This is a genomic window from Crossiella sp. NPDC003009, from assembly GCF_053591555.1.
Map to the genome: position 1 here is coordinate 1 of NZ_JBSFUA010000049.1, position 57,671 is coordinate 57,671.

Below are 57,671 nucleotides of genomic sequence, written 5' to 3' on the forward strand. Positions count from 1 at the left end.
CGCGAGCCCCGTCCCGCCCGCAGACCCAGCACCGCCCGCGAGCCCCGTCCCGCCCGCAGACCCAGCACCGCCCGCGAGCCCCGTCCCGCCCGCAGGTCCAGCACCGCCCGCGAGCCCCGTCCCGCCCGCAGGTCCAGCACCGCCCGCGAGCCCCGCACCATCCGCCAGCCCCGGACCGCCCGGCAGCCCAGCGTCGCCGGGCAGCTCCGCGCCGACTGCCCGGCGACGCCGCGACGCCCCAGTGCCCTCTTCCTGCCCCGGCGCCTCCTCGACGCCCATCAGACCGCCAGCCCAGTGCCCGCACCACCGAACTCAGCCGCCTCGAGCTCCGGCGGAGCCCCCGGCCCGTCCAGGCTCAGCCACTCCCGCCGCGGCCGCCCCGCCGCCCGGCGTCCGCCGACCTCCACCAGCAGCTCGCTCCTGGTCAGCTGCCCGTGCCCGTCCGCGAGTCCGTGCCAGCGAATGTCCACACAGGACAGTTGAAGATCCGCGCCGGGCCAGGCCCCGAAGGCCAGCAACACCGAACCGCGATGCCGGGCCCGGACTTCCAGCTTGCGCGCCTGCGCGGGCGCGAGCGAGTCCGGACCGGCCAGGACCACCAGGTCCAGCCCGTCCAGCAGTGCGGCGGTCACCGCCGCCGTCTCCCGGCGCGGCCGTGGTACCAGGGCCAGGCGTTGTACCGCCACCCCCGCTTCCGCGGCGGCGACGAGCCCCAGCCCAGGCAGCCCAACCACGGCAGCCCAGGAGCCGGCGGCGGTGGCCGTCGACAGCAGCCCCAGCAGGAGTGCTGTCGACCCGCGCACCGCTACGGTGCTGCCGCGGCGCAGGCCACCCCCTGGGAGAATGGCGGCCAGCTCCGCGCGCACCGGCAGCATCCGCCCCAAGGCGCGATCGCCGGTGGTCACGGCAACCCCATTTGCCGTGACCACCTCAGCGAGCGCTGCCAGCGAGGCAACTGCCACCTCAACACCGCCTTCCCACGTCCACGTGCACGCACCCATGTGCACGTCACAAGCCGTGGGGAGCCGGCAGATCGAGTTCCCCGGAACCCCGGCACCGGTTTCCTCGACTCAATCGAACAGGTGTTCGATCGATGGCTGTATTCAATCGACTCCGGGGGTCTGGGTCAAGTCGCGTCACCCGTTTTTTCGAACTGGCGTTCGAGGGCCACACTGTTGGGCGGATTGATGTTCGAACGTCACGTTCTGGGGGTTTGATGACCGCGGTAGCACCACCCGGCTGGGGGACGCCGAAGCGGAAGCGACACCCCAGCACCATGCCACTGGTGATCTTGCTCGTGGTGCTGGTGCTGGCCATCATCGGCGGCGGGATCTACGCCTTCACGCAGTACCAGTACGCGCACCGGGACTACGGCATGGCCCCGCGCAGCATCGCGCCGAACCCGTTGTGCGACAAGATCTCCGGCAAGACCAGGGAGCTCGTCCGCACCACCAACCCGGACCGGCTGGAACTGCGCAAGTACGATGACGGCAGCCAGATCGCCTGGTGCAACCTGCGGATGACCAAGGGCAAGGACGGCGAGGGCGAGCGCTTCCTGCAGGTCGAGCTGTTCGACGCGAGCGCGAGCACCAGCGACCGCAAGAGCGAGGACCTGCTGGAGCGGCTGGAGCTGGCCAAGCGGTACGGCGGCAACCACGACAGGCTGGCCGGCGTCGGCGAGGAGGCCTACCTCGCGGTGAAGATGCCCAGCGGCAGCGGCACCACCGTCGAGCTCCAGCTGTCCGCCCGCGGCCCCAACGGCTTCGTGAAGGTCACCTACGGCGGCTTCGACGTCGGCACCTTCAGCAAGCGGCAGCCGAACCTGGACGACCTGAAGGCCTCGGCGACCGCCGTCGCGCAGGACGCCCTGCGCTGACGGCGGTCGCCCAGGGTGGGTCAGGCGGATCTCGTTCGATGAGCGTCGGAGTCCAGGTTGTTCCTGGTGGTGCTGCCAGGGACGACCTGGGCCCGACGATCGCGGACGAGATCCGCCTGACCCACCCTCCCTCAGTGCGCGAAGTGCCTGGTGCCGGTCAGGTACAGGGTGACCCCGGCGGCCTCCGCGGCGGCGATGACCTCGGCGTCGCGGACCGAGCCGCCGGGCTGGACCACGGCCCGCACCCCGGCTTCCAGCAGCACTTCCAGGCCGTCCGGGAACGGGAAGAAGGCGTCCGAGGCGCCGACCGCGCCCTTGGCCCGCTCACCGGCGCGGGAGACCGCGAGCCTGGCCGCGTCCACCCGGTTGACCTGGCCCATGCCGCAGCCGACGGTGGCCCCGTCGGCGGCGAGCAGGATCGCGTTGGACTTCACCGCGCGGCAGGCCCGCCAGGCGAAGGCCAGGTCGGTCAGCGTGGCCGCGTCGGCGGCCTCGCCGCAGGCCAGCGTCCAGTTGGCCGGGTCGTCGCCCTCGGCGTCGATCGCGTCGGCCTGCTGCACCAGCAGCCCGCCGGAGACCGGCCGCAGCTCGGTGCCGCCACGCCGCGGCGGCTGCGCCACCAGGATGCGCACGTTCTTCTTGCGCGCCAGCACGTCCACCGCGCCGTCGGCGTAGGACGGGGCGATGATCACCTCGGTGAAGATCTCCGCGACCTGCTCGGCCAGCTCCACGGTGACCTCGCGGTTGACCGCGATCACCCCGCCGAAGGCGCTCACCGGGTCGCAGGCGTGCGCGCGCCGGTGCGCGTCCGCGATCGCGCCGGGGTCGCCATCGGGCAGCCCGGAGACCGCGATGCCGCACGGGTTGGCGTGCTTGATGATCGCCACGCAGGGCGCGTCGTGGTCGTGCGCGGCCCGCCAGGCGGCGTCGGAGTCGACGTAGTTGTTGTACGACATCTCCTTGCCGTGCAACTGCTCCGCGTTGGCCAGCCCGCCACCGGCGTGGCTGGCGGTGTACAGCGCGGCCTTCTGGTGCGGGTTCTCGCCGTAGCGCAGCACCGAGGCGCGCTGCCAGGTCGCGCCGACCCAGCCGGGGAAGCCGGAGCCCTCGTCGTCGGGGGCCAGCGTGCTGCCGATCCAGGAGGCCACCGCCACGTCGTAGCTCGCGGTGTGCCGATAGGCCTCGGCGGCCAGCCGCTGCCGCTGCGCCAGGGTGAAGCCGCCGGCCTGGACCTGCTCCAGCAGCCAGCCGTAGCGGCCGGGGTCGACCACGACGGCCACGTTGGCGTGGTTCTTCGCCGAGGCGCGCACCATGGCCGGGCCGCCGATGTCGATCTGCTCGACGCACTCCTCCGGTCCCGCGCCCGAGGCCACGGTGGCCTCGAACGGGTACAGGTTCACCACGAGCAGGTCGAACGGAGCCACGCCGAGCTGGCCCAGCTGCTCGACGTGCTCTGGCCGCCGCACATCGGCGAGCAGGCCCGCGTGCACCCTGGGGTGCAGGGTCTTGACCCGCCCGTCCAGGCACTCGGGGAAGCCGGTCAGCTCCTCCACCGGGGTCACCGGCACGCCGGCGTCGGCGATCCGGGCCGCGGTGGACCCGGTGGAGACGATCTCGATGCCCGCCGCGTGCAGGCCGGTGGCCAGCTCCAGCAGGCCGTCCTTGGCGGAGACGCTCACCAGTGCGCGGCGCACGGGGCGTCGTTCGTCCACCGGGGACTCTGTGGGTCGAACCGTCGCATCTGGCGCAGCGGTCACGGAATGCTCACCTCTCGTCCGGTCACGGTGCAGCCGTGTGCGGCCAGCCTGGCGACGGTGTCCACCAGCAGGTCGCGCTCCACCGTTTTGATCCGTTCATGCAGCTCGTCAACACCCTCGCCGGGCCGGACGTCCACCGCGCCCTGGGCCAGGATCGGGCCGGTGTCCACCCCGGCGTCCACCAGGTGCACGGTGCAGCCGGTGACCTTGACCCCGTAGGCGACGGCGTCGGCCACCGCGTGCGCACCGGGGAAGGCGGGCAGCAGCGCGGGGTGGGTGTTGACCACCCGGCCGCCGAAGCGGGCCAGGAAGTCGGGTCCCAGGATCTTCATGAACCCGGCCGAGACGACCAGGTCGGGCTGGCAGGCCTGGACGGCGTCCGCGAGCGCGGTGTCCCAGGCCGCCCGGTCGGCGTGCTCGCGCAACCGGACTGTGAAGGTCGGGATCCCGGCGCGCTCGGCGCGGGCCAGTCCCTCGATACCGCCCCGGTCCGCGCCGACCGCGACCACGGTGGCCGGGTAGTCCGGCGCGGCCGCGGCGTCCAGCAGCGCCTGCAGCAGGGTGCCGGAGCCGGAGACGAGGGCGACGATGCGGACCGGTGCGCTCCACCGCAGCCGCTGGGCTGTCGGGGCGAGGTCCGGTTCGATAGTGCTCAGCGTGGTCTCCTGCGGGCCGGATCCGGGGCTGCGACCAGCGTAGGCGTTGCCCCGTTCGGCCTCTTGGCCAGGTCCCGCGCTAGCGCTTCTCCGGGTCCTCCGGCGGTTCCCGGAGGGCCTCTTCCAGCTCCTCCTCGTCCACGAAGTCCTCTTCCGCCAAGGTTTCCCCAGGCGGGGCCTGCTCAGCCACCGCTTCCTCGGCCACGGGCTCGGCGGCCTCCTGGTCCTCCTCGGACTCCGCGGACTCCGCCGCGTCCTCCTCGGCCGCCTCGTCCTCGGCAACGGCTTCCTGGTCGCCCTCAGCGACCTCGTCCTCGCCCTCGGTGTCCTCGGCCTCGTCGGGGTCCGCGGGCTCGTCCTCGGGCTCAGGCCGCGGCCCGGCCAGCCAGGCCACCACCGCTGCGGGCCCGGCCACCCAGCAGAACAGCGCCACCGCGAGCATCCCGGCCTGCACCCGCAGGTTCACCGCGCCCAGCCGCCCGCCGGCCAGCGCCGCCGCCGCGAACGCGGCCGCCGCCACCACCGCGGCGGCCACCCCCACCACCAGCAACCGGTTCTGCGGCAGCGGATCCGCCTGCCGGCAGACCCAGCCCAGCAGCACCCCGGCGGCGATCGGCAGCAGCAGGCACAGCAGCCACCACCGGCTGCCGGACTCCGGCAGCGCGGCCAGCAGCGGGAACGGCGGTTCCTGGCCGCCGACCACGCGCAGCGGGCTCACCACCACCGCGCCGAGGCTGAACCCTGCACCGGCCACAAAGGACAGTGCGGCGACCATCGCGTTCGGCAGGTACAGCAGGCACAACAGCACCAGCCCCGACCCGTTGCCGAAGCCGGGAGCCAGCTCGGCGAAGGCCGCGCGCACCGAACCGAAGGACAGCGCCAGCGCCAGCGCCACGATGAGCGCGCCCATGGCGCACAAGCACATCAGCGCGATCCGGGCCGCGCGCAGTCCGGCGAAGACCCCTTCGCCGAAGCGCTGCCTGGCCAGCGTCACCAGCCCGCAGCGCCGGGCCACCCCCGCGGTCGCGGCCAGCGCGGCGATCAGCCCGCAGGCCACCGCGCCGGTGGCCGGGGCGGCGGCGAAGGGCGGGTCCACGAACGCGGCCAGCAGCCCGCCGACCACCACGTGCGCCACGCCCATCACGGCCACCACCCGCAGCGCGTCGGCCGGGCGGGTCAGCCGCAGCCTGCGGGCGAGCCCACCGGCGGCCCTGGCCGAGAGCAGCACCACCGCCACGGTAGGCAGCAGCGGCAGCACACCGAGGCTGGCGCCGCGCACCGTCAGCGGCACGTGGTGCGCGGCCAGCCACAGCGGCGCGGCGCCGGCGGAGACCGCCTCCAGCGACACCACCGCGCGCTCCGCGCCCGCCATCACCAGCGCGACCACCGCGGCCGAACCCAGGTAGCCCAGCGCGATCACGCCGAGTGCGACGGCCAGCGCGGCCCGCACCTGCTGGGCCGCGGTGGCGGGAGGCGCGGCAACGCCGGGTTCGGAGACGCTGCCGTGCGTGGTCGGACGGAGCACGGTCACCCGGTCACCATCGCACCCGGGCCACGGCGATCCGCCTAGGCACGCCGAGGTGTTCAGGGATCTGCACACCACCGGGGTGACCCCGCGTGAGCGGTGTCACCCCGGTCGTGGACTGTCCGGTGTGGACAGTTCAGCTGCTCAACTTTGTTGCGGGCCGCCAAATCCGCCGGGCGGGGTGCCCGGGTGCGGGAACTGCCTGGTCGCCTCGGGCTGGCCGAACCCACCACCACCGGCAGGCGGCGGCTGCTGCCCGAACTGCGGGGGCTGCTGCCCGAACTGGCCGGGCTGCTGACCGTACTGCTGCGGCTGCTGCTGGCCGTACTGCTGCTGCGGCATGCCACCGGAGGGCGGGTTCCAGCCACCGGGCCGGCCGGCCGGCTGGCCGCCGTAGGGGTTGGCCGGCGCCTTCGGCTTCAGCTCAAGCTTGATCATGCCGATCTCCTGCAGCAGCGCGGCGACGATCGCGCCGGTCTGCAGCACCGCGGCGATCAGCACCACCACGTACAACCCGGCCACGCTCACCGTGTTGGTGATGTTGACCAGCAGGTCCAGCAGGCCGACCACGGCCAGCATGGCCGCCACCCAGAGGAACTGCGGGGCCTTGGGCAGCTGGGTCATCCCGGTGAGCACGGCGGCGGCGATCATCAGCGCGATGCCGAAGGGCAGGCCGAGCCGGGAGACGTCGTCGGAGAAGGTGCAGAAGAAGATGACCAGGCCGAGCCCGGCCCCGACCAGGGCGAGGATCTGCCCCAGGTTCGGTCCGGCGGCAGCGGGTTGCCCGGTCTGCGGCTGGGGCTGCTGCGGCGGGGGAACGCCGAATGGCACGGACATGACCGGTTGTCCTCCTCGTTCGAGGTGACCGCGAGTGACGGCTCTGCGCCGGAAACGCTAGCCGATATCGATCGGGTGAGATGTCCCGGGGACCCCGGAACGACAACGGCCGGGCGCCCCCGTTGGGCACCCGGCCGTGTCTGTCCACAAAGGACTATTGGGCTCAGCCCAGGTTCTGCATGATCTCGCGCATCAGCGCGGCGGTCGCACTCGGGGTCTTGCCGACCTTGACGCCCGCGGCTTCCAGCGCTTCCTGCTTGGCCGCGGCGGTGCCGGAGGAGCCGGAGACGATGGCGCCCGCGTGGCCCATGGTCTTGCCCTCGGGGGCGGTGAAGCCCGCGACGTAGCCGACCACCGGCTTGGTGATGTGCTCGGCGATGTAGGCCGCCGCGCGCTCCTCGGCGTCGCCGCCGATCTCACCGATCATCACGATGGCCGCGGTCTCCGGGTCGTCCTGGAAGGCCTGCAGCGCGTCGATGTGCGTGGTGCCGATGATCGGGTCGCCACCGATGCCGACCGCGGTGGAGAAACCGAAGTCCCGCAGCTCGTACATCATCTGGTAGGTCAGGGTGCCGGACTTCGACACCAGACCGATCTTGCCAGGGCCGGAGATGTCGGCCGGGATGATGCCCGCGTTGGACTTGCCGGGGGAGATGACGCCGGGGCAGTTCGGCCCGATGATCCGGGTCTTGTTGCCGGTGGCGCAGGCGTGCGCCCAGAAGTAGGCGGTGTCGTGCACCGGGATGCCCTCGGTGATGACCACCGCGAGGCCGATGCCCGCGTCGATGGCCTCGACGACCGCGCCCTTGGCGAACTTCGGCGGCACGAAGACCACGGTGACGTCCGCGCCGGTCTCGGCCATGGCCTCACCGACGGAGTTGAACACCGGGAGCAGGGTGCCGTCGAAGTCGACGGTCTGGCCACCCTTGCCGGGGGTCACGCCGCCGACGATGGTGGTGCCCGACTTCAGCATCCGCTTGGTGTGCTTGGAGCCCTCGGCGCCGGTCATGCCCTGGACGATGACCTTGCTGTTCTCGGTCAGGAAGATAGCCATGGTCATGCCCCCGCAGCAGCGAGCTCGGCAGCCTTGTCGGCCGCGTTGTCCATCGTGTCCACCACGGTCACCAGCGGGTGGTTGGCCTCCGCCAGGATGCGGCGACCTTCTTCGACGTTGTTGCCGTCCAGACGGACGACCAGCGGCTTGGTGGCCTCGCCGCCGAGGATCTCCAGCGCCTTGACGATGCCGTTGGCGACCGCGTCGCAGGCGGTGATGCCGCCGAAGACGTTGACGAAGACCGACTTGACGTCGGTGTCGCCCAGGATGATCTCCAGGCCGTTGGCCATCACCTCGGCCGAGGCGCCGCCGCCGATGTCCAGGAAGTTGGCCGGCTTGACGTTGTTGTGCTTCTCGCCCGCGTAGGCCACCACGTCCAGCGTGGACATGACCAGCCCAGCGCCGTTGCCGATGATGCCGACCTGGCCGTCGAGCTTGACGTAGTTGAGGCCCTTCTCCTTGGCCTTGGCCTCCAGCTCGTTCTCCGCCTGCTTGTCCACCAGCTCGGCGTGCGCCGGGTGCCGGAAGTCGGCGTTCTCGTCGAGGGTGACCTTGCCGTCCAGGGCGATGATCTTGCCCTGCGGGTCGCGGACCAGCGGGTTGACCTCGACCAGGGTGGCGTCCTCGGAGACGAAGGTCTCCCAGAGCTGCACGATGACCGCGGAAACCTGGTCGGCCACCTCGGCCGGGAACTTGGCCGCGGCGACGATCTCGTCCGCCTTGGCCTTGTCCACGCCCTTGATCGGGTCGATCAGGATCTTCGCGAGGGCCTCGGGCTTGGTGACCGCGACCTCCTCGATGTCCATGCCGCCCTCGACCGAGGCCATCGCCAGGAAGGTCCGGTTCGCCCGGTCCAGCAGGAAGGAGAAGTAGTACTCCTCCGCGATGTCGGAGGCCGGGGTCACCAGGACGCGGTGCACGATGTGCCCCTTGATGTCCAGGCCGAGGATGGCTTCCGCCTTGGCCTTGGTGTCCTCGGGGGTCTCGGCGAGCTTGACGCCGCCAGCCTTGCCACGCCCGCCGGTCTTGACCTGGGCCTTGACCACAACGGTCGAGCCGAGGTCCGCCGCGATCGCGCTGGCTTCTTCAGGGGTGCTAGCCACGGCGCCGGGCAACACCGGCACTCCATGGGCGGCGAAGAGATCCTTCGCCTGGTATTCGTACAGGTCCACTAGAAGTCTCCTGCGACGCCGGTGTCGGACCTGGCAGACCCTATCGAGGTCACACCCCTTGACACGCACCACCACCCGGTGAAGTCCATCACCGTGAGCAACGGCACTACTGCGCAGGCACGTTTCCGCGGACCCAGTCCACGATTTCCTGGGTGGTCGCGCCGGGGGTGAAGACCTTCGCGACGCCGAGCTCGGTGAGCTTGGGCATGTCGTCGTCGGGGATGATCCCGCCGCCGAAGACCACCACGTCCTCGGCGCCCTTCTCCCTGAGCAGTTCGATCACCCTGGCGAACAGGGTCATGTGCGCGCCGGAGAGCACGGACAGGCCGACCACGTCGGCGTCCTCCTGGATGGCGGTCTGCACGACCTGCTCGGGAGTCTGGTGCAGGCCGGTGTAGATGACCTCCATACCGGCGTCCCGCAGAGCCCGCGCCACCACCTTGGCGCCCCGGTCGTGGCCGTCGAGACCGGGCTTGGCCACCACCACGCGAATCCGACCGCTCATGCGGGCACGCTACTCCGTGAAGCTCATCGCTGACGAGCGTCGCGACCACGCGACACCCGCTCCGGCGAGCAGCGCGGCCAGCGCCGCGAGCCCGAGGAAGAAGCCCAGACCGGCAGATCCGCCGCCGCGCACCGGCAGTTCCGCCACCCGCAGCGCGACCACCAGCGCGGCCCCGGCCAGCAGCGCACTCGCCCGCGCCGGCCGGGACCGGGGCGCCAGCAGCGCCGCGCCCACCACGGCGGCCAGGCTCAGCAGCAGGCCCCAGGTCTCGGTGCGGAAGTTCCCGAGCAGTCCGGCGGCCGGGAACTCCGGGTTGTCCACCACCGGCAGCAGGTAGGCGCCGAACCCCAGCGCGGCCCCGAGCAGCGCGGGCACCAGCACCACCCGGTCCGCGCTGATCTCGGACAGGTCGACGGTGTCCTCCCGCTCCTGGCCGCCCGCGATCACGCAGAGCAGCCCGGCGACCGAGGCGCAGACCAGCGCGATGACCACCAGGGCCGCGGCCAGCAACGCCGCCCGCAACCCGTTCACCTGGCTGAACGCGGTGTCCAGCACGTCAAGGCCGGTCGCCGGGACCAGCACCCAGGCCACCGCCAGCGCGGGGCGGGAGCTGGTCGCGGTGTCCTTGAACAGCGTCAGCAGACCGAGGCCGAGCAGGATGAACCCGGCGACCGCCAGCATCCGGGCCGAGCCCACCGACTGCACCTCGCCGGAGGCCAGCCGGGCGATCGGCAGCGCGCTGGCCACCACCGCGAGCACCCCGGCCACGGTGGCCAGCACCCCGGCCGCCAGCTGGAGCTTGCGGTGCCCCGGCAGCTCGCCGATCTCGAAGACCAGGTTCCGGCGCATCCCGGCCACCCAGGCGAAGATCCCCAGGACCACCAGCGCGAAGGCGGTCATCACCAGCCCCACCCATTGGAACGGGCCAAGGCCGAGGCCGGGCGTGGCCAGCGCGGAGACCGCGGGCACCAGTGCCACGCCGGCGGCGGCCGCGGCCAGGCCGATCAGCCCGCCCCTGGCCACCTCCGGATCGGCCGCGCCCGCGAAGTACGAACCCGCGAACAGCATCGAACCGGCCAGCAGCACGGTGCCCGCGACCACCAGGGCCGGGGACTCGGTGATCAGCCGGACGGGCAGGTACGGGTCGCTGGAGAGGAACGCGGGCACGAACAGCGGCACCGCGACCAGGCCGGTCACCCCCAGCACGCCGTACATCAGCCCCGGCCGGGCGCGGGCGGTGTCCCTGGCCTCGGTGCCCCACTCGCCACCGGCGAGCACCGCCGAGACGATCATGAGCACCCGGCTCAGCAGGAGCAGGTACAGGCCGCTGCCCGCGGAGAGGTGCACCAGCTGGGCAGGCACGAACAGGTCCGGCCGGGCCACGCTCAGCGGGTCCGCCAGCACCTGGAGGTCCACCAGCAGCAAACCGGGGGCGAGCATGCCCGCGGCGCGCAGGATCCCGGCCGCCCCACCCTGGTCACCGCGGCTGGCGAAGATCACCGCCAGCACCGGCGGCAGCGCGCTGACCAGCGCCAGCACCAGCCAGGACGGGTAGGCGGGTGGCATCTCGGGCGAAACCGACCCGATCAGCGGAGCGAGTGCGGCGAACGGGACCGCGAGCACGGCCAGACCGATCGCGGCGGGTAGCCGGGCGGGCGAGACGGGGGATCCGGACGTCACTGCGCAGATCGTAGGTGAGCCGGGTGGCGCAGGCGCGCCGAGTGATCTCCAGATATACCCCGTCGCCGCTGGTCCAAGCCCCGATAAAACGATTGCTATCGCAGGCGGCGAATATGGCCCAGATCACTTACCGTGAGTTGTATGGGCAAGGACGCCACTACCGGGTTACTGGGGCTCGCGGGAGAGCTGCTCCAGCAGGTCCGGCATGGCGTCGACGGCGTTCGGGACGCCTCCACCGAGACCCTGCGCTTCGCCCGCTCGCTGCTCACCCCCGGCGGGCTGCGCGGGGCGACCATGGAGACGGCCTGGCTGGCCGCGCACGCGGTGCTCTACCCGTGGGGCGCGCTGGCCGAGCAGCTGCGACCGGAGGGCCCCTACGGCAGCTACCGCACCGACGGGCTGCCGCCGATGCAGCGCGGCCTGGTCTGCTCAGACCTGGAGGCGGCGGGCACCCCGATCGTGCTGGTGCACGGGATCGGCGACAACCGGTCGATCTTCACCTTCCTGGCCGCCGCGCTGCGCAGGCGCGGGTTCGGCGTGGTGCACGCGGTGAACTACAGCGTGCTGACCGCGCTGACCGGCGACGTCCGGGCCGCCGCGGAGTACCTGGGCCGCTGCCTGGAGCGGATCCGCGAGCAGACCGGGGCGGAGTCGGTGCACGTGATCGGGCACTCCCTCGGCGGCGTGATCGCCCGCTACCACGTGCAGAAACAGGGCGGGGACGCGCACGTCCGCTCGCTGGTGACGCTGGGCTCGCCGCACGCGGGCACGATGACGGCCTACCTGCTGCCCACCCGGCTGGCCCGCCAGCTGCGGCCCGGCTCCAAGCTGCTCGGCGAGCTGGCCGAGCCCGCGCCGGGCTGCCGGACCCGGTTCCTGGCGGTGTGGAGCGAGCTGGACCAGATCATGATCCCGCAGCGCACGGCCTGCCTGGCGCACCCGGACCTGGACGCGCTGAACCACCGGGTGCGCGACGTCGGCCACCTCTCGCTGCCGGTGGACCCCACGATCGTGCACACCGTGCTCACACATCTCACCCGTTCGGATGGATTGAGCCAGCACCCAGGCGCGCGAGATAGTGATCTGGGTCACACGATTCCGGATACTGAGTGTCATCTCAGCAAGTCTCAGACTTGCCAGTAACCCCCGTTCAGCAGAATCTCAGCCCAGGGGTTTGCCCCTAGGGGCGCCGCGCCGTTACTGTCCCCGGGTCCGTTGTCACGGTCCGATCACAAGAGGACACGGAGCTGGTTACCCCAACCAACTCCACCGGGATCCCCCGCCCGGTCTCGTCCAATCGGACTCCCCGAGACGGAAGGGCAGGCATTGACTCAGCACCGCTCCCCCGGCGGCGGTCATCCCTCCCACGCTGTTGACGTGGTCGAACAGCAGAAGGGTGAAGCGCGTCCCCGCGGCGCGCACCGGCTTCCGCCGCCGCCCTCTGCCATGCGTGGCAGGGTTGTCGTAGCAGCAGTAGCGGCCGGCGCTTTTGTGGCCGCAGGTTCGTCCCTGGACACCGGCAGCGGCAACGCCGCCGCGTCCGACGAGGCCACCCCGCTGGCTTCCGGTGCGGACGCCAAGGCAAGCTTCACCGCCATCGGCGGCGACTCCCTTGAGGTCCTCCCGCTCTCGCGGACCACGGACTCCTCGCTCGAGTACCAGAAGCTGGCCAAGAGCGAGCGCATCAAGCAGGACCAGCAGGACCGCGCGGCCCGCGACGCCGAGGCCCGCAAGCCGATGTTCGTCTCGCCCGCGCAGGGCGTGTTCACCTCCGGCTTCGGTGGCCGTTGGGGCACCACGCACTACGGCATCGACATCGCCAACCGCCTGGGCACCCCGATCGTCTCCGTCGCTGATGGTGAGGTCATCGAGGCCGGTCCGGCAAGCGGTTTTGGCCTGTGGGTCCGCGTGCAGCACAAGGACGGCACCATCACCGTCTACGGCCACATGGACCGGATCACGGTCAAGCAGGGCCAGAAGGTCAAGGCGAACCAGCAGATCGCCACCATGGGCAACCGCGGCTTCAGCACCGGCGTGCACCTGCACTTCGAGGTGTGGAGCCCCAGCGGCAAGAAGATCAACCCGCTGCCCTGGCTCAACGAGCGCGGCGTCTTCGTGAAGTAGCCACGCCCCAGCGTTTACCGCCTCCGCCCGGATGCCGCACTTCCCTGCGGCACCCGGGCGGACGCGTGTCCCCACAGTTCCCCGCCGGTTGTCTCCCGTCGGACCCGAGCGGCCCCCGAAACACGCCACCCGGAGCCCTCAACCGCCGAAGCCCCGTTATCTGGTAACTACCCGTACCCCTCCCCGCCAAACCTGCCCGATCGGGTGTCGATGCTGATCTAACACCCACCCACCGACAAAACTTCCCGAGTTCTCGGCGGTTCGGGACTCAACTTTTTTTCAAGTCAAAACCGCAGGTCAACCCCCCTGACCGAAGTCAGCCAGGGGAACCGGTCACTGCCCAGAAGTGCAACGCCCGACCCCGTTAGCCCAAACGGGTCAGCGCGTACTGGCTGGTAGCGTGCGACCCGGTGCCAGGGGGACGGTCTGCACCGGCCTCCTCGGCATGTCTGCGTTTCCGACAGCGAGGGGAGGCGCTGTGGCTGGGATCAGCCTGACCGAAGAACAGATCCGCCAGACCGGCCAGGTCTTCGTCAACGAGGCCACCGTGATCGGCGACCAGGAACGCGCGGTGGCCGAGGGCACCGTGGACGCCACCGCGGCAGGCAGGACCTTCTTCGCCGACGCGGAGGCCTACACCACCGTGATCGACCGCCTGCGCGCCGCGGTCCGCGACTCGAAGATCCGCGCAGGACGCATCGGCGACACCCTGATCACGAACGCGGGCGACTACGCCAGCACAGAGGGCACCAACATCGGCCACCTGCGAGGCGCCCGATGAGCTTCACGCTCACCATCGCCAAGCTCACCGAAGCCTTCAGCCCGGTGATGGCCGGCTACGCGAAGAGCCTGGAGAAGGGCATCAACGCCGGCGAGGCCTACGACCGGTCCACCGCGCAGGACGCCCAGGCACTGGAACGTGGCCGTCAGGTCATCGCCAAGGCGCCGGGGGACATCGGCAAGTCCGACGAGCTGCTGGACGCGGCCCGCCCGGCGCTGGTCTTCTTCGACCGCTTCCTGCCGCTGTACAACAAGTGGAAGTACTCCTCGCTGAGTCTCCAGGAGGAGGTCTACGGGAAGTTCGACCGGTTCCGCGGCATCGACTTCGCCCGGTTCCGCGCGGACAGCGAGTCGCTGCGCTCGGTGCGCCAGGAACTGGGAGCGGCCGACGCGGTGATGCGCAAGGCCTACGACGGGCTGAGCGCGAACTGGCGCGGCAAGGCGGCGGACGCCGCCACTGAGCACATCGACAAGTACCTGACCGTCAACGACGAGGTGAACCGGCGCTTCACCACGGTCAGCGCGCACACGGACAACCTCACCAACGGCATGGTGCGGGACGTCCAGCGGTACGCCTCCGAGGTGATCGCGCTCTACTCCACCGACTGCGGCGGCTATACCCCGCACCAGGTGGACGAGATGATCAAGTTCGTGCGTGGCGAGACGGACATGCCGCTGGCCAACCTCTACAACAACCTCCTCTCCTGGACCGGTGACTCACCGGCGGATGTGGTCAAGGAGCTGCCGACTCCCGGCGCAGCGGCGGTCGCGGGCGCCATCAAGGTGCTGAACGCCATCCGCGAGAGCTTCAAGGAGCGGCTCAACGAGCGGTTCGCGGAGAACTTCGAGAAGAAGCTGAAGGTGTTCCAGGAAACCCTGTGCAAGGGGCGGGAGAACACCATCCGGGAGCTGTGGGACGGCTTCAAAGGCGCGACAGCCAAGTTCACCGACCACCCGTTCGAGAAGGTTCCGCCGCTGCCGCCAAGGGGGAAGTGAGATGGCACAGGACGAGCACCGCTTCGCCGAGGAGATCGACCGGATCCTGGCCACCACCCAGGAACGCGCCGACACCGCCCTCGCGGAGCTGCACCGCGCCGAGGCCGGGTTCCGGGAGGCGAACATGGCTGAGGACGCCCAGCTGGCGACCGAGGTCGACGACGCGCTCAGCGCCTGGCGAGACGCTGAGCCAGCCGAGCGGCCCGCGCCCGGTGGCGCCGCGGATCTCAAGCTCTACGACGACACCTGGGAGGAGCGGCCCACCCCGCCCCGGCAACCGGCCCGGAAGCCGCCTCAGCCTTCAGCGGACGAGGACGAGGACGAGGACTTCTCCGAACGGAAGTGGACTTCGTGAAGGGCGCCCGCCGATGACCTGGCAACCACCGATGCCACCCCAGCCCCCCGTGCCCCCTGGCTACCCGATGCCGCCGTTCCAGCCGCCGCGACGGCCGGCCGCGGTGGAGGCGGCGTTCGTGCTGCTGCTGATCCTGTCGATCTCCCTCATGGGCTTGTTGAAGGTGCGCATCGACGCCGTCAACGAAGCGAACCGGTCGCCGGGAGTCCCGCTGCGGCCCGAGATTGAGATCTTCTCGGTGCTGTTCCCCGTGGGGGTGCTGGCGCTGCTGGTGATGTGGGCGGTGAAGATCCGGCGTGGGTCAGGGGCGAGCGCGACCGGAATGAGCGTGCTGTTCGGCCTCGTGGCCGTGTCCTATGCGGGGGGGTTGTTCAGCGCTGCGACGCCGACCGCGCTGGTGAGCGGGCTGGTGCTGGTCGCGCTCAGTGGGGCCGTGATCGCGCTGCTCTGGGTGCCGTCCTCGCGGGCCTACTTCGAGGGCATGCGGCCGTTCCGGATGAAACGGCCGCCGCTGCCCCCACCGCCGCCGCCGGGGTGGGGGCCGCCGGCTGGTTAGAGCTTCACCATGGGGACGCCGCCGATGAGCATCAGGCGGACCTTGCCCGAGGTGCCGAAGTCGATGGTGGCGGTGGCCTGGGGGCCGGTGCCGTTGGTCTCGATCACGGTGCCCAGGCCGTACTTGTCGTGGCTGACGCGGTCGCCGACGTCCAGGGTCATGGACGGGGTGTTCTGCCAGCCCTTGTTGACCGGGTTGCGGCGGAACGGTGAGTTGATGACCTCGCTGCTGGCGGCGCGGTCGAAGCCGCGGCGGCCCCAGGTGGTGGCCGCGGCGGGGCCCGCTCGTTCCGGTTCCACGCGGCGCCAGTCGAGCAGGTTGGCCGGGATCTCGTCCAGGAAGCGGGAGGCGGGGTTCATCATCGGCTGGCCCCAGGCCGAGCGCATCAGGGCACGGGAGACGTAGAGGCGTTCCCTGGCCCTGGTGATGCCGACGTAGGCCAGGCGGCGCTCCTCGGCCAGCTCGGCCGGGTCGCCGAGGGCGCGCTGGTGCGGGAACATGCCGTCTTCCCAGCCGGTGCAGAAGACCACCGGGAACTCCAGGCCCTTGGCGGTGTGCAGGGTCATCAGGGTGACCACGCCGTCGCCCTCGTCCGGCAGCTGGTCGGAGTCGGCGACCAGGGAGACGCGCTCCAGGAAGGCCGCCAGGGAGTCCTGGGCGGGCAGGCCCTCGTCCTCCGGCAGGATGACCTCGCCGTCGGCGTCGTCTTCGGGCGTGGCGACCTGGAGCTGGACGAACTCGCGGGCCACCGTCACCAGCTCGGTGAGGTTGTCCAGGCGGGAGGCGTCCTGCGGGTCGTCGCTGGCCTCCAGCTCGCCGCGGTAGCCGGTCTTGTCCAGCAGGGTGTCCAGCACCTCGGCCACGTCCTGGCCGGCCTCGACCAGGCCGCGCAGCTCGGTGATCAGGTCGGTGAACCCGGCGATGGCGCGCTGGGACCTCGGGTTGAGCAGCGGGATCCGGTCCGCGGCCGCATCGCGCAGCGCGGCGGCGAAGGAGATCCGCTTGCGTTCGGCGTGCGCGGCGAGCACGGCCTCGGCCCGGTCGCCGATGCCACGCTTGGGCACGTTGAGGATGCGGCGCAGGCTGACCGTGTCCTCCGGGTTGTCCAGCACCCGCAGGTAGGCCAGCGCGTCCCTGACCTCGCGCCGCTCGTAGAACCGGACGCCGCCGACCACCCGGTAGGGCAGACCGAGCCGGATGAAGACCTCTTCGAACACGCGGCTGGAGTTGTTGGTGCGGTAGAAGACCGCGATGTCGCCGTTGACCGCCTCGGCCGAGTCGACCAGCCGGTCGATCTCGTTGGCCACGAACGCGGCCTCGTCGTGCTCGTTGTCGGCGACGTAGCCGACGATCTGCTCACCGTCGCCGGAGTCGGTCCACAGCCGCTTGTCCCGGCGGCCCTGGTTGCGCGAGATGACCGCGTTGGCCGCGGACAGGATGGTCTGGGTGGAGCGGTAGTTCTGCTCCAGCAGGATGGTGCGCGCCTGCGGGTAGTCCCGCTCGAACTCCTCGATGTTGCGGATAGTCGCGCCGCGGAAGGCGTAGATGGACTGGTCCGCATCGCCGACCACGCACAGCTCGCCCGGCGGGATGCCGCCCTCTCCGGTGCCGACCAGCTCCCTGACCAGCACGTACTGCGCGTGGTTGGTGTCCTGGTACTCATCGACCAGCACGTGCCGGAACCGCCGCCGGTAGTACTCGGCGATGGCCGGGAAGTTCTGCAGCAGCTCGACCGTGCGCATGATCAGGTCGTCGAAGTCCAGCGCGTTGGCCTGGTTCAGCCGCCGCTGGTACTCGCCGTAGACCTCGGCGACCCGGCGCTCCAGGTCGTTGGCCGCGCGCTCGGCGCCGTCCTCCGGGGTGAGCAGCTCGTTCTTCAGGTTGGAGATGTGGATCGCCAGGGTGCGCGCCGGGTAGCGCTTGGGGTCCAGGTCGAGGTCCCGCGCCACCAGCGTGATCAGCCTGCGCGAGTCGTCGCTGTCGTAGATGGAGAAGTTCGAGCTCAGCCCGGCCGACTTCGCCTCGCGGCGCATCACCCGCACGCACATGGAGTGGAAGGTGGACACCCACATCGCCCGCGCGCGCGGACCGACCAGCGCGCTGACCCGCTCCTTCATCTCCGCGGCTGCCTTGTTGGTGAAGGTGATCGCCATGATCTCGCCGGGGTGCACCCCGCGCGCGGCCAGCAGGTAGGCGATCCGGCTGGTCAACACCTTCGTCTTGCCCGAACCGGCGCCGGCCACCACCAGCAGCGGCGACCCGCTGTGCTCGACGGCCTCGCGCTGTCGCGGGTTGAGCCCGTGCAGCAACTCGGCGGGCGCGGCGGGGGCCGGGCGGCGCGGGGCGGGGGTCTCATGAAGTTCGAACAAGGCGTCCATCGGGAGACCACGGTACTCGGCGGCCCCGACATCCCCTGGTTCGCGTTCAGGGACGGGCCAGGGGCGTTCCCCGATTCTTCGCACCCGGTTCAGCGACAACATCGCTACTAGTCCAGTCGACCTAGTAAGAGGGATGTCATGAACCTGATGCCGGACCTCGCGGGGCTTGGACCGGTCACGATTCTGCTGATCATCACCGCGCTGTGCGTGGTGGAGGCGACGCTGCTGGTGGGCTCGCTGGTGCCCGGCGAACTGGTGGTCATCGCGGGTGCGGTGGCGCTGGGGCCGGAGTACTTCCCGCTGGTGGCCATCGCCGCGGGCCTCGGCTCACTGATCGGCCAGACCGGCGGCTACCTGCTGGGTCGCGGCACCGGCGGCAAGATCCGGTACAGCTGGGCAGGCCGCAAGCTGGGCGAGCACCGCTGGGCGCGGACCGAGGCGCTGGTGCGGTCAGCCGGTCCGAGCATGATGGTCGCGGTCCGGTTCGTCGCGGTCGGGCACACCCTGGCGCCGATTCTGGCCGGGGCGATGAAGGTGCCGCCGCGCCGGTTCTTCTTCCTCGGCGCGGTCAGCTCGATCGGCTGGTCCAGCGTGTGGGCGCTGCTCGGGCTGTTCGCCAGCAGCCTCGGCCAGGCCATGGACAGCCAACTGATGGCCCTGGCGCTGGGCGTCGCCGGCATGGTGGTGGCCGGGATCCTGCTCACCAGGGCCGCCAACCGGGCGCTGCCGGTGGAAGTCAGTGGTCGTAGCTAGTCACCAGCACGTTGACCACGTTGTTGGCGTGGTTCTGCTCGGAGCGGCGCCAGCCGTCCACGGTGACCGGGATGAAGGTGTGCGAGGTGGTGCCGTCGGGCACGCCGCTCACCGTGATCGGCGGCAGGCTCCCGCCGTGCGGGATGTTCTGCTGGCTCATGCAGAAGAACTCCCAGGCCTCCGGCTCGGTGCAGGTCCACCCCTCGCCACTGGCCCGCAGCTTCAGGCCCTTGATCTTGGGCGCGTGCACCGCGCCCGCGGACCCGGCCACCGTGCCCGGATTGCGCACGGTCAGCTCGAAGGTGAAGGTCTCGTGGTTGTAGGCGAGCAGCTCGGTCTTGCTGCTGGTCACCGCGATGTCGTAGTCCAGGGCAGGAGCCGCGCCGGCGATCGGCGCGGCCGCGGCGAGCACCGCCAGTCCGGTGGCGGTCAGGGCGAGCTTGCGCATGGAGGTTCCTCTCAACGAGCGGGACACGACTCGACGGCAGGGCGCAAGCGTGCCAGAATCGATCTGTGGCTCACCGCGCGTTTTACTTTTTCTACGGGTACCGGACTCCGGCACCCGTGGTCAGCTGACGCCAGCCGAACCACGACCGATGCCCCGGAGTCCTTGGACCCGGGGCTTTGTGCTGCGGGGACCGGGATAGCCGGGTCAGTCCACCCGAGCAGATGAGGATCGCCATGAACGCCGCGCTCGACAGCGACGCACAGTCCACCAGCACCGAGACCGACATCAGCTCCCTGCGCGAGGAGATCGACCACCTCGACTCGGAGATCCTCCGGTTGATACAGCGCCGCACCGAGGTCTCCCAGACCATCGGCGCCGCGCGGATGGCCGCGGGCGGTCCGAAGATCGTCTACAGCCGGGAGATGGCGGTGCTGGCGCGCTTCCGCGAGCTCGGCCCCGAGGGCAAGGAGCTGGCCATGATCCTGCTCCGCCTGGGCCGCGGCCGGTTGGGTCGGTGACATTGGCGCGCTCCGCGCGCGGGATTTTTCGCTCTTGAGCCGCCTCGTCGTGCACCCGCCGCACGCGAAGCAAGCTTCGGATGCGTCGGGCACACGACAAGGCGACGCGAAAAATCAACCCCACCGCTGGTCAAGAGCCCGCCGTGTCGCTGGCGCGCCACGCCTCTTTCGCAACAAGTGGGCGGGGGCCAGCAGGTGTGCACTACAGGTCCCAATGCCCGCGCAGCGCCGACCGCACCAGGTCCAGATCCGCCGTGGTGCGGTCGGGGTTTCGCGCCGAGTCGTCCGGCAGGTAGGCCAGTGGGTCGGCCAGCAGCTCCTCGGTGTGGCCGAGCAGGCCCTCGATGAGGGCGTGCAGGCAGAGGGCTGAGTAACCGCGCAGGTAGCCGCCCTCCTGGGTGAGCACCGGGCCGTGGCCGGTCAGCTCCTCGGCCAGCGCCGCTACCCGGCCACCGATCCACCGGTAGCCGGCCGCGGTGAGGTTGTGCCGTCCGTTCGGGTCGAAGGTGGAGCCGTCGAAGCCGGAGGCGCCCAGCAGCAGCTGCGGGCGGAACTGGCGGAGCACGGGTTCGGCGATCTCGGTGAAGGCGCGGCGGTAGGCCTCGTCGCCCGCGCCGAGGGAGAGCTCGATGTTGACGTTGTGGCCGGTGCCGGTCTCGTCGGGAGCGCCGGTCTGCGGGTGGGCCTTGCCCCAGCGGCCGTGCCGCATGTGCACCGAGATGGTGAGCACCCTGGGATCGTCGTAGAAGGCTTCCTGGGTGCCGTTGCCGTGGTGGACGTCCCAGTCCAGGATCGCCACCCGCTCGACGCCCGCGCGCAGGGCGTGTGCGGCGGCCACGGCCACGTTGTTCACCAGGCAGTAGCCGTCGGCCTGGGCGGGCTGGGCGTGGTGACCGGGTGGGCGGACGAGCGCGTAGGCGGTGTTCGACTGTCCGGACAGGACAGCCGCGGTGGCCTCGACGGCGGTGCCCGCGGCGGCGCGGACGGCGTCCCAGGAACCGGGGCCGACGACCGTGTTCTCCTCGATCGCGACCAGTTCGCCGGTGGTGCAGGCGGCCTGGAGCTCAGCGAGGTAGGCGGGGGTGTGCACCGTGGTCAGCTCGGCGGGGCTGGCGTGTCTGCCCTGGTGCCAGCGCAGAGAGTCCTTGATCGGGCCGTGCTGGAGGGCGTGCCGGAAGGTGCGCAGGCGGGCCGCGTTCTCCGGGTGGGGTTCGGGCTCGTCCAGCCAGTCCCAGCGGCCGGGCAGCTCCCACAGGCCGGTGCCGGTGTCGTGCGCCAGGCAGTCGGGGTGCCAGTAGACGTCGATCACCGGGGCAGCATCTCAGGGATGTCACCGATGCCGCCGCCGTAATACCGGCGCACACTGGGTTTATGCATCTCATCGCTGTTCTTGTCGGGCTGGTCGCCCTGCTCGCCTCGGTAGCCAACGGCGGTTATCTGGCCATGCTCAAGTCCGCGGCCGCCAAGCGGGCTGGCGGCGAACCGGTCGTGCACTACGTGCAGGAGCGGATGCCCAAGGTGGGCGTCACCGTCGTGCTGGCCGTGCTGGCGCTGCTGATGACCATGGGCGGGTTCATCTTCGACGTGCTGGCCGTCGTGGTGGCCGCCGGCGCTGGGCTGACCGCGGCCAAGGAGCTGCGGGCCACTCACGAGCGGTATGGCAAGGCCAGCTGATCTTGATACCGGGCGGGTGGAGTACACCCGTCCGGGTATCACTCCGGGTAGTTAGAGGGACCCGGAGCGCAACCACATCCTGGGCCACCTACCCTGGGTGAGATGGCTCACGAACCCGGCAACGACGACAGCGGGATCAGCCGCGTGCTGGTCGTCGCTGCTCACCCGGACGACGTCGACTTCGGCGCCGCCGGAACGGTGGCCGCCTGGACCAAGGCGGGCATCGAGGTCGCCTACTGTCTGTGCACCTCGGGTGAGGCCACCGGCGACCTGGACACCCCCCGCGCGGAGATCGCCGAACTGCGCGAGCAGGAACAGCGCGCGGCCGCGGAGATCGTCGGCGTGACCACCCTGTACTTCCTGCGCCACCCCGACGGACGCCTGGTGCCCGGACTCGCGCTGCGCCGCGACATCACCAGGATCATCCGCACCTTCCGGCCGGACCGGGTGCTGACCTGGTCGCCGGAGATCAACTGGGACCACATCGTCACCTCGCACCCCGACCACCGCGCCGCCGGCGAGGCCGCGCTGGCCGCGGTCTACCCGGACGCGCGCAACCCGCACGCCTACCCCGAGCTGTTCACCCAGGAGGGGCTGGCGCCCTGGACGGTGCGCGAGCTGTGGCTGGCCGACGGCCCGCGCGAGCGACGGCGACAGGCCGTCGACATCACCGACCTGATGCCGATCAAGCTGGCCGCGCTGCGCGCGCACCAGTCACAGACCGGAGGAATGGCGGGGCTCGACGAGCAGCTCCGCGGCGAGTTCGCCGCCCAGGCGAAGCACGCCGGCCTGCCCGAGGGCAGGCTCGCCGAGACGTTCCAGGTGGTCAACACGGCATAGGCGGGAAACCGCCCTGCTGGGGCGAAAGAGGTCAGCGAGATGAACAGCGGACAGGGGCCCGCCGAGCGGTACCGGCCACGCCACGGCCGGCACCGCCCGGAAGCCAACGCGCTGTCCTGGACGCCGGAGGTGTCGCGGCCGGAGCCGCCGCCACTGGCGGACCCGGTGGCCGACACCGCGCCGCCCGGTCTGCGCAAGTTCGACCTCGGCATGGTCCCGGCCTCGGTCACCCCGCCGCGCACCTGGAAGCGGGCGGCCTGGTTCGCCGGGCTGTCCTCGGCCACCGTGCTGCTCGTCCTGGTCGCCGCGGCGGCCGCGCTGGTCAGCCCGGACGGCGAGGACCACCTGGAGTCGCTGCCCGGCTACCCCAGTGACATGGTGCTGCCGGAGGGCACCAAGTCCGCCTCGGTGAAGCCCAGCCCCAGCCCCAGCGGCGGCGGCCGCAGCAGCAGCGCGGGCCGCACGCCCACCGCGGGGCCGAAGACCTCGCGCACCACCGGCACGCCGTCCGGCCCGTCCCGGCTCACCGGCGGCGGCAGCGGTGCGACCAGACCGGCCAGCAGCACCTCGCTGCCGCCGGTGACCACGGTGACCAACGACCGGGCGGTGCCGCTGGTGCCGGCGGACAAGCTGGCCGGGCAGACCATGGCCTTCTTCGCCGCGCTGCCGGAGGAGCCGCAGCGGGCCTTCGAGGCGCTCACCGGGCCCGCGATCAAGGACAGCGGGTTCCCCGCGTTCCAGCAGCGCTTCGACAACCTGCAGCGGGTCGAGGTGAAGACCATCCAGGTCGATCCGGGCCGGGGCGTGACCACCTCGGTGGTCGAGGTGCAGGCCAAGGACGGGTCGCTGAGCACCCAGCAGCGGGAGCTCGTCTTCACCGTTTCCGAGGTGCCGCTGGTCAACGGCGAGCGGCTGGTGTCCACCGCCGAACGGTGAGGTCCGAGCCCCGCCGGACCGAATCCGAAGGGTGACCGTTCATCCGTTCGACTGGCTTTTTCCGACCGTTTATCGACTCGAACGGGTGAACTGTGGCCAGTCGCTGGCACCTGCTGCCGATGTGACGGTACGAGTCCTGACGACCACAGAACGTACGGAGGCCACCACCGTGGAGCGTTCGACGACTGGTCGTCGGCACCACCGTGCCGGATCAGTCACCGTGGCGGACCTGATCAGGCAGCAGCCCTGCCCGGTACGGATCCCGCCGCGCGAAGTAGTCGAGACCGAGGAGTTCGTCGACGAGCTGCTCGGCGAGGAGACGACCGTGACGGTCGCCCCGCCGCAGCCGCTGGAGCGCACCAGGCGCTCGACCCGGCTGATCGGGATGCTGATCGGCGCGGTCGTGCTGACCGGCGCGGTCACCGCGGCCTCGGCGATCACCTCGAACATCTGGACCACGCCGCAGGCCGAGCGGGCCCCGGTGCAGCGCGCCACCGAGCTCACCGGCGCGATGGTGCTGCGGCCCGACCTGCTCACCGCCGAGCTGGTCAGCCCGCGCACCTCCCAGCAGGGCCAGGCCGCCTCGGCCAGCCCGGTGCCGCCCGCGGCCCGGCCAAACCCGCCGGTCAGCGAGCAGGCACAGCCTCTGGCCGTGCGGCCGGGCAAGCCGGTGGTGACCACCCCGCCGGGCGCCCAGCGCACCGCGACCACCCAGCCGCCCGCGCAGGGCCTGAACACCCCGGTCGGCGTGGTCCGCGAGTTCTACCAGCGGCTCGGCCAGAAGCAGCCGGAGACCGCGGCCGGACTGCTCACCCCGAACCTGCTCGGCGACCTGGCCGCCTTCATCCGGTCCTGGAGCGAGCTGCGCCAGCTGGACCTCAAGGAGGTCGAGGTCCGGCCGGACGGCTCGGTGCTCGCGGTGGTCCGGCTGCAGCAGGCCGACGGCAGCTGGCTGACCGTCGAGCAACTGCTCCGGCTGGCCAGCTCGGTGCCCATGCGGATCACCGGGGCGGAGCTGCTTTCAGCCCATCGCGGCTAGGCCATTAGGCCGAAGATTGCCCACAAGTTCACCCGAATTGGTGGCACACAACACCTAAAGTCCGGTATCTCAACCCCGTTGAGAAGCTCCCCCGGCCGGAAGGTGATCGCGGTGCGCAAGGGCAGTTCACGGGATGCGGAATCCCAGATCCTGGTGACCGACCTGCTGCGCAGGGAGGGCCAGACGCCCACGGCGGAGCGTCGCCCGAAGACCGCGCTGCGGGTGCTGGGCGCGGCCGCCGGCGTGGCGGTGCTGTGCGGCACCGTCGGCCTGGGCATCGCCTACATGAACACCGAGGACGGCCCCCGGACGCCGGTCGCGGCGCAGCAGAACCTCTCCGGCATCGTCGGCGGCAAGGCGCTGTCGCCGAACGCGATCAACGCGCAGACCGGTCAGCAGACCGGCGCCGAGCAGCCCGCCGGCGGCGACCAGCCCGGCGGCCAGGGCAGCAACGGGGCCCAGGGCGGCACTGGCGGCCAGGCCGGCAACGGCGGCCAGGGCTCGCAGGGCGGTGGCCAGGGCGGCGGCAACGGTGGCGGCCAGGGCGGCAACGGGAACACCGGCAACGGCGGCGTCGGCAGCGACCAGCCGGGCACCGGCGGTGGCGGCGGCGCCGACCCGCAGCCGACCGGCGGCCAGACCAGCCAGCCCGGCATCCCGGCCAGCAGCGCGGGCAAGCCCACCTCCAGCGCGCCCAAGCCCACCTCGGCCGCACCGACCACCAGCAAGAGGGGCGGCCTGCTCGACCCGATCCTGGACCCGATCCTCGGCCTGCTGAGCAAGGCGCCCGACCAGCCGGAGCAGGCCTACGCGATGCTCGCGCCGGAGATGCGCACCGGCGGTGTCGAGGAGTTCAAGGCGGACTGGGCCGGGGTCGAGTCGGCCACCGTCACCGAGTCCCGCGCGGACGGTGTGGACGCCGCCGTGGTGACCGTGGACTACCGCTGGAAGGACGGCCGCACCCTGCGGGTCGAGCAGCGGATGACCGTGGACAAGGTCCAGCGGAAAATCACCAACGCCAAGGTTCTGTCCAGCAAAGGCCGCTGACCAGCGCTGATGGCATCACCTCGGTAAGCGGGCGCACCCCAGTTGACCAGCCGCAAGTCAACCCATCCGGGTGATACCCCTAACCTAGGAGGCGTGACCGACACCGGGACCCGGGCTACGGAGGAGCGTTGAGCGACGAAGGCCGCCTGGTCTCCGGGCGCTACCGACTCACCAGGCGGATCGGCGCCGGTGCGATGGGCGTGGTCTGGCAGGCCAAGGACGAACGTCTCCAGCGGGTCGTGGCGGTCAAGCAGCTGCTGCTCCAGCCCAACCTGGAGCACTCCGAGGCCGAGGAGGCCAAGCAGCGGGCGATGCGCGAGGGCCGGATCGCGGCCCGGTTGCAGCACCCCAACGCGATCGGCGTGTTCGATGTGGCCGAGGACGACGGCGCGCCCTGGCTGGTGATGGAGTACCTGGCCTCGCGCAGCCTGGCCGCCGTGGTCAGCGACGAGGGCCCGCTGCCGCCGCGCGAGGTGGCCAGGATCGGCGCGCAGGTCGCGCTGGCCCTCGGCGCCGCGCACCAGGCCGGGATCGTGCACCGGGACGTCAAGCCGGGCAACATCCTGATCGCCGACGACGGCACGGTGAAGATCACCGACTTCGGTATCTCCCGGGCGAAGGGCGACGTCACGGTCACCCGCACCGGGATGCTCGCCGGCACCCCCGCCTACCTGGCGCCGGAGGTGGCCAAGGGCTACGAGCCGGGCGCGCCCTCGGACGTGTTCTCCCTCGGCTCCACGCTGTACGCGGTGGTGGAGGGCGAGCCGCCGTTCGGGCTCAACGAGAACACCCTCGCGCTGCTGCACGCGGTGGCCGCGGGCGTGGTCCGCCCGCCGCAGATGGCCGGTCCGCTCACCCCGGTGCTGATGCACCTGCTCCGGCCGCAGCCGAACGACCGCCCCACGATGACGCAGGCGAGCGAAGCCCTCTCCGCGGTGGCCGCGGGGCGGCAGAGCGCGCTCAGCACGCCTCCTGGCGGCTGGGCCACCGTGGTCACGCCAACCACCCAGCTGCCCAACGGGCCGTCCGCGCCGACCCAGTCGATGCCGCCCGCGCTCCAGTCGCCCCGGCTGCACCAGGGCTCCGGCCCGCACCACCAGCCGAAGCAGCCGATGACCAGGCTGGACGCCCGCCCGCTCTCCGACGCGCCGATGACCAGGGTGGGCCCGCCGACCCCGCCGCCGCGCCCGCACCCGGCCACCGGCACCGGCGGTCGGCCGATGGCCGCGCCGAAGACCGCGCCCCCGCCGCCGGAACGCTCCAAGCGCACCACGATCCTGCTGGCCGCCGCGGCCGTGGTGGTCGCGGCGCTGATCGGCGTGCTGATCGCGGACTGGGTCTCCAGCAACACCTCGGGCAACGCCAACCCGAACACCGGGGTGCCCCAGCCGGCGCCGACCACCGCCTCCAGTGCGAAGAAGCCGCCGCCGACGAAGAAGACCACCACCGAGCCGACCTCCAGCAGCAGCACCACCAGCACCAGCCCGACCACCACCTCGGCCACGCCGACGCTGACGCCTGAGGACATGGTCCAGGAGGCCAAGCGCTACTACGCGCTGCTGCCGGACCAGCCCGAACAGGCCTACCAGCGGCTGGGCCAGGCGATGCAGCAGAAGACGCCGTTCGCCTCCTACAAGAAGTTCTGGGAGGGCTTCAAGGACGTGGAGGTCGGCGAGGTCGCCGCGCAGGGCAAGGACAAGGTGCGGATCAAGCTGACCTACGTCAAGAAGAAGGAGGGTGAGGAGGACCAGTCCGAGGTCCGGCTGCTCACCCTCTCCCCCAACCCCGACACCGGCACGCCGCAGATCAGCGGGGACGCCAGGGTCGGCGGCGCGAACTAGCTCGCCACCGCCGCGGCCGACTGGAGCGCGGTGAGCAGGGCGCGCAGCACCGGCCGGTCCGCGTCGGCCTCGCGCACCGCGGCGAAGATCCGCCGCACCGGCTCGGGGTTGCGCACCTTGCGCACCACCACGCCGGGGTGCACCGCGCCGAGGCCCAGCTTGGGCACCAGGGTCAGGCCGAGACCAGCCGCGGCGAAGCCCTGGGCGGTGGGGAAGTCGTCGGACTCGACCACGAAGCAGGGGCTGAACCCGGCGCTGGCGCAGGCCTCCAGCACCGCCTTCCGGCAGGGTCCGCTGGTGGTCATGCTGTCCACCAGGGGCTCGCCGCCCAGGTCGGCGAGGTCGATGACCCGTTTCGCGGTGAGCCGGTGGCCCTTGGGCAGCACCAGCCGGTAGGGGTCGTCGAACAGGTGGGTGAGCCGGATGTCCGGCAGCGGCGGCTCGTCGTCGAAGACCACCACCACGGCCAGGTCGGCGCGGCCGGTGAGCACCTCCTCCAGCGGGCTCTCCGGGTCCTTGAGGGTCAGGTCCAGCCGGACCGTGGGGTGCGCGCGGCGGAAGGTGGCCACCGCAGGCGGCACCAGCGCGGCGCCGGCGGTGGCGAAGAAGCTGACGCCGAGGCGGCCGGTGCGACCCTCGCGCAGGTCGGCCAGCGAGCGCTCGGCCTCGGCCAGCTGGGCGGTGATCACCCCGGCGTGCTCGGCGAGCAACCTGCCCGCCTCGGTCGGGCGCACACCGCGGCCGGACTTCTCCAGCAGCGGCAGCCCGGCCTCGCGTTCCAGCGCGGTGATCTGCTGGCTGATCGCCGAGGGCGTGTAGCCCAGGTTGGTGGCCGCGGCGGTGACCGAGCCACTGGTCACCACGGCCCGGAGGACACGCATGCGGCGCACGTCGAGCATGCCGCTGACTGTACAGATTCGCTAAAGAGTCGTGTAGAAGTATTCACTTGTGCTGACAGGTTGCGGAGCGCACCGTTGTTGACGTGACATCTAAGGGCAATCTGGTGCGGTTGGGCCTGCTGGCCCTGTTCTGGGGCTCCAGCTTCCTCTGGATCAAGTTCGCGCTGACCGGGTTCTCCCCGGTGCAGATCGTGCTGGTCCGGGTGGCGCTGGGGGCGCTGGTGCTGCTCGCGGTGGTGCGGGTGCAGCGGCTGCGACTGCCGAGCGGCCGCCGCCTGTGGGGCCACCTGACCGTGGCCGCCTTCTTCAGCAACGTGCTGCCGTTCACCCTGTTCGGCATTGGCGAGCTGACCGTGGACTCGGGCATGGCGGGCGTGCTCAACGCCACCGTGCCGCTGTGGACCCTGCTGCTCGGCCTGGTGGTCGGGCAGGAGCGGAAACTGGGCATGGTGCGCGCGGTCGGGCTGACCCTCGGCTTCGCCGGCACGCTGGTGATCTTCGCGCCGTGGCAGGGCGCGGCCTCGGAGCTGGGCGGGGCGCTGGCGATCACCGGCGCGGCGGTCAGCTACGGCGTCGGCGCGCTGTACATGAGCCGGTTCCTGGCCGGCGCCGGGCTCGCGCCGGTGGTGGTCTCGGCCGGGCAGATGCTCGCCGCGACCGGCCTGATCACGCTGGCGGTGCCCTTCGCCGGGCTGCAGCCGGTGCACCTGACGCTGACCTCGGTGGCCTCGGTGGTCGTGCTCGGCATCTTCGGCACCGGGATCGCGTTCATCTTCTTCTACCGGCTCATCGCGGACGAGGGCGCGACCAGCGCCACCACGGTGACCTACCTGATGCCGCTGGTGTCGGTGCTGCTCGGCGCGCTCGTGCTGAACGAGGAGATCGGCGTGCGGGTGGTGCTCGGCATGGTCATCGTGCTGGCCGGGGTCGTGCTGACCCGGCACCAGCCCAAGACGGCCGCCGCCGCACCGGAACCACTGCCGGTGCGCGCGGCGGCCTCCGCCGGCGAATGAGAGTGGTCCGGCTCGGCCCTTCACCAGGTCTCGGCCGCACCACGACGCGACCGATACCAGGCAAAGGGCCGAGCCGGACCACTCTTAGACCAGCCTGCGGTCGGAAGCCCAGCGGGACAGCTCGTAGCGGTTGGACAGCTGGGTCTTCCGCAGCACGCTGGAGACGTGCGTCTCGACGGTCTTGATCGAGATGAACAGCTCGGAGGCGATCTCCTTGTAGGCGTAGCCGCGGGCCAGCAGGCGCAGCACGTCCCGCTCGCGCGGGGTGAGCAGGTCCAGCTCGGGGTCGCGGATCGGGGCCGCGCCCGGCCGGTCGGCGAAGGCGTCCAGCACGAAGCCGGCCAGCCGCGGCGAGAACACCGCGTCGCCCTCGCGGACCCGGCAGACCGCGTCCACCAGCTCGTGGCCGGAGATGGTCTTGGTGACGTAGCCTCGCGCGCCGTTGCGGATCACCGCGATGACGTCCTCGGCCGCGTCGGAGACGCTCAGCGCCAGGAACACCACGTCCGGGAAGGCCTTGCGGGCGCGGCGCAGCACCTCGTTGCCGCCGCCGTCGGGCATGTGCACGTCCAGCAGCACCACGTCCGGGCGGAAGTGCCCGATGCCGGCCACCGCCTCGCCGACCGAGCCTGCCTCACCGACCACCTCGACCTCGGCGTGCGCCTCCAGCTCGGCGCGCACCCCGGCGCGGAAGAGCGCGTGGTCGTCGACCAGGAAGACCCTGACCGGGCCGCGTGGCTCCGCGGGTGTCTCGGCGTTCTCGACCTCTTCGCTCACGTCCGTGCCTCCTTGCTCGCCCTGGGCATCTCGAGCTGGATCTCGGTGCCCTCGCCAGGCGCGGTGCGCACCCGCACCTTGCCCCCATTGCGCTCCATCCTGCCGTGGATCGAGTCGGCGAGCCCGTGCCGGTCCGCTGGAACCTGTTCCGGGTCGAATCCGGCGCCCCGGTCCCGCACGAAGACGTAGACCACCTCGGGCTCGACCTCGGCGTACACGCTGACCTCGCCGACCCCGGCGTGCTTGGCCGCGTTGACCGCGGCCTCGCGGGCGGCCTGCACCAGCGCGGCCATCCGGTCGTCCAGCGGGCAGTCCCCGACCACGACCTGCTGCACCCGGATGGCGAAGGTGTCCTCCACCTGCCCGCAGGCGATGCCCACCGCGTCGGCCAGGCTCTCCCCGGACACGCCGTGCGCGGGCTCCTCGGCCTCCGCGGCGGCCGCGCCGCGGCCGTAGCCGGCCGGGCCGTACAACCAGCTGCGCAGCTGGCGTTCCTGGCCGCGGGCCAGGCGGCTGACCTCGCGCGGGTTGTCCGCCTGCTTGAGGATCAGGGCCAGGGTCTGTAGAACCGAGTCGTGCAGGTGCGCGGCGATCTCGGCCCGCTCCTCGGTGCGGATGCGCGCGCGGCGCTCCTCGTTGAGGTCGCGGACCAGGCGCAGCCACCAGGGCACGGTGAGCACGCCGACGCCGAGCAGGGTGACCACCACGGCCATCACGGCCAGCTGGGCCTGGTTCAGATCCACGCTGCTGACCAGGTAGAACACCACGCCCGCGGTGGCCACCAGGATGCCGGCGACCACCCGGAGCATGGCCATCCGGCCGCCGCGGCCGAGCATCCCGGACTTGGCCGAGTCCCGCCAGCGGCGGCGCTGCGCCTCGTCGGCCTCCCGCCAGACCAGGGCCGCGCCGGCCAGCGCCACGCCCAGTGGGCCGACCACCCAGCCGCTGATCGCGCCGCTCCACATGCTCAGCGCGAGCGCCATGGCCACGCCGATGGCGAGCACGCCGATGGCCTGCTGCCGCTGCACCGGGCTCTCGGCCTGCGGTTCGGCCCCGGTGCGCTGCGGCACCAGCAGCCAGAGCAGGCCGTAGGCGAGCACTCCGGCGCCGGCGAAGGCGACCAGCACGGTGAAGGCGACCCGCACCCACAGCACGTTCACCTTGAGGTGCTCGGCCAGTCCGCCGGCCACCCCGGCCAGGATGCGGCCGCTGCGGCGGCGGTACATGCGCAGGGGGAGCGCCACGGTGGCCGACTCGCCCACGGTCGCGGGGGGCTGGCCGATGCCGCCGCGCTCGGTGCTGCCGGTCGTGGCCTGGGAGTTCACCATGGCATGGTCACATGTGGATGTGCGGGCCCGCATCGGGGCGCAACCCGGAGACCCCGCCTCGGGGTGGGGTCGGGGGGCTTCCCTGATGTGGGCGGGTGCGGGCGTGGCCCAAGCTGGTCACCGTGAGCGGGACGGACGGAAACATGCGCGTCGAGGAGACGCTGCGCGACCTGTGGTCGTCGCGGCCACGGCGGCCCAGGGAAGATCGCAAGATCGCCGGGGTGGCCGCCGCGATCGGCAACCGCTATGCGATCGATCCGGTCGTGATCCGGGTCGCGCTCGTGGTGACGGCGGTCTACGGCGGCATCGGAATGATCATCTATCTGCTGGGCTGGCTGATCCTGCCCGGCCCTGACGACCGGGTGTCGCCGCTGGAGGCGTTGCTCGGCAGGGGCCACAGCGCCACACCCAAGCCGCTGACCCTGTTGCTGATCTTCGGGATGCTGCCCGCCTTCGGCTGGGCGGCCACCACGTTCATCGGCGGCATCTTCGCCATGGTGCTGATCGTGGCGCTGGCGTTCTTCCTGCACCGCAGCCGGGGCAACAGCCCGGTCGCGCCGCCCTCCTTCCCGATGCCGGAGACCACCATGACGCCCGGTACCCCGGTGACCCCGGTGCCGCCGGACCAGCCGACGATGGACCTGCGGACCCCGCAGCCTCCCCCGGCCCCCGAGCAGCACACGGCCAACCTGGGCATCCGCCCTGAGCAGGTGACCAGCCAGGTCGAGCCGCCTGCCGCGACCGGCACCACCCAGGTCCTCGGCGCTGAGGCCCCCGAGCCCAGCACCGAGACCACCGAGACCACCAGCGCGCACGCGGCGGAGGCCCCGGCGCCGCCGGTGGCCCCGGTGTCCCAGCCGCTGCCCACGCCGAGCTTCCCGCCGGTGACCTACCCCGCGACCGGCACCCCGCCGCAGTGGGACCCGCTGGGCGCCGCGCCCTTCGCCTGGGACCTGCCGGAACCGCGCCGCACCGCCGAGGTGGAGGCCGAGCCGGAGCCCAAGCGCAAGACCAGGGTCACCGGGGTGACGCTGGCGCTGGCCTTCATCGTGGGCAGCGTGACCGGCATCCTGGCCGGGCTGGTGCCCTGGTTCACCGCCCCGCACGTGCTGGGCATGGTGGTCGCGGTGCTGGCCATCGGCACCCTGGTCGGGGCCTTCCGCGGCGGCGGCAGGCTGCTGGTGGTGCTGGGCTTCCCGGTGGCGATCGTGGCGATCGGGCTGACCGCCTCGCAGTACTGGACGCACACCTTCGGCAACCAGCACCACCGGATCACCTCGGTGGCGAACCTGGAGCCGACCTACCGGGTCGGCGCCGGGTCGATCGAGCTGGACCTGACCCAACTGGACCTGACCAAGCCGGACCCGGTCAAGCCGGACCGCTCGGCAGGCACCAGCGTCGTGATCGGCACCGGGACGATCGGGGTGCTGGTGTCCAAGGACGTGGACGTCGACCTGTACTGCCGCGCGGCGGTGGGCACCGTGCAGTGCCTGGACAACCACCGCAACGGTGGCGGCGAGGTCAAGTTGGACGACAACGGGGCGGACGGTCCCGGTGGCGGCAAGTTGCGCCTGCGCGTGGAAGTGCAGGGGCCGGGAGCTGTGGAGGTGCACCGTGTCGGCTGAGCAGCAGACCGAGCGCAAGCCGAAGGCAAGCCTGTTCATGGTGTTGTTCGGGGTGTGCGGACTGGGCGTGGCCGCCTTCGCGCTCACCGACGGGGTCATCTGGCAGGTGGTGGACGTGCGCTGGGCGATCGCGGCGATCGCCCTGTTCATCGGCCTGGTCCTGCTCGGCAACTCCCTGCGCCCGCGCCGGTAGGTGACCGGCCGGAAATGAAATCGATACTGAATTCACGTTTGCCGCGTTTGCGTCGCCCAGGTGGTTTCTCGACACCGGGGCGGCGCATTCGGCTTTTGTGATCCTTATCTGTATTAATAGCGGGGTGAAGACGCCGCCAGCCCTCGCGCACGGACTCGGCCGCCCGACCCTGGAGGACGTGGCCGCGGTGGCGGGCGTGTCCCGCGCGACCGTGTCCCGGGTGATCAACGACTCGCCCAGGGTCAGCCCGGAGGCGCGCGAGGCCGTGCACAACGCGGTCCGCCAGCTGGGCTACGTGCCGAACAAGGCGGCCAGGACGCTGGTCACCCGGCGCACCGAGGCGATCGCGCTGGTGCTCTCCGAGGCGGAGAACAAGGTCTTCGACGACCCGCACTTCTCCACCGTGGTCCGCACCGCGACCGAGGAACTGTCCACAATGGACACCCAGATGGTGCTGATGCTGACCCAGGACGAGACCACGCACGCCAGAGTGCTGCGCTTCCTGGGCGCCGGGCACGTGGACGGCGCGCTGCTGCTGGCCCCGCACAAGCGGGACCCGCTGCCGGAGGCGGTGGCCGGCCTGCCCATCCCGGTGGTCTTCGGCGGCAAGCTGTGGATGCCGGAGGACGGCCTGCACCTGGTGGACAACGACAACGTGGGCGGCGCGCGGATGGCCACCGAGCACCTGCTCGGCCTCGGCCGCCGCACGGTGGCCACCATCACCGGTCCCTCGGATGAGAAGGCCGCGCTGGACCGGCTGACCGGCTGGCAGCAGGCGATGGGCGTGAGCCAGGAGCGGGCCGACCGGCTGACCGCCTGCGGCGAGTTCACCCGTCAGGGCGGCGAGCAGGCCATGCGGGACCTGCTGGCACGGCTGCCGGAGCTGGACGCGGTGTTCGCGGCGAACGACCTGATGGCCGACGGCGCGCTGCGGGTGCTGCGCGCGGCCGGCAAGCGGGTGCCGGAGGACATCGCGGTGATCGGCTTCGACGACCAGCCCGCGGTGGCCCCGCTGTCCGATCCGCCGCTGACCACCATCCGGCAGCACCCGGCCGAGCAGATGCGCCGGATGGTGCGGACGCTGCTCCGGCTGGTCGCGGGCGAGGAGGTCACGCCCGGCCGGGAGGTCCTCCCGACCGAGCTGATCCGCCGCGCCTCGGCCTAGGCCTGGCTCACTCCCACTCGATGGTGCCCGGGGGCTTGCTGGTCACGTCCAGGACGACCCGGTTGACGTCGTTGACCTCGTTGGTGATCCGGGTGGAGATGCGCTCCAGCACGTCGTAGGGCAGCCGGGTCCAGTCCGCGGTCATCGCGTCCTCGCTGGAGACCGGGCGCAGCACCACCGGGTGGCCGTAGGTGCGGCCGTCGCCCTGCACGCCCACCGAGCGGACGTCGGCCAGCAGCACCACCGGGCACTGCCAGATGGTGCGGTCCAGGCCGGCCGCGGTCAGCTCCTCGCGGGCGATGGCGTCGGCCGAGCGCAGGATGGCCAGGCGGTCCGCGGTGACCTCGCCGATGATCCGGATGCCCAGGCCGGGGCCGGGGAAGGGCTGGCGGTGCACGATGGTCTCCGGCAGGCCCAGTTCCAGGCCGACCCGGCGGACCTCGTCCTTGAACAGCGCGCGCAGCGGCTCGACCAGCGTGAACTGCAGGTCCTCCGGCAGGCCGCCGACGTTGTGGTGGCTCTTGATGTTGGCCGCGCCGGTGCCGCCGCCGGACTCCACCACGTCCGGGTAGAGGGTGCCCTGGACCAGGAAGTCGTAGTGCTCGCCCTGCGCGCCCGCCTCGGCCTGCAGGTCACTGGCGGCCTGCTCGAAGACCCGGATGAACTCGCGGCCGATGATCTTGCGCTTCTCCTCCGGGTCGGTGACCCCGGCCAGCGCGGTGAGGAACCGCTCCTGGGCGTCCACGGTGACCAGGCGGACGCCGGTGGCGGCCACGTAGTCCCGCTCGACCTGGGCCCGCTCGCCCGCGCGCAGCAAGCCGTGGTCGACGAACACGCAGGTCAGCCGGTCGCCAATGGCCCGGTGCACCAGGGCCGCGGCCACCGCGGAGTCCACCCCGCCGGAGAGGCCGCAGATGGCCTTGCCCTCGCCAACCTGGGCGCGGATCAGCTCGACCTGCTCGTCCACGATGGACGAGGTCGTCCACTGTGGACGAACACCGGCGATCTCGTGCAGGAAGCGGCGCAGCACCTCCTGGCCGTGCGGGGAGTGCAGCACCTCCGGGTGGTACTGCACGCCCGCGAAACGCCGCTCGACGCTCTCGAACGCGGCCACCGGGGCGCCGGAGCTGGTGGCGGTGACGGTGAAGCCCTCGGGGGCCTTGGTCACGCAGTCGCCGTGGCTCATCCACACCGGGTGGTGGCCGGGCAGGGCCTCGTGCAGCACCCCGCCGTTCTCGGCGATGGCCAGCTCGGTGCGGCCGTACTCCCTGGTGCCGGTGTGCTCGGTGGCCCCGCCCAGCGCGACCGCCATGGCCTGGAAGCCGTAGCAGATGCCGAACACCGGGACGCCTGCCTCGAACAGCTTCGGGTCGACCTGCGGCGCGCCGTCCTCGTACACGCTGGACGGTCCGCCGGAGAGCACGATCGCGGCCGGGTCCCGCTTGAGCAGCTCCTCGACCGGTTCGGTGGAGGGCACGACCTCGGAGTACACCTGGGTCTCGCGGACGCGGCGGGCGATCAGCTGGGCGTACTGGGCGCCGAAGTCGACGACGAGCACGGGGCGGTCGGTGTTACTGGCCACCGTGGCGAACCTCCAGGTCAGGACCGGGAACGAGAACCCGATTCTCCCAGCCGCGCGGCCACGGGAACGCCCGGGGGTGGCCAGGGACCCGGTGCGACGCCGGGATCACCCTGTGCTGATGCCGGGGTCAGGCTTACGGTGATTGCCATGACCGACCTGGAGCCCCCGAAGCCCCGACCGTCCTTCATCGCCGGATCGCCCGAGCCGGGTGTCAGCGAGCTGGTCGTGCGCCACCCCTTCGACGGCAGCGAGGTCGCCACCGTCGGTGTGCCAGGACCGGAGCAGGTCGAGCGCGCCGTGGCCGCGGCCGCCGCGGTGTTCACCGAGTTCCGCTCCTCCCCCGCGCACCTGCGGGCCAATGCGCTGGCGCACGTGTCAAAGCGGCTGGCCGAGCGGACCGAGGAGATCGCCGAGATCATCACCGCCGAGAACGGCAAGCCGCTGAAGTGGGCCGTCGGCGAGGTGGGCCGCGCGGTGCACACCTTCCGGCTGGCCGCGGAGGAGGCGCGCCGGTTCACCGGCGAGCTGACCAGGCTGGACACCGACCCCTCGGCCGAGGGCAGGGTGGCGCTGATCAAGCGCGTCCCGCGCGGCCCGGTGCTGGGCATCTCGCCGTTCAACTTTCCGCTGAACCTGGTGGCGCACAAGGTGGCCCCGGCGCTGGCGGTGGGCGCGCCGATCATCATCAAGCCCGCGCCGCGCACCCCGCTGACCGCGCTGATCCTGGGCGAGATCCTGGCCGAGACCGACCTGCCCAAGGGCGCGTTCTCGGTGCTGCCGGTGGGCAACGAGGAGACCGCGGCGCTGGTGCGGGACGAGCGGCTGCCGGTGGTCAGCTTCACCGGGTCGGGGCCGGTGGGCTTCTCGATCATGGACTCGGCGCCGCGCAAGCACGTGGTGCTGGAGCTGGGCGGCAACGCGGCCGCGGTGGTCTGCGGCGACTGGAGCTCGGACGCCGACCTGGACTTCGCGGCCAAGCGGATCGCGCTGTTCAGCAACTACCAGGCCGGGCAGTCCTGCATCGCGGTGCAGCGGGTGCTGGTGGACCGCGCGGTGTACGAGGACTTCCTGCCCAGGCTGGTCAGCGCGGTGGGCGCGCTGCGCACCGGCAGCCCGCACGACCCGGAGGTGGAGGTCGGCCCGCTGGTCGACGAGGCCGCGGCCAAGCGGGTGGAGCAGTGGATCTCCGAGGCGACCGAGGCCGGGGCGAAGGTGCTGGCCGGGGGCACCAGGGAGGGCTCCACGGTGGCGCCGACCGTGCTCACCGAGGTGCCCAAGGACGCCAAGGTGTGGTGCGAGGAGGTCTTCGGGCCGGTGCTCGCGGTGGCCGCGGTGGACGGCGTGGACGAGGCCTTCGCCGAGGTCAACGACTCCGCCTTCGGCTTGCAGGCCGGGGTGTTCACCCACGACATCCAGACCGCGTTCCGGGCCGGCACCGAGCTGGAGGTGGGCGGCGTGATCATCGGCGATGTGCCGTCCTACCGCGCGGACCAGCTGCCCTACGGCGGGGTCAAGGGCTCTGGGGTCGGGCGCGAGGGCGTGCGCACCACGATGAACGACTTCACCGAGGAGCGGGTGGTGGTGCTGACCGGCGTCAGCTGGTGAGCCCCTGGGCGAAGCGGAACACCCCGTCCGGGTCGTAGCGGCTGGCGACCGCGCGCAGCCGGTCCAGGTTCGGGCCGTAGTAGGCCCGCGCCCAGTCCTTCTGCGCGGCGTCCAGGTAGTTCACGTAGCTGCCCTTGCCGACCAGGCCGGTCAGCGCGTCCTGCACCTCGGTGACCGCGGCGAGCTGCCTGGCGTGCTCGGCCCGTTCGGCCGGGGCGTAGATCTGCACGCTGGCCAGTGCCTTGCGGTGCGGGAAGGCGGTGTCGGCCACGCCGATCTCGCCGACCGCGCCGCCGAGGCCGTCGAAGAGCAGGTCCATCTTGCGGCCCTGGACCTGGCTAACCACCCGGTCCAGGCCGGTGATCTTGTGCTCCATGATCCGGGAGGCGGCGGCGAAGCCCTCGCGCTTGCCGCCGCCGTTGCCGGCGAAGTGCCGCATCGCGTCCAGGTAGCCCTTGGGCTGCGCCATGCGCTGGGTCGGCCGCGCGTTCGCGGCGCTGACCAGCTGGTCCAGCAGCGGGTTCAACCCGCCCGCGCCGCCGACGTAGCACCCGGCGACCATGGCGGCCGGTGGCGTGCCGCCGAGCAGGTGGCAGATCGACCACAGCTCCGGCGGGGCCGAGCCGATCCAGTCCTGCCACGCGCCGAGCACCGAGGCCGCGGAGCCGGCCGGGAAGCGCAGGGAGAACACGGTCAGGCCCGGCGCGGGCACGGTGCCGAACTCGAACTGGGTGACCAGCGCGAAGTTGCCGCCGCCCCCGCCGCGCAGGGCCCAGAACAGCTCCTGCTCGGAGTCGGCCGAGGCGGTGCGCAGCGAGCCGTCGGCCAGCACCACCTGGGCGGCCCGCAGGTGGTCGCAGGTGAGGCCGAACTTGCGGGTCAGCACGCCGATCCCGCCGCCGAGGGTGAGTCCGGCGATGCCGACCGAGGGACAGGACCCGGCGGGCAGCGCGCGCCCGGCGCGGGCCAGTCCGGCGTAGACGTCGGCGAGCTTGGCGCCCGCGCCGATCACCGCGGTGCCGTCGGGCTGCACCCGCACGGCGCGCATCGGGGACACGTCGACCACCAGGCCGCCCGCCGGGGCGCTGAAGCCCGCGTAGCCGTGCCCGCCGCTGCGCGCGGCCACCGCGATCTTGGACCTGCGCGCCACCTCAAGGCATTCCTGCACCTGCTCCGGGATCTCGCAGCGGGCCAGCGCGGCCGGTGGCGGCAGCTGGAGCGCGGAGTTGAACGGGGACCAGGCGGCGGTGAAGTCCTTGTCCGGCGGCAGCAGCACCGGGACCTTGGTGCGCAGCGCGGCCCAGTCCGGCGGCGGGGGCGGGCCCGAGGTGCCCGGCGGGGTGGTGGTGGCGCTGGTGGTGCCGCTGGGCGGGGCTTCCGCACCGCCGCCGCACGCGCCGGTGGCCAGTGCCGCGGCGCCGGCCCCGGCCAGCCGCAGGAATCCTCGTCGATCCATCGGTCACCTCCTGTGCCCGTACAGGAGACGCCTTATCGCCTGCGTCCGTTGGCTGTAACGCCGGTCACCACCCGGTCGCGCGACGCAGCGCGCTGACCAGTCCCGCGCCCAGGTCCCCGGCGCGCAGCACCGCGGCCAGGTGGCCGTCCGGGCGGACCAGCGCGGCCGAGCCGGGCGGCATCCGTAGCGCCTCGGCCAGCGCGCCGCCGTCGGCGGCCTCCTCCAGCGGCTGCACGTGCACCGGCGGGCCCTTCGGCAGACGTGGCCGGGAGGCCACGGTGAGCAGGTGGAACTCCGGGCCGAAGTGCGGGCGCAGCCTGCCGTGCCCGGCCAGCGACGTGTCCGGGCACAGCACGCCGGGCAGCGGCGGCCTTGGCACGCCAGGGTCGCGTGGGAAGGCGGCGATCTCGGTGGGCTGGGCGGGCGTGGTCAGCGGGGAGTCCAGGTAGTAGAACGGCTCGGCCAGCTTGCCGGAGTCGATCTTGGCGCGGGCGGCCGGCTCGCGCACGCTGCGCTCCAGCACGTCCCGGCGGTAGGCCTGCTCGGCTCCGGTGCGCGGCACCAGGAAGCGCATGGTCTCGCCGGTGACGCGCAGGTTCTCCCTGGCCGCGGCCCGGCGTTCGGCGTCGTAGGAGTGCAGCAGCAGCGGGCCGCCCCAGCCCGCCCGGTCGAAGGCGATCTTCCAGGCCGCGTTCTCCGCGTCCGCGATACCGGAGTTGAGGCCGCGCGCGCCGAACGGGCTCATCACGTGCGCGGCGTCCCCGGCCAGCAGCACCCGGCCGATCCGCATCGCGGGCACGCAGCGCTGGTGGAAGCGGTAGACCGAGGCCCACTCCAGCTCGTAGTCGGCCTCGCCGACCACCGAGCGGACCAGGGTGTCCAGGCCGCCGTTGCTCCTGGCCTCGGTCAGGTCGAAGTCGTCCGGCACCTGCCAGTCGATCCGCCAGCGGCCCTGCGGCTGCGGATGCACCAGCACCTGGCGGCCGGGGTTGGCGGGTGGGTCGAAGTAGAAGCGGCGCTCGGCGGCGTGGCCCAGCGGGGCGCGGATGTCCGCGATGAGGAACTTGTCCCGGAAGCTGTAGCCCTGGAACGGCAGGTCCAGCAGCTGGCGGACCAGCGAGCGCGGGCCGTCGGCGGCCAGGCAATGGCTGCCCCGGAAGGTCCGCTCGCCGTCGGGGGTGCTCACCACCACCTCGACGCCCTCGCGGTCCTGGCTCAGCCCGACCACCTTGTGGCCCAGGTGCACGGTGACCAGCGGCTCGGCCGCGACCCGCTCGTCCAGCAGCCGTTCCAGGTCGGTCTGCGGCAGGTTCACGAACGGCGGGAAGCCCTGCCGGTGCGGCAGCCGGACGGTGAGCACCTCGTGCTCGCGGTAGTAGGTGCGCCCGGTGTGCCAGGTGACCCCGGCCGCGGCCACCCGCTCGCCGAGGCCGACCCGCTCCAGGATGTCCAGCACGTCGCCCTGCACGCAGATGGACCGGCTGCCGATGGTGGCCCGTTCCGCCGCCGCCTCCAGCACCACGCTGGGCACCCCGGCCCTGGCCAGCAGCAGCGCGCCCATCAGTCCGACCGGGCCGCCGCCGACCACGAGCACACACTCCGCACTCATGCCCGCTCCCCAACGTCCTCTATCGGCTGATCCATCCCCACACTGTGCCAGCGGTCACACTCGCGGGGAACATTCCGTGATGGATCAGCTACCTGCCGTACCCCATCGGCCGAGATCGTCACCATTCCGCCCACTGAGCGTGATCTCAGTGGGCGGCCGGGGGTCAGCTCACGATGGGCAGGCGGAGTGCGCCGGGAGCGGCGGCGGGCACGGCGGGGCTGACCGGGAGGACGGGGTTGAGGCGCTGGTACGGGGCGCCTTGGGCGGGCCGGGGGTCGGCCTCGCCCTTGTTGGGCCACAGCGAGAGGGCGCGCTCGGCCTGGGCGGTGATGGTCAGCGAGGGGTTCACGCCCAGGTTCGCCGAGATGGCCGAGCCGTCCACGATGGACAACCCGGGGTAGCCGTGCACCCGGTGGTAGGGGTCGATCACGCCGTGCTCGGCGTCCAGGCCGATCGGGCAGCCGCCGAGGAAGTGCGCGGTCATCGGGATGTTGAACATCTCGCTGATCGCGCCGCCGGGGATGCCGTCGATCTTGTCAGCGGCCAGTTCGGCGGCCTTGACCCCGGCCGGGATGGAGTTCGGGTTGGGCGCGCCGTGACCCTGCTTGGAGCTGAGCTTGCGGCGGCCCAGCCAGCCGCGCTTGGTGAAGGTGGTGATCGAGTTGTCCAGGCTCTGCATCACCAGCAGGATCACCGTGCGCTCGCTCCACCTGCGCACCGAGAGGTTCCGCAGGGTGAGCAGCGGGTGCCGCAGCATGGTGGCCACCGCGGGCGCCTGGAGCAGGCCCATCGCGTTGCTGCCCTTGCCGTAGCGGACCGGCTCGATGTGGGTGTCCTCGTCGGGGTGGAACGAGGAGGTGATGGCCACGCCCTTGGTGAAGTCCCGGTCCGGGTCCACCTTGGTGGCCTTCGCGCCCAGGATGGCCTCGGAGTTGGTGCGGGTGAGCTGGCCCAGCCTCGGTGAGAGCGCGGGCAGCGAACCGTTGTCCCGCAGCTTGTGCAGCAGGTTCTGGGTGCCCCAGGTGCCCGCCGCGAGCACCACCTGGCCCGCGGTGAAGGTGCGGCGACCCTTGCGCAGCCAGGAGCCGGTGCGCTCGGTGGCCACCGCCCAGCCGCCGTCGCCACGCCTGCGCAGGCCGGTGACCGTGGTCAGCGGGAAGACCTCCGCGCCCTTGCGCTCCGCCAGGTAGAGGTAGTTCTTCATCAGCGTGTTCTTCGCGCCGACCCGGCAGCCGGTCATGCAGGAGCCGCACTCGGTGCAGCCGGTGCGCTCCGGCCCGGCGCCGCCGAAGTAGGGGTCCGCGGCGCGCTGGCCCGGCTGGTCGAAGAACACGCCGACCGGGGTGGTGTGGAAGGTCCCGGCCACGCCCATGTCCTCGGCCACGTCCTTGATCACCTCGTCCGAGGGCGTGGTGCTCGGGTTGGGCACCACACCGAGCATCCGGGTGGCCTGCTCGTAGTAGGGCGCGAGCTCGGCCTCCCAGTCGGTGATGTGCGCCCACTGCTGGTCCCGGTAGAACGGCTTGAGCGGCCGGTACAGCGTGTTGGCGTAGTTCAGCGACCCGCCGCCGACCCCCGCACCCGCCAGGATCAGCACGTTGCGCAGCAGGTGGATCCGCTGCACGCCGAAGCAGCCGAACTTCGGCGCCCAGAGGAACCGGCGCAGGTCCCAGGAGGTCTTGGCGAACTCCTCGTCGGCGAAGCGGCGCCCGGCCTCCAGCACCGCCACCCGGTAGCCCTTCTCCACCAGCCGCAGCGCGGCCACGCTGCCACCGAAGCCGGAACCGATCACCAGGACGTCGTAGTCGTTGTTACTGGCGAGTTGGGTCATGTACCCAAAGTAGAGAGCACCCGTCCTCGCCGCTAGAGGGTGTTACCGCCAGTAACGATAAAGTCCGGGAAGTCCAGCACGAGCCGCCCGATCCTGGCCTCCAGGGGCACCCGGTCGGCGTGCACCAGGCGGTAGCCCACCGGTGTCGGCGTGCCCCCGACCGGGATGGTCTCCTCGGCCGCGCCGGGATCGGCCTGGTGGCGCTCGTGCTCCTCCAGGACCAGCCGGTAGTCGCGGGTGATCGAGACCTCCACCGGGGGCAGCCCGCCGGTCCAGGCGAACCCGGCCCCGTCGGCCACGCAGGTCAGCTCGCCGGTGGCCACCTGGCGCCAGTCGAACTCCTCCTCGGTGCTCCGCTTGACCTGCACGCTCACCCGGACCCGGCGGCTGGCCGCCGCGGCGGCGAGCCCGGTGCCCGCCTTGGCCCCGAGCGCGTCCGCGGTGGCCGCGCCGCGCAGGGTCAGCCGGATACCGTCGGCCGTCTCCTCGGCCAGCAGGGTGCGGGAGGGGATGAGCTGGGTGAACTCGGCGAGCACGATCGAGGACAGCTCGAGCCCGGTCACCGAGTGCGGCTGGTAGCGGGCCAGAGCCAGGCGCAGCAGCGGGAAGTAGGCGGTGGGCACGCCGGGGTCCAGGTCCACGTCGGCGAACCACAGGCCCTTGTCCGGGTCGAACTCCGGCTGCACCGCGACCACGTCCACTGTGGCCGGTCCGCCGGCCAGGGTCTCGGCCATGGCCAGCCCGGTGGCGGTGGCGGCCGGGTTGGTGATCCGGTCCGCGGCCAGCGGCGGCAGCTGGGTGCGCTCCGCCCACACCGGGTCCACGCCCCAGTCGCTGCGCAGGTTCGGCGGCAGCTGCCGTTGCGGGTCGAGCACCACGGCGAGCAGCTCGTCATCGCCGGAGGAGAACCAGGGGCGTTCCAGGTAGATCCGCACCCCGGCACAGCGCCGGATGCTGGTGCGGCGGCGGTTCTCCTCGTCGCTGACCGTCTCCCAGCGGAAGGCAGGCACCAGGTAGGCCGGTCGCGGCGGCAGCGGCCTGCGGCTGCTCGGCACCGGCCACGGCTTGCCGTCCGGCGCCTCGCACACCGGGCCAACGCTGGTGATCCGGTCCAGGTCGGCGGTGATGGACGGGTGGAAGTACTCGCGGAAGCGGGTGGTGCCGACCGGGACGTAGCCGACGTTGCGGTGCCGGGTGTCGCCGAACTCGTGCTTGAGCTTGCCCGCGCCGAAGGCCAGGTTGTCCTCGATCTCGCGCAGCTCCAGCCCGCCCAGCCGGGTGCGCGCGCTGACCCGCCGGGGCGCGTCCTCGGCCGGGTCGTCCAGCCACTCCTGCCAGGTCGCGTCCACGTCCACCCGGCCGGTGCTGGGCGCGTCGGCGACGAGCACGCCGTGCACCTCGGTGAAGGTGGACCCGGCCGCGCGCGGGAAGGACAGGTCGTGCAGCACCGGGCGGGCGATCGGCCGTTCCACCGCGTGCACCAGGGTCAGGTCGACCCACGGGGTGAGCATCCAGTTCTCCCCGTTGACGGTGGCCCTGGTGAGCAGCTCCCGCTCGGCTGGGGTGAACCGCTGCCACTCCTCGGACTCGGTGAGCAGCCGCCAGCCGTGCAGCAGCTCCAGATCGGCTGGGCCCAGCGCGCAGCTGAGGCGGATGGTGCGCACCTCACCCTTGAGCAGCTGCACGGTCAGGGTCCGGCCGGCCGCGCTGAACCTCGGCTCGCCGTCACCCTCCTCCAGCACCAGCCGGATCGGCCCGGCGTCCGGCCATTCGCGGTGCAGGATGCCGTAGAAGGAGTGCACCTCGTCGGCGCCCTCCGGGTCCTCGGCAGGCAGCCCGCGCAGGGACAGGCCGCGGGCCAGCGGGTCCGGCAGGTAGGGCAGCAGCAGGTCGTCGCCGGTGTGCACGACGAACTCGCCCTCCTTGAGCTCGCCGCCCTTGCGCAGGGTGCGCAGGTCGGTGACCGGGCCCGGGGCCTTGCTGTTGTGCGTGGCGACCTTGATCCGGTTCCGCAGGTCCACGGTGAGCTCCGGGTTGTCCGCCCGGCGCACCACCACGTCGGTGAAGCTGCCCGCCTCCCGCGAAGCGGCCAGCAGGAACCGCCTGCGCTGCTCGGCGGAGGGGCTGCCGCCCAGCACGTCGTCGTACTTCCCGTGCTGCTCGGCCAGTTGCAGGGCAGCCTTGGGCGGGGCCAGGTGCCGCTCGTCGGTGTCCCGGTACCGGCGGCTCAGGCCGTCCGCGGGCAGCGGGTCGTCGTTGTGGTCGGGCACGTCCCGGTTGTCCAGCGCCCAGAAGGTGGCGGAGACCTCGCGGCCGTCCTCGTCCACGGTGCTGCGGATGACCAGGCGCTCGTTCGACTCGCCCTCGTTGAAGGCGTGCCTGGGCACCACCACCGGATGCGGCACCGGTTCCCAGCGCCGGTAGGTGATCGGGTCCGACTCGATGTCCACAGTGGACTGATCGGTCAGCTCGGGGCTGTTGCCGGCCAGGTCGACCAGCCGGGCGCGCAGCCGGTAGGTCTGGCCGAAGCGCAGCTTGGGCAGGCTGCCCGGCACCGGGGTGAAACTGGTGTCCAGCGGGAACTTCTCGTCCACCGGCCGCTCCGGCACCACCACCGTGCCGTCCTCGGCGATGGTCCGGCCGGGGCGCGGCGCGGACAGGCTCCAGCCGTCCCAGCCGAAGAGCGCCTCGTGGGTGAAGGCCCTGGTGTCAGCCGGCGCGGACTTGGTGGTGGCGCTGGTCTTCACCTGGCCCTCGTCCTCGGCCACGCCGGTGATCGGAATGGCCGGGCCGGTGGCCGGGCGCAGCGCGTAGCTGCCGCGGCGGCGGCACAGCGAATACCAGGCGGTGACCGGCGCGGTTGGCGACTCGGCCAGGCCGACGTCGACCCGGTAGCCGCGCACCAGCGCCTCGGCCGAGACGGTGGGCGCCTCGGCCGCGTTGGTCCTGGCGGTGTTGCCCGCCAACTGGTCGGCGAACCAGGCGTCCCGGTCGGCGGCCAGCAGGGTGATCCCGGCGTTGCGCAGCGCGGGCAGGCCGGTGCCCATCCGGTTGCCTGCCTGGGCCCTGATCCGCTCCACGGCCGCGCTGAAGTCGGCGATCCGGATCGCGGCGGAGTCCAGGTCCAGGTCGGTGACCGCCCAGCTCTGCTCCTGACTGAGGTCCAGGTAGCGGTCCTGGTAGCGGCTCTGGTCCTGGGTCGCCGCCTCGAACCGCTGTCCCGGCAGGTGCCGCAGCCGGGTCAGCGGCAGCAGGTCGGCCTGCTTGAGCGAGGCGGGCGCGCCGGGTCCTGGGTCGACCGAGACGGTGGCCCCGGCCTCCGGCAGCCCGGCGGGCAGGGTCAGCAGCAGGTCGACCACCAGGCCGAACCGGCGTTGCAGGGCCGGGTAGTCACCGAGCAGGCCGCACACGCCGGCCACGGTGAGCTTGGGCTTCTCCGGCGCGGCCGGCGGCACGGGCTCGTCGTCGGTGCGGAAGGAGTCGCGCCGGTAGTACTGGAAGGACTCGGCGAAGGTCAGCTTGGCGCCGTAGCGGTCGTCGCGGTGGATGTGCCGGGGCCGGTCCTGCGCGGCGATGCCGCCGCCCTGCGGCTCCAGCAACCGGTTCAGCGACTGGAAGGCCGCCGCCGGGTCCTCGGTGAACGCGCTGGCCGCGGCGAAGGTGTTGTCGGTGCGCAGGTTGCGCAGGGAGGGGAAGGCGAAGCCGAGCTGGCTCTCCGGCGGCGGGTCGCCGCAGCCGCGGATCACCTCCCTGGTGTCCTCGGCGTTGAGCCTGCCCTCGGCGACCAGCCCGGCCATCCGCTGGTAGAAGCCGGTGACCTGCTCCCGCACCTTGGTGCCGGGGAAGGAGCGCAGCTCGGTGATCGTCCCGTTCGCTGCTCTGTCCACAATGGACTGACACGGGCTGCCGGGCGGGAACAGGGCCTGCCACAGCGCGGAGTCCGGTCCGGCGTAACGGTTCTCCACCTCGGCCGCGACCCGGTGGGTCTGCCCTGCCCAGCTGAACACCAGGCCCAGCTGGGAGATCAGCGCGCCCAGGGTCCGCGGCCAGTCCAGGAACGGGCCCTCGCCGAGGGTGGCGGCCTCGATCCGCGGGCTGACCAGCACGGACAGCCTGGCCCTGCCGTCCGGGTGGAAGCCGTTGGGCAGCGCCGTCCACACGGCCTTGTGGGTGGCGGGAGCGGTCATCTCAGGCGCCTTCCGCGAAAGCCGAGCAGTACTCCAGGATCGGGTCCCGGCGCAGGCCGGCCTCGGTGTAGGGAGCCATGAACTCGGCGAAGGTCAAGGTGCGCGGTGCGTCCAGCGCCGCGCGGGCATCGGTGTTCGGCGAACCGGCGAAGGTCTTCTCACAGCTGATCTCCACCGACTCGGAGAAGAACGCGATCTCGATGGTGATCGTGATGGTGGCCCGGCCGGAGACCACGCCGTGGTCGTAGCGCAGCTCCAGGTACAGCTCGATGGAGGCCGAGATCAGGCCGAGCACGTCGACCTCGCCGCGGGCCCGGAAGTACCCGGCCAGCTCCACCCCGTCGCCGTCGATCCGGAAGTAGATCCCGGCCATCACCGACAGGCTGCCGCTGGCCACGCCCAGGTTCATCGACACCGCCGCGCCGAACTCCAGCGCGCCCTCGCAGTAGAGCAAGCCCTGGGGGCTCAACGCGATGCCGAAGAACCCGCCGCCGCCGAAGAAGGCCACGGTGAGCCGGAACGGGGCCTCCCGGCGGCAGAAGGAGAAGCCGACCTCCATCCCGCTGCCGATGAAGGGCAGCCGGAAGTGCGCGTCCAGCCGGATGTTCTCCAGGCTGAACACCCCGATCGCCAGGCTGGGCAACGGCATCCCGTACCGCGCGGTGATGCCGTCCGCGCCCACGTCCAGGCTGGGCGGGTCGCTGAAGCCGTCGAAGGGGATGATGTTGCGCAGGCTCTGCACGAACGACAGTTCGTTCACGAAGGTCACGTCCCCGAAGGCCACCTCCACGTCCGGCTTCTTCCCTGCCCTGGCCAGGAAGCGGATCCGCTCGAAGTAGAGTTCGATCACGCCGACCAGGTTGATCTGGAAGTCCTCCAGCGAGCAGCTGACGTCCGCGCCGAGGGCCAGGTCCGGCCGCAGCGAGCCGCGCAGGTCCACCACCACGGCGAACCGGCCGCGCTCCCGGAAGACGAGCAGGTCCTTGTAGTTCTGGACCTTCGGCTCCCACTCCAACCGGGTGTTCACCGTCTCCGGCAGCGTGAAGTTCCTGGCCGCCTTGAGGATGGAGTCCTTGAGCGAGAACGCCGACCCGGCGGCGGAGGTCCAGGTGGCGGCCTGCGCGCGGACCCGTTCCAGGAAAGCCGGGACCGCGGGATCGATGCCTGCCGGGAGCTCGGCGATCAGGGCCTGCACCGCGTTGAGGAAGGCGTTGAACTTGGTCTCCACGTCGCCGATCGTCGGCGCCGCGCCGCCGGGGGCGAGGAACTCGCCGGTGACGTCCACGAACTCCACCGCGGTGCGCCGGACCTCTCTCGCTCGCTGCGCGATCTGGCTGAACCGCTGCTCCACCAGGTCCATCAGCTCCCGGATCCGGTGCAGGTCGGAGAGGAAGGAGGTGACCGCGTTGACCGTCTCGGTGAGGAACCGGGGCGCGCGCAGCGGCTCGTCCAGCCCGGCCGCCTGCACGATCGAGGACAGCGGGATGAGGCCGAACAGGTTGGCGCCCAAGGTGTCCAGCACATCGGCCGGGTTGAACGTGCCGGCCGCCGCGGTGGCCAGCGTGCCGCCGACCGGGCCGGTGATCCGGGACATCCCGGCCACCTTGATCGAGGGCGCGGCCAGTCCGCCGGAGCGGTCCCGCCCGCCGTTGGCCTCGAAGTCCAGCGACACGTTCGCCTTGACCTCGACGAAGACCTCACCCTTGTTCGGCGAGTCCGCCCGGTCCGCGGCGCTGGGGAAACCGGCCACCGCGTACTGCTCGGCGTACCCGATCGGCACCGCCTCCGCCGCTCCGGTCAACCGGCTGGCCGCGGCCACCACGGCCTTGGCCCCGGCCACGATCGGCGCGAACCGGGCGAACTCCGAGGGCGGCAGCTCCTCCCACTGCTGGGGCGCGCGCAGCTCCCAGGTCAGCTCGGTGGTGTCCAGGCTGGTGTCGTCCACCCGCGCGCTGTCGGCGTAGGCCAGCGCCTGCCCGCCGAGGCTGACCACCCGGTTGGCCGGGGCGTTCTGGTAGGTGGCCAGCACCTGGGGCAGGCGCTGCGCGTTGTGCTGGGCGGGCACGAACAGCAACGGCGTGCGGAACTCCACCGCGCGCCGGTTGCGGTCCAGCCCGACCGCCTTGAACTGGAACGGTTTCTCCGCCTGCGTCTCCGGGAAGAACTCCTCCTCGGTGTCCCCGACCAGGTCCGGGGTGACCAGGGTGAGCAGCCGGACCTGGCGGAAGGGGAACAGGTGGTTGAACTTGTGCTCGGTGCCGGGCGCGGTGAGGTCCACGCCCGGCTTGAACTCCCGCACCGGCTCGCGCACCACCACGAAGATCCGCTGCCGCAGGTAGGCCGGGTTGCCGGGCCGGTCGGGGTGGAACTTGCGCTCGGTGATGGTCACCTTGACCGCGCGGTGGCCGAACGGGGCCAGGAACCCGGCCTCCACCACCCGCACGTAGTGGTCCCGGCCCAGCGCGGCCCGGTGCCGCCACTCCACCAGGTCGATCCCGGCCGGGCGGTGCTCGGACCAGTCGCCGTGGCTGTCCAGGTAGCCGCCCAGCGCGCTGAGCACCAGGTGGTGCAGCTCGACCGGCCGGGGCAGGTAGGGCTGGCCGGTCTCGGTGCGCAGGTCGTGGCTGGCGGTCAGGTGCACGATGTCCCGCCGGTGCTCCGGCCGGAGCGAGGCCGGGAACGGGCCGGGCGGCACCGGGGAGCCCACTGGCGGCGCGGTGTCCCCGGTGAAGTCCCTGGTCCACACCGCGCGGGCGGTCCGGCCGCGCAGCCGGGTGTGCCACAGCTCGACCCGGCCGCTTTCCGGTGGCGCCTCGGCGCGGTGCACCCAGCGGTCGGCCGAGCGCGGGGACAGGTACAGCCGGTAGGGCAGCTCGATCGCGGTGCGCGGGTCGTTCACCCGGTCCCGCAACGGGTTCTCCGGCACGCCCGGCCCGTCCGCGACCGGCACCACCCGCATCGGCAGCGTGCGCAGCGCGGCCAGCAGACCGGCCTCCTCGTAGGGCACCCGCTCCCCGGCGCCGACGGTGAACACCAGCTGGCCGCCACCGGCGATCCGGGCCGCCACCGGCGGGGCCGAGGGGTTGCCCGCCGGTTCCGGGAAGGCCTCCTCCAGCAGGTGCTGCGGCGGCAGCGCGACCACGATCAGGCCGTCCTGCCCGGCGACCGAGGGCACCAGCCTGCGCCGGAACGCATCCTCGAACTTCAGGCCGCGGAAGGCGAAGCTGAGGTCGAGCAGGTCGGCAGGGCGCAGCAGGCGCACTGGCGCCGGGAACTCGTCGGCAGGCATGCGCCCTCCCCCTTGGTCGGCGACTACCGCACCGAAGCTAGGGGAAAGCGCCTACCTGGACAGCAGGCCGAGGAGCCACCGAACGGGCGGCCGCACTCGCCCTTCCGGCCGCGCGTTCAGGCCAGGTCGGCCCGGAGGATGGCGTAGGCGACGAGGTCCCTGCGCACCCCGTCGCGCAGCTGGGCCCCGCGCAGCACACCCTCGCGGCGCAGCCCCGCCTTCTCCAGCGCGCGCTGCTCGGCCCGGTTCTCCACGTCGGTGGAGGCCTCCACCCGGTCCAGGTCGGTGCTGGCGAACAGGTGCTCCACCAGCAGCCGCTGGGCGGCCGAGCCGAGGCCGCGGCCACGGGCCGAGGGCAGCAGCGCGATGCCGAAGTTCCACGCGGTGCAGGAGCGGGCCGGGCCGTAGCTGACCGGGTGCCAGGTCACGCCGCCGACCAGTTCGCCGGTGATCTGGTCCAGCACCGCGGCGCGCCCGGAGACCTCGAAGCGCACCAGCGGCTCCTGCTCGTCCCGGTCCACGTCGAAGGCGCCGTCGCTGCCCTCGCGCAGCACGTCCTCATCGCCCGGCCCGAACTGGACGAGGGCGATGAGGTCGTTCTCCGCGAGGATCGTCCTGGGGCTCACTTGCGAACCGTCAGGCCGACCTTCTGGAACTCCTTCAGGTCCGAGTAGCCGGTCTTGGCCATCGCCCGCCGCAGCGCCCCGAAGAGGTTCAGCGTGCCGTACGGGCTGGTGGCCGGGCCGAACAGGACCGACTCCAGGCTGTGCCCGCTGGTGAAGCCGTAGACGTCGCTGCGCGGCAGCGAGGGGTGCGCGGCCGCCGCGGTCCAGTAGTAGCCCTGGCCGGGCAGGTCCTCGGCCTCGGTGAGCGCCTCGCCGAGCATCACCGCGTCCGCGCCGCAGGCGATGGCCTTGGCGAGGTCGCCGGAGTAGGTGAGCCCACCGTCGGCGATCACGTGCACGTACCGGCCGCCGGTCTCGTCCAGGTAGTCGCGGCGGGCGGCCGCGGCCTCGGCGATCGCGGTGGCCATCGGCACCCCGATGCCCAGCACCCGGTTGGTGGTGCTGGCCTGGGACTGGCCGTAGCCGACGATCACCCCGGCCGCGCCGGTGCGCATCAGGTGCATCGCGGTGCGGTAGTCGCCCACCCCACCGGCGATCACCGGGATGTCCAGGTCGGCGATGAACCGCTTGAGGTTCAGCGGCTCACCGTCCCTGGAGACGTGCTCGGCGGAGATGATGGTGCCCTGCACGATGAGGATCTCCACGCCCGCGGCCAGCAGGTCGGGGGTCAGCTCCTCGGCGTGCTGCGGGCTGACCCGCACCGCCACCGTGTTGCCGGACTCGCGCACGGTGCGGATGGCCTCGGTGAGCAGGTCCACCCTGATCGGCGCGGCGTGCAGCTCCTGCAGCATGCGCACCGCGGCCGAGGGGTCCTCCTGCTCGTCGGCGGCCTGCACCACCCGGAACAGCGCGTCCTCGGCGTTGGCGTGCCGCGCCCAGACCCCCTCGGCGTTGAGCACGCCGAGCCCGCCGAGCTCGCCGAAGCGCACCGCGGTGGCCGGCGAGACGATCGCGTCGGTGGGGTGGGTGATCAGCGGGATGTCGAAGCGGTAGGCGTCGATCCGCCAGTCCAGCGACACGTCCTTGGAGGAGCGGGTGCGCCGGGAGGGCACGATCTCGATGTCGTCAAGCCCGTAGGCACGCAGCGCGGTGCGCCCGGCACCGATCTCCACCTGGTCCCGCACGTCGATCCTCTCTCACTGTGACAACTGCACTGACTGCCGGGAATGTCCGTTGTGGACGGTTACCGGGTGGTGTAGTTCGGCGCTTCCACGGTCATCGTGATGTCGTGCGGGTGGCTCTCCTTGAGCCCGGCCGCGGTGATCCGGACCAGCTGGGCCTGCTGCAGCTGCGTGATGGTGGCCGCGCCGGCGTAGCCCATGCCCGAGCGCAGGCCGCCGACCAGCTGGTGCACCACGTTGGACAGCGGGCCGCGGAACGGGATCCGGCCCTCGATGCCCTCCGGCACCAGCTTGTCCTCGCTGAGCACGTCGTCCTGGAAGTAGCGGTCCTTGGAGTAGGACTTGGCCTGGCCACGGGACTGCATCGCGCCCAGGGAGCCCATGCCGCGGTAGGTCTTGTACTGCTTGCCGTTGTGCAGGATCAGCTCGCCGGGCGCCTCCGCGGTGCCGGCCAGCAGGCTGCCCAGCATGACCGTGCTGGCACCGGCCGCGATGGCCTTGGCGATGTCGCCGGAGTACTGGATGCCGCCGTCGCCGATGACCGGCACCCCGGCGGGGGCGCAGGCCAGCGAGGCCTCGTAGATCGCGGTGATCTGCGGCGCGCCCACTCCGGCCACCACGCGGGTGGTGCAGATGGAGCCGGGGCCGACGCCGACCTTCACGCCGTCCGCACCCGCGTCGACCAGCGCCTGCGCGCCGGCCCGGGTGGCCACGTTGCCGCCGATGATGTCGGTGGACTCGCCCAGCTCCTGCTTGAGCTTGGCCACCATGTCCAGCACGTTGCGCGAGTGCGCGTGCGCGGAGTCCACCACGATCGCGTCCACGCCCGCGTCCACCAGGGCCATCGCCCTGCGGTAGGCGTCGTCGCCGACACCGACCGCGGCGCCGACCACCAGGCGGCCGTCCGGGTCCTTGGTGGCCAGCGGGTACTGGTCGGTCTTGACGAAGTCCTTGACCGTGATCAGGCCGCGCAGCTTGCCGTCGCCGTCGATGATCGGCAGCTTCTCCACCTTGTGCCGCCGCAGCAGCCCCAGCGCGGCCTCGGCCGACACGCCGACGTGCGCGGTGACCAGCGGCATCTGGGTCATCACCTCGCGCACCGGGCGGGAGTGGTCGACCTCGAAGCGCATGTCCCGGTTGGTGATGATGCCGACCAGGCGGCCCTGCGCGTCGGTGACCGGCAGGCCGGAGATGCGGAACCGGCGGCAGCGCTCGTCCACCTCGGCCAGCGTGTCGTCCGGGGAGCAGGTGACCGGGTCGGTGACCATGCCCGCCTCGGAGCGCTTGACCACCTCGGCCTGCGCGGCCTGCTCGTCGACGGAGAGGTTGCGGTGCAACACGCCGATACCGCCCTGGCGGGCCATGGAGATGGCCATCCGGGCCTCGGTGACGGTGTCCATGGCCGAGGAGACCACCGGCACCCGCAGGGTGATGTTGCGGGACACCCGGCTGGAGGTGTCGACCGCGCCGGGCACGACATCGGACTCGGCAGGCAAGAGGAGGACGTCGTCGAAGGTCAGGCCGAGCATGGCGAACTTCGGCGGGATGCCGTGAGCGGTGAGCTCGCTGGTCATGACTGGTGTCGGCCTTCCTGGTGCGCCGGTCACACGGTGGTTCCCGCCGGCCAGGTGGAGCCAGCGGAACGGGTGACCACATGCTAACCGGCCGACCGGCGGCAACACCTCCGGCCGCAAGCCAGGTACCGTGCCCCACGTGCCGCACAACGCGTTGCCGCCCGATCCCTTCGCCGGGGACCCGGAGGACCCGGCCCTGGTGCTGGGCGAGGCAGAGGAGGAAACGGCCGAGCCCCTCGGCGAGGACGAGCGCGCCGACCTGCTCGCCGACCTGGCCGACCTGGCCGTCTACCAGGCACTTCTGGAGCCGCGTGGGCTCCGTGGCATCGTCGTGGACTGCGGCGACTGCCGGGAGCCGCACTACCACGACTGGGAGCTGCTGCGCTCCAGTCTCCAGCAGTTGCTCGACGACGGCCGGATGCGCCCGCACGAGCCCGCCTACGACCCCGACCCGGCCAGCTACGTCAGCTGGGAGTACTGCCGGGGCTACGCGGATGGCGTAACTCACACCGAGGGCGAGCGTTAGGCAGCTCACGGTGGACCAGGTGTGCGATCCGGCGCGCCTGGTGCCGCGTCATCCCATTCGGTGAACCCGCTGAGCGCGGGCCGGCACAGAACATGACCACGCCGTCACGGTGCGCAGTCACCGGCACCGTCCACAATGGAACCTGCCCTGGCGCCGTGCTCCCGGGGCGGCCGGGAGCACGGCGTCCAGGTCAGGGTCGCGCGATCCGGCTCGGGGCGGCCGCGTTGTCGTTCCAGGCCTGCTGCCGGTTCGCCGGGGTCACGCACACGTCGTCACCTGGCCAGGCCTCCCGCCACACATAGCCCTGCACGCAGGTGTGCGGGCCGTAGGGGCCGTGGTACCAGCGGCCGTGGGTGGCGTTGTTGTCCGCGGCGGTCTGCTGGCGGACCGCGCCGGTGACGCACACGTAGTCGTGCTGGTCGCCGTCCCGCCACACCCAGCCGCTCTGGCAGGCGTTGGGGCCGTAGGTGGCGCCCTGCACGGTGTTCGTGCTCACCGTGACCGAGGCGGTGTTGCCGCTGATGCCGTTGATCCGCACGGACACCCCGTTGGCGTCCAGGGACTGCACCGGGTGCCGGTCGCCGCCCCTGGTGCGCAGCAGGTACGGCGTGCCCTCGCGCACCTCGTTCAGCAGCACGATGTCAGCCGGGATGCCCGCGCTCCAGCCGGTCTTCTTGCGGAACTCCACCGTGTAGTAGCGGTACGGGTCGTTGGCGTCGAACGGGATGCGCAGCAGCTGGGTGCCGGCCGTGCCAGGGGTTTCCAGCGCGGAGAGGGTGATGGTGCGGGTGCGCACGCCGTCCGCGCCGAGGGTGAACACCCGGTCCCTGGGCAGCCAGCCGAGCTTGTCCCGGAAGTAGCCGTTGAGCCCGACCGCGCTGGTGCCGAAGCGCGCGGTCTGGAAGGTGTGGATGTTCATCGCGGACTGGATGTCCCACGGGTTGTCGTACTCGCCGATCTGCGCCCACTCCACGTTGCGGTAGGTCGGGTCGTCGGAGAAGGAGTGGCCGAGGCCGTAGCCGTGCAGCATCTCGTGCGCGGCGAAGCCGACGTTCCACGCGCCCGGGTCGAGCAGCACCCGGTCGCCCGCCGCGCCGGAGTCCACCCAGTCGTTGAGGATGGCGATGATCCGGTGGCCGCCGGGCACGGTGTAGCCGTTGCCGGCCGCGGTGTTCACGCAGTCCTGGATCCGGTCCCAGCGGGTCTTCGGCCGCTGCTGCTCCAGGGTGAACGGCATCGTGTACCAGCCGCGCACCACCGAGCCGTGCAGGGTCACCCGGCCGCGGGACTCCTCGGTGAAGTAGTCGGCCAGCCCGCCTTGGCCCGCGCCGTCCTGGGTCAGGAAGTCGCGGAAGAACTGCTGGTTCTGCGGCTCCTGCGGCTTGTCCTTGAACTTGCACAGCAGCACCGACCAGCCGGTCTGCCCGCGCACCGGCACCGCCTGCGCCGGATTCGCCAGCACCAGCCCGATTCCGCCTGCCAGCAGGGTCAGCGCCAGCGCCGCCCAGGTCCGATATCGCCTCATAGCGCGAAAATTAGCCAGCGCAACGCAAAAACCGACCTCGGCTGCCCCTGCCCCCGCACCTTGGGGCGGCAGCACTGCACTATCGCCCGGTCAGCACGCCGATCGCGATGCCCAGCAGGGCGGTGTTGTACAGGAAGGACATCGTGCTGTGCACCAGCACCGCGTAGCGCAGCTCGCGGTGCCGCACGGTCACATCGGACACCGCGAACGAGGTGCCGATGGTGAAGGCGAAGTAGGCGAAGTCGGCCAGGTTCGGCTCCGGCTCGTCGGGGAAACCGAGGCCCTGCCCGCCGCACAGCTCGTAGTGCAGGTGCGCGTACCGCTCGGCGAAGCCGAAGTGCAGCATCAGCCAGGCGAAGATGATGGTCGGCGCGCCGATCAGCTTGATCAGGAAGGTGGAGTCGCCGTCCGCGCCGAACTGCTCGTACAGCACGATCATCAGCCCGGAGAGCACGCCGACCAGGCTGGCCAGCACGGTGGCCACGAAGCCCAGCCTGCGCCCGGCCACCGTGCTCAGCCAGGCCGGTGAGCCGTCGGCCCGCTCGTCCATGCCGAGCCGGGCCCGGCGGACCCGGCGCCAGCGCAGCAGCACGTAGCCGAAGGCGACCAGGTTCCACCCCGCGAGCAGCAGCACGCTGGACAGGCTGACCGCCTCGCCCAGCACCGCGGCCAGGCCGAGCAGGATCAGCACCAGCTCGCCGAGGCGGTACACCAGCCTGCGCGGGCTAACCACGGACCGCCTTCCTGGCCGGGGCGAACACCAGCGCGCAGCCCAGCGCCAGCGCGACCGTGGTCACCACGCTGGCCTCCAGGCCGAAGGCCGCGCCGTTGACGATGCTGGGCTCGCCGCCGCGCAGGGTCAGCAGCGCGGTGCTCACCTCGGTGCCGGAGACCGAGGCGCCGAAGACGTTGCCCTGCACCCAGTTCCACATCAGGTGGAACCCGCACACGCCCCACAGCCCACCCTCGGCGATCGCCCAGCCCGCGGTGAACAGCCCGTACAGCAGCAGGTTCAGCACCGCGAGCACCTGGAGGCCGCCCACGTTGCCGGTGTGCAGCGCGGCGAACAGCGCGGCCTGCACCAGCACCGCGGCCACCACTCCCCACCGCCTGGTCAGCGCCTGGAGCAGGAAACCCCGGCACAGCAGCTCCTCGGTGGAGCCCTGGATCGCATACGCGGCAAGGGCCAGCAGCGCGCCGGGCAGCAGCGACCAGCTCGGCCCGCCGGTGAACGACATATGTCCACTGAGGACAGTGACCAGCACGATCCCGCCGAAGACCAGGAAGGCCGCCAGCGCGCCGAGCGCCAGCCCGCGCGGCGAGGTGGTGAAGCCCGCGCTGGCGAACGGCCGTCGCTCCTTGAACCGGATCCACAGCCACAGCACCAGCGCCACCGGCGCGAACCCGCCGACCAGCATGGCCACCTGACCGCGCAGGTTCCCGGTCTGCGGCGTGGCCGATCCGGTCAGCAGCAGGTTGGCTGCCAGGCCGCCCGCGCCGCCGACCAGCAGCATCGCCAGCACCACCACGACAAGGGCGAGCCAGGGGCCGGTAGGGTGCCGGGCGGTGTCCATACCGGTGAGGAAGGGACTCATCAGGCTCCTCGCTGCTCCAGGGCGAGACGAGCATGCCGTACGTCGTGCCGGGCCCGGTCGACGGCCGGGTCCAGCTCGTGGTCGACGCTGTTCTCCAGCGCGATGGCCAGCGCCAGCTGCGCGTCCTGGAGGCGGCGCATCCGTTGCGCGCCAAGGGGTCCGTGCGTACGCCGGGCGAGCTTGCGGGCCTTGCGCCTGGCCTGGCCGGTGCGCAGCGCGGCCACCTCCGGCGGCGTGATGATCTCCGGGTCCTCCTCGTGCACGGTGGCCGCGAACCAGGCGAACTCCCGCCGCGCGGTGTACCGGTAGACCAGGCTGAACAGCAGCACCAGCACCGCGTACTTGGCCAGCGCGCCGAGCACGCCCAGCTGCCCGAGCAGCGGGGAGTTCCACAGCACGTGCAGGCCGTACCCGGTCAGCACCGAGGCCGCCGCGACCAGCGCGCGGTGGCCGTGGCTCCGGTCAGTGGCGGTGCGCGCGTAGCCCAGGCCGAACCCGGCGATACCGGTGAAGACCACGTGCGCGCCGACCCCGAACAGCAGCCGGGACACCGAGCTGCCCAGCGCGGCGGAGAAGTCGTCGTTGACGTCGGTGAGCGCGGCGTTGACCGCGTAGCCGAAGTTCTCCAGCGCCTCGAAGCCCAGCCCGATCATCGCGCCGTAGACCAGCCCGTCCAGCGACCGGTGCAGGTGCTCGCGCACGATCACCAGGACGGCCACCACGCCGAGCCCCTTGAGCCACTCCTCCGACAGCGGCCCGGCCAGCGCCGCGCCCCAGTCCGCGGCGAAGGCCGCGCCA

At 72.0% G+C, this 57,671-nt stretch carries 49 protein-coding genes (1 of these 49 running past the window's edge); 21 read left to right on the forward strand and 28 right to left on the reverse strand.

What is annotated here, in order from left to right:
• Window positions 1-278 precede the first annotated feature (278 nt).
• On the reverse strand, window positions 279-1,001 hold the full coding sequence (locus tag ACWDY5_RS34165) for a hypothetical protein (protein ID WP_449726269.1): 723 nt from the start codon (window positions 999-1,001) through the stop codon (window positions 279-281).
• Window positions 1,002-1,285: 284 nt separating this feature from the next.
• On the opposite strand from ACWDY5_RS34165, the gene ACWDY5_RS34170 reads away from it, so the two are divergent.
• Window positions 1,286-1,876, forward strand: a complete 591-nt coding sequence (locus tag ACWDY5_RS34170; RefSeq protein ID WP_449726270.1) for a hypothetical protein — start codon at window positions 1,286-1,288, stop codon at window positions 1,874-1,876.
• 131 nt (window positions 1,877-2,007) lie between these two features.
• Here the strand turns inward: ACWDY5_RS34170 and purH are convergent, their stop codons facing one another.
• The 8 genes from purH to ACWDY5_RS34210 all read right to left on the reverse strand — a co-directional run bounded on the left by purH (window position 2,008) and on the right by ACWDY5_RS34210 (window position 11,062).
• A complete protein-coding gene (gene purH, locus ACWDY5_RS34175) occupies window positions 2,008-3,588 on the reverse strand; it encodes a bifunctional phosphoribosylaminoimidazolecarboxamide formyltransferase/IMP cyclohydrolase (protein ID WP_449726271.1) in 1,581 nt (526 codons plus the stop codon).
• A gap of 41 nt (window positions 3,589-3,629) precedes the next feature.
• The gene (gene purN / locus ACWDY5_RS34180) at window positions 3,630-4,247 is read right to left on the reverse strand and encodes a phosphoribosylglycinamide formyltransferase (RefSeq protein WP_449726314.1); all 618 of its coding nucleotides are present in this window, start codon (window positions 4,245-4,247) and stop codon (window positions 3,630-3,632) included.
• A gap of 121 nt (window positions 4,248-4,368) precedes the next feature.
• On the reverse strand, window positions 4,369-5,820 hold the full coding sequence (locus ACWDY5_RS34185) for a cell division protein PerM (protein WP_449726272.1): 1,452 nt from the start codon (window positions 5,818-5,820) through the stop codon (window positions 4,369-4,371).
• Between the two features lie 138 nt (window positions 5,821-5,958).
• Window positions 5,959-6,651, reverse strand: a complete 693-nt coding sequence (locus ACWDY5_RS34190) for a DUF5336 domain-containing protein (protein WP_449726273.1) — start codon at window positions 6,649-6,651, stop codon at window positions 5,959-5,961.
• A 163-nt stretch (window positions 6,652-6,814) separates the two neighbouring features.
• A complete protein-coding gene (gene sucD / locus ACWDY5_RS34195) occupies window positions 6,815-7,705 on the reverse strand; it encodes a succinate--CoA ligase subunit alpha (RefSeq protein WP_449726315.1) in 891 nt (296 codons plus the stop codon).
• Between the two features lie 2 nt (window positions 7,706-7,707).
• The gene (sucC, locus tag ACWDY5_RS34200; protein ID WP_449726274.1) at window positions 7,708-8,877 is read right to left on the reverse strand and encodes an ADP-forming succinate--CoA ligase subunit beta; all 1,170 of its coding nucleotides are present in this window, start codon (window positions 8,875-8,877) and stop codon (window positions 7,708-7,710) included.
• Between the two features lie 106 nt (window positions 8,878-8,983).
• The gene (locus tag ACWDY5_RS34205; protein ID WP_449726275.1) at window positions 8,984-9,382 is read right to left on the reverse strand and encodes a cobalamin B12-binding domain-containing protein; all 399 of its coding nucleotides are present in this window, start codon (window positions 9,380-9,382) and stop codon (window positions 8,984-8,986) included.
• 9 nt (window positions 9,383-9,391) lie between these two features.
• The gene (locus ACWDY5_RS34210; protein WP_449726276.1) at window positions 9,392-11,062 is read right to left on the reverse strand and encodes a hypothetical protein; all 1,671 of its coding nucleotides are present in this window, start codon (window positions 11,060-11,062) and stop codon (window positions 9,392-9,394) included.
• A gap of 141 nt (window positions 11,063-11,203) precedes the next feature.
• On the opposite strand from ACWDY5_RS34210, the gene ACWDY5_RS34215 reads away from it, so the two are divergent.
• The 6 genes from ACWDY5_RS34215 (at window position 11,204) to ACWDY5_RS34240 (ending at window position 15,873) form a co-directional block, all read left to right on the forward strand.
• Window positions 11,204-12,205, forward strand: coding sequence for an esterase/lipase family protein (locus ACWDY5_RS34215; RefSeq protein WP_449726277.1), 1,002 nt, complete (start codon window positions 11,204-11,206; stop codon window positions 12,203-12,205).
• Between the two features lie 303 nt (window positions 12,206-12,508).
• Window positions 12,509-13,186, forward strand: coding sequence for a M23 family metallopeptidase (locus ACWDY5_RS34220; protein ID WP_449726278.1), 678 nt, complete (start codon window positions 12,509-12,511; stop codon window positions 13,184-13,186).
• Window positions 13,187-13,664: 478 nt separating this feature from the next.
• Window positions 13,665-13,967, forward strand: coding sequence for a hypothetical protein (locus tag ACWDY5_RS34225; protein WP_449726279.1), 303 nt, complete (start codon window positions 13,665-13,667; stop codon window positions 13,965-13,967).
• Window positions 13,964-14,962, forward strand: a complete 999-nt coding sequence (locus ACWDY5_RS34230) for a hypothetical protein (protein WP_449726280.1) — start codon at window positions 13,964-13,966, stop codon at window positions 14,960-14,962. Before ACWDY5_RS34225 ends, ACWDY5_RS34230 begins: the two co-directional genes overlap by 4 nt.
• Window position 14,963: 1 nt before the next feature.
• The gene (locus tag ACWDY5_RS34235) at window positions 14,964-15,317 is read left to right on the forward strand and encodes a hypothetical protein (protein WP_449726281.1); all 354 of its coding nucleotides are present in this window, start codon (window positions 14,964-14,966) and stop codon (window positions 15,315-15,317) included.
• Between the two features lie 118 nt (window positions 15,318-15,435).
• Window positions 15,436-15,873, forward strand: a complete 438-nt coding sequence (locus ACWDY5_RS34240) for a hypothetical protein (RefSeq protein ID WP_449726282.1) — start codon at window positions 15,436-15,438, stop codon at window positions 15,871-15,873.
• On the opposite strand, the gene pcrA is transcribed toward ACWDY5_RS34240, so the two are convergent.
• Window positions 15,870-18,251 carry a DNA helicase PcrA gene (pcrA, locus tag ACWDY5_RS34245; protein WP_449726283.1) on the reverse strand — a complete coding sequence of 794 codons (2,382 nt, stop codon included), beginning with the start codon at window positions 18,249-18,251 and terminating at the stop codon, window positions 15,870-15,872. The two genes, ACWDY5_RS34240 and pcrA, sit on opposite strands and share 4 nt — an antisense overlap.
• A gap of 138 nt (window positions 18,252-18,389) precedes the next feature.
• Here pcrA and ACWDY5_RS34250 point away from each other — a divergent pair, with 138 nt between their 5' ends.
• Window positions 18,390-19,004, forward strand: coding sequence for a DedA family protein (locus tag ACWDY5_RS34250; RefSeq protein ID WP_449726284.1), 615 nt, complete (start codon window positions 18,390-18,392; stop codon window positions 19,002-19,004).
• Here ACWDY5_RS34250 and ACWDY5_RS34255 read toward each other — a convergent pair.
• A complete protein-coding gene (locus ACWDY5_RS34255) occupies window positions 18,988-19,452 on the reverse strand; it encodes a hypothetical protein (RefSeq protein WP_449726285.1) in 465 nt (154 codons plus the stop codon). The two genes, ACWDY5_RS34250 and ACWDY5_RS34255, sit on opposite strands and share 17 nt — an antisense overlap.
• Window positions 19,453-19,628: 176 nt before the next feature.
• On the opposite strand from ACWDY5_RS34255, the gene ACWDY5_RS34260 reads away from it, so the two are divergent.
• A complete protein-coding gene (locus tag ACWDY5_RS34260; RefSeq protein ID WP_449726286.1) occupies window positions 19,629-19,970 on the forward strand; it encodes a chorismate mutase in 342 nt (113 codons plus the stop codon).
• Between the two features lie 202 nt (window positions 19,971-20,172).
• On the opposite strand, the gene ACWDY5_RS34265 is transcribed toward ACWDY5_RS34260, so the two are convergent.
• On the reverse strand, window positions 20,173-21,279 hold the full coding sequence (locus tag ACWDY5_RS34265; RefSeq protein WP_449726287.1) for a histone deacetylase: 1,107 nt from the start codon (window positions 21,277-21,279) through the stop codon (window positions 20,173-20,175).
• A gap of 62 nt (window positions 21,280-21,341) precedes the next feature.
• Between ACWDY5_RS34265 and ACWDY5_RS34270 the strand changes: the two genes are divergently transcribed.
• From ACWDY5_RS34270 to ACWDY5_RS34295, 6 genes are all read left to right on the forward strand, one after another.
• Window positions 21,342-21,644, forward strand: coding sequence for a hypothetical protein (locus ACWDY5_RS34270; protein WP_449726288.1), 303 nt, complete (start codon window positions 21,342-21,344; stop codon window positions 21,642-21,644).
• A 102-nt stretch (window positions 21,645-21,746) separates the two neighbouring features.
• The gene (locus ACWDY5_RS34275; RefSeq protein WP_449726289.1) at window positions 21,747-22,484 is read left to right on the forward strand and encodes a PIG-L deacetylase family protein; all 738 of its coding nucleotides are present in this window, start codon (window positions 21,747-21,749) and stop codon (window positions 22,482-22,484) included.
• 39 nt (window positions 22,485-22,523) lie between these two features.
• Window positions 22,524-23,420: a hypothetical protein gene (locus ACWDY5_RS34280; protein WP_449726290.1), complete on the forward strand. Its 897-nt coding sequence runs from the start codon at window positions 22,524-22,526 to the stop codon at window positions 23,418-23,420.
• A 220-nt stretch (window positions 23,421-23,640) separates the two neighbouring features.
• On the forward strand, window positions 23,641-24,459 hold the full coding sequence (locus ACWDY5_RS34285) for a hypothetical protein (RefSeq protein WP_449726291.1): 819 nt from the start codon (window positions 23,641-23,643) through the stop codon (window positions 24,457-24,459).
• Between the two features lie 111 nt (window positions 24,460-24,570).
• The gene (locus ACWDY5_RS34290) at window positions 24,571-25,506 is read left to right on the forward strand and encodes a hypothetical protein (protein ID WP_449726292.1); all 936 of its coding nucleotides are present in this window, start codon (window positions 24,571-24,573) and stop codon (window positions 25,504-25,506) included.
• A gap of 128 nt (window positions 25,507-25,634) precedes the next feature.
• Window positions 25,635-27,347 (forward strand): serine/threonine-protein kinase, encoded by a 1,713-nt coding sequence (locus tag ACWDY5_RS34295; RefSeq protein WP_449726293.1) that lies wholly within the window; start codon window positions 25,635-25,637, stop codon window positions 27,345-27,347.
• Here ACWDY5_RS34295 and ACWDY5_RS34300 read toward each other — a convergent pair.
• Entirely contained in the window at window positions 27,344-28,246 is a 903-nt protein-coding gene (locus ACWDY5_RS34300; RefSeq protein WP_449726294.1) for a LysR family transcriptional regulator, read from the reverse strand. The two genes, ACWDY5_RS34295 and ACWDY5_RS34300, sit on opposite strands and share 4 nt — an antisense overlap.
• Window positions 28,247-28,329: 83 nt before the next feature.
• Between ACWDY5_RS34300 and ACWDY5_RS34305 the strand changes: the two genes are divergently transcribed.
• Window positions 28,330-29,259 carry a DMT family transporter gene (locus ACWDY5_RS34305; protein WP_449726295.1) on the forward strand — a complete coding sequence of 310 codons (930 nt, stop codon included), beginning with the start codon at window positions 28,330-28,332 and terminating at the stop codon, window positions 29,257-29,259.
• Window positions 29,260-29,343: 84 nt separating this feature from the next.
• On the opposite strand, the gene ACWDY5_RS34310 is transcribed toward ACWDY5_RS34305, so the two are convergent.
• Window positions 29,344-30,036 (reverse strand): response regulator, encoded by a 693-nt coding sequence (locus ACWDY5_RS34310; RefSeq protein ID WP_252480644.1) that lies wholly within the window; start codon window positions 30,034-30,036, stop codon window positions 29,344-29,346.
• Complete coding sequence (locus ACWDY5_RS34315; protein WP_449726296.1) at window positions 30,033-31,364, reverse strand: ATP-binding protein; 1,332 nt, start codon at window positions 31,362-31,364, stop codon at window positions 30,033-30,035. Before ACWDY5_RS34315 ends, ACWDY5_RS34310 begins: the two co-directional genes overlap by 4 nt.
• A 143-nt stretch (window positions 31,365-31,507) precedes the next feature.
• On the opposite strand from ACWDY5_RS34315, the gene ACWDY5_RS34320 reads away from it, so the two are divergent.
• The 3 genes from ACWDY5_RS34320 (at window position 31,508) to ACWDY5_RS34330 (ending at window position 34,347) form a co-directional block, all read left to right on the forward strand.
• The gene (locus ACWDY5_RS34320) at window positions 31,508-32,989 is read left to right on the forward strand and encodes a PspC domain-containing protein (RefSeq protein ID WP_449726297.1); all 1,482 of its coding nucleotides are present in this window, start codon (window positions 31,508-31,510) and stop codon (window positions 32,987-32,989) included.
• Complete coding sequence (locus ACWDY5_RS34325; protein WP_252480642.1) at window positions 32,979-33,182, forward strand: hypothetical protein; 204 nt, start codon at window positions 32,979-32,981, stop codon at window positions 33,180-33,182. The genes ACWDY5_RS34320 and ACWDY5_RS34325 overlap by 11 nt, the downstream gene beginning before the upstream one ends.
• Before the next feature lie 124 nt (window positions 33,183-33,306).
• On the forward strand, window positions 33,307-34,347 hold the full coding sequence (locus ACWDY5_RS34330) for a LacI family DNA-binding transcriptional regulator (protein WP_449726298.1): 1,041 nt from the start codon (window positions 33,307-33,309) through the stop codon (window positions 34,345-34,347).
• A 7-nt stretch (window positions 34,348-34,354) separates the two neighbouring features.
• On the opposite strand, the gene guaA is transcribed toward ACWDY5_RS34330, so the two are convergent.
• Complete coding sequence (gene guaA, locus ACWDY5_RS34335) at window positions 34,355-35,929, reverse strand: glutamine-hydrolyzing GMP synthase (protein WP_449726299.1); 1,575 nt, start codon at window positions 35,927-35,929, stop codon at window positions 34,355-34,357.
• A gap of 147 nt (window positions 35,930-36,076) precedes the next feature.
• Between guaA and ACWDY5_RS34340 the strand changes: the two genes are divergently transcribed.
• Window positions 36,077-37,534: an aldehyde dehydrogenase family protein gene (locus tag ACWDY5_RS34340; protein WP_449726300.1), complete on the forward strand. Its 1,458-nt coding sequence runs from the start codon at window positions 36,077-36,079 to the stop codon at window positions 37,532-37,534.
• Here ACWDY5_RS34340 and ACWDY5_RS34345 read toward each other — a convergent pair.
• From ACWDY5_RS34345 to guaB, 8 genes are all read right to left on the reverse strand, one after another.
• Window positions 37,524-38,990, reverse strand: coding sequence for an FAD-binding oxidoreductase (locus tag ACWDY5_RS34345; RefSeq protein ID WP_449726301.1), 1,467 nt, complete (start codon window positions 38,988-38,990; stop codon window positions 37,524-37,526). The genes ACWDY5_RS34340 and ACWDY5_RS34345 overlap by 11 nt on opposite strands.
• Window positions 38,991-39,054: 64 nt before the next feature.
• On the reverse strand, window positions 39,055-40,599 hold the full coding sequence (locus tag ACWDY5_RS34350) for an FAD-dependent monooxygenase (RefSeq protein ID WP_449726302.1): 1,545 nt from the start codon (window positions 40,597-40,599) through the stop codon (window positions 39,055-39,057).
• Between the two features lie 163 nt (window positions 40,600-40,762).
• Entirely contained in the window at window positions 40,763-42,430 is a 1,668-nt protein-coding gene (locus ACWDY5_RS34355) for an FAD-dependent oxidoreductase (protein ID WP_449726303.1), read from the reverse strand.
• Between the two features lie 32 nt (window positions 42,431-42,462).
• Window positions 42,463-46,617, reverse strand: a complete 4,155-nt coding sequence (locus ACWDY5_RS34360; protein WP_449726304.1) for a hypothetical protein — start codon at window positions 46,615-46,617, stop codon at window positions 42,463-42,465.
• 1 nt (window position 46,618) lies between these two features.
• Window positions 46,619-49,906 carry a hypothetical protein gene (locus ACWDY5_RS34365; protein WP_449726305.1) on the reverse strand — a complete coding sequence of 1,096 codons (3,288 nt, stop codon included), beginning with the start codon at window positions 49,904-49,906 and terminating at the stop codon, window positions 46,619-46,621.
• A gap of 116 nt (window positions 49,907-50,022) precedes the next feature.
• Window positions 50,023-50,532, reverse strand: coding sequence for a GNAT family N-acetyltransferase (locus ACWDY5_RS34370; protein ID WP_449726306.1), 510 nt, complete (start codon window positions 50,530-50,532; stop codon window positions 50,023-50,025).
• Window positions 50,529-51,656 carry a GuaB3 family IMP dehydrogenase-related protein gene (locus ACWDY5_RS34375; RefSeq protein WP_449726307.1) on the reverse strand — a complete coding sequence of 376 codons (1,128 nt, stop codon included), beginning with the start codon at window positions 51,654-51,656 and terminating at the stop codon, window positions 50,529-50,531. The genes ACWDY5_RS34370 and ACWDY5_RS34375 overlap by 4 nt, the downstream gene beginning before the upstream one ends.
• 59 nt (window positions 51,657-51,715) lie before the next feature.
• Entirely contained in the window at window positions 51,716-53,227 is a 1,512-nt protein-coding gene (gene guaB, locus ACWDY5_RS34380; RefSeq protein WP_252480631.1) for an IMP dehydrogenase, read from the reverse strand.
• Between the two features lie 139 nt (window positions 53,228-53,366).
• Between guaB and ACWDY5_RS34385 the strand changes: the two genes are divergently transcribed.
• A complete protein-coding gene (locus tag ACWDY5_RS34385; protein WP_247755625.1) occupies window positions 53,367-53,753 on the forward strand; it encodes a DUF5319 family protein in 387 nt (128 codons plus the stop codon).
• 190 nt (window positions 53,754-53,943) lie between these two features.
• Here ACWDY5_RS34385 and ACWDY5_RS34390 read toward each other — a convergent pair whose 3' ends face one another.
• From ACWDY5_RS34390 to ACWDY5_RS34405, 4 genes are all read right to left on the reverse strand, one after another.
• Complete coding sequence (locus ACWDY5_RS34390) at window positions 53,944-55,278, reverse strand: hypothetical protein (protein WP_449726308.1); 1,335 nt, start codon at window positions 55,276-55,278, stop codon at window positions 53,944-53,946.
• A gap of 79 nt (window positions 55,279-55,357) precedes the next feature.
• Window positions 55,358-56,011 (reverse strand): DUF1345 domain-containing protein, encoded by a 654-nt coding sequence (locus tag ACWDY5_RS34395; protein ID WP_449726309.1) that lies wholly within the window; start codon window positions 56,009-56,011, stop codon window positions 55,358-55,360.
• Complete coding sequence (locus tag ACWDY5_RS34400) at window positions 56,004-56,873, reverse strand: CPBP family intramembrane glutamic endopeptidase (RefSeq protein ID WP_449726310.1); 870 nt, start codon at window positions 56,871-56,873, stop codon at window positions 56,004-56,006. Before ACWDY5_RS34400 ends, ACWDY5_RS34395 begins: the two co-directional genes overlap by 8 nt.
• Window positions 56,873-57,671: the 3' portion of a PrsW family intramembrane metalloprotease gene (locus tag ACWDY5_RS34405; RefSeq protein WP_449726311.1), read on the reverse strand. It continues 338 nt past the right edge of the window; the window shows 799 of its 1,137 coding nt (coding positions 339-1,137); its start codon lies off the right edge, out of view; it ends in the stop codon at window positions 56,873-56,875. The genes ACWDY5_RS34400 and ACWDY5_RS34405 overlap by 1 nt, the downstream gene beginning before the upstream one ends.

Excerpts from the sequence above, each read along its gene's own strand:
- ACWDY5_RS34165 (WP_449726269.1), bottom strand. The coding sequence starts at position 1,001 with ATGGGTGCGTGCACGTGGACGTGGGAAGGCGGTGTTGAGGTGGCAGTT.
- ACWDY5_RS34220 (WP_449726278.1), top strand. The coding sequence starts at position 12,509 with ATGCGTGGCAGGGTTGTCGTAGCAGCAGTAGCGGCCGGCGCTTTTGTG.
- sucD (WP_449726315.1), bottom strand. The coding sequence starts at position 7,705 with ATGGCTATCTTCCTGACCGAGAACAGCAAGGTCATCGTCCAGGGCATG.
- ACWDY5_RS34340 (WP_449726300.1), top strand. The coding sequence starts at position 36,077 with ATGACCGACCTGGAGCCCCCGAAGCCCCGACCGTCCTTCATCGCCGGA.
- ACWDY5_RS34205 (WP_449726275.1), bottom strand. The coding sequence starts at position 9,382 with ATGAGCGGTCGGATTCGCGTGGTGGTGGCCAAGCCCGGTCTCGACGGC.
- ACWDY5_RS34280 (WP_449726290.1), top strand. The coding sequence starts at position 22,524 with ATGAACAGCGGACAGGGGCCCGCCGAGCGGTACCGGCCACGCCACGGC.
- ACWDY5_RS34345 (WP_449726301.1), bottom strand. The coding sequence starts at position 38,990 with ATGGATCGACGAGGATTCCTGCGGCTGGCCGGGGCCGGCGCCGCGGCA.
- ACWDY5_RS34315 (WP_449726296.1), bottom strand. The coding sequence starts at position 31,364 with ATGGTGAACTCCCAGGCCACGACCGGCAGCACCGAGCGCGGCGGCATC.
- ACWDY5_RS34250 (WP_449726284.1), top strand. The coding sequence starts at position 18,390 with ATGAACCTGATGCCGGACCTCGCGGGGCTTGGACCGGTCACGATTCTG.
- ACWDY5_RS34350 (WP_449726302.1), bottom strand. The coding sequence starts at position 40,599 with ATGAGTGCGGAGTGTGTGCTCGTGGTCGGCGGCGGCCCGGTCGGACTG.
- ACWDY5_RS34190 (WP_449726273.1), bottom strand. The coding sequence starts at position 6,651 with ATGTCCGTGCCATTCGGCGTTCCCCCGCCGCAGCAGCCCCAGCCGCAG.
- ACWDY5_RS34275 (WP_449726289.1), top strand. The coding sequence starts at position 21,747 with ATGGCTCACGAACCCGGCAACGACGACAGCGGGATCAGCCGCGTGCTG.
- ACWDY5_RS34320 (WP_449726297.1), top strand. The coding sequence starts at position 31,508 with ATGCGCGTCGAGGAGACGCTGCGCGACCTGTGGTCGTCGCGGCCACGG.
- pcrA (WP_449726283.1), bottom strand. The coding sequence starts at position 18,251 with ATGGACGCCTTGTTCGAACTTCATGAGACCCCCGCCCCGCGCCGCCCG.
- ACWDY5_RS34365 (WP_449726305.1), bottom strand. The coding sequence starts at position 49,906 with ATGCCTGCCGACGAGTTCCCGGCGCCAGTGCGCCTGCTGCGCCCTGCC.
- ACWDY5_RS34355 (WP_449726303.1), bottom strand. The coding sequence starts at position 42,430 with ATGACCCAACTCGCCAGTAACAACGACTACGACGTCCTGGTGATCGGT.
- ACWDY5_RS34215 (WP_449726277.1), top strand. The coding sequence starts at position 11,204 with ATGGGCAAGGACGCCACTACCGGGTTACTGGGGCTCGCGGGAGAGCTG.
- ACWDY5_RS34400 (WP_449726310.1), bottom strand. The coding sequence starts at position 56,873 with ATGAGTCCCTTCCTCACCGGTATGGACACCGCCCGGCACCCTACCGGC.
- ACWDY5_RS34360 (WP_449726304.1), bottom strand. The coding sequence starts at position 46,617 with ATGACCGCTCCCGCCACCCACAAGGCCGTGTGGACGGCGCTGCCCAAC.
- ACWDY5_RS34230 (WP_449726280.1), top strand. The coding sequence starts at position 13,964 with ATGAGCTTCACGCTCACCATCGCCAAGCTCACCGAAGCCTTCAGCCCG.
- ACWDY5_RS34270 (WP_449726288.1), top strand. The coding sequence starts at position 21,342 with ATGCATCTCATCGCTGTTCTTGTCGGGCTGGTCGCCCTGCTCGCCTCG.
- ACWDY5_RS34235 (WP_449726281.1), top strand. The coding sequence starts at position 14,964 with ATGGCACAGGACGAGCACCGCTTCGCCGAGGAGATCGACCGGATCCTG.
- ACWDY5_RS34300 (WP_449726294.1), bottom strand. The coding sequence starts at position 28,246 with ATGCTCGACGTGCGCCGCATGCGTGTCCTCCGGGCCGTGGTGACCAGT.
- ACWDY5_RS34255 (WP_449726285.1), bottom strand. The coding sequence starts at position 19,452 with ATGCGCAAGCTCGCCCTGACCGCCACCGGACTGGCGGTGCTCGCCGCG.
- ACWDY5_RS34390 (WP_449726308.1), bottom strand. The coding sequence starts at position 55,278 with ATGAGGCGATATCGGACCTGGGCGGCGCTGGCGCTGACCCTGCTGGCA.
- guaB (WP_252480631.1), bottom strand. The coding sequence starts at position 53,227 with ATGACCAGCGAGCTCACCGCTCACGGCATCCCGCCGAAGTTCGCCATG.